Consider the following 56,860-nt stretch of genomic DNA (forward strand, 5'->3'; position numbering starts at 1 on the left):
CGCGGCAGCGCTGCCGTCCTGACCGGTGCCCTGCTGATCGGCTCCCTGGCCGCCTGCGGCGGCGGATCCAGCCAGGCCTCCGCCAAAGCCGATACCAGCAGCATCACGCTGGCCATCGACAGCGACTCGGCCTCCTTCGGCTACGACCCGTTGCGCGTCTCCGCAGCGCAGCGCCAGTTCTTCGAAGGCCTCTACAACAGCCTCATGACCCTGCAACCGGACGGTTCCACGGGACCAGGCCTGGCCAAGGAGTTCACTTACAACGCGGACAAAACAGTCCTGACGCTGACCCTCAAGGACGACGTCACGTTCACGGACGGCTCCAAGCTCGACGCCGCACTGGTCAAGGCCAACCTGGACCGCCGCTCCGATCCAGCACTGAGCGCCTACTCGGCCGTCGCCAAGGGCGGCGCGCAGGAAATCACCTCGGTGGACGTGGTGGGCCCCACCCAAGTGTCCCTGACGTTCGCCAAGCCGCAGCCGGGATTCGAGAAGAACCTGGCCTCCACCACCGGGATGATCGTGGGAAAGAACGGTGTCACGGACACCGCCAGCCTGGCGGCCACCCCTGACGGTTCCGGCCCGTACACCTTGGACCCCTCCACGGTGAAGGGCAACAAGTACGTGATGGTGAAGAACGACAAGAGCGCCGACGCATCCAAGTACGCCTATAAGAAGGTGGTTTTCAGTGTGGTGCTGGATCCGCAGGCCCGGGCCAACGCCCTCGTGTCCGGCCAGGCGGACGTGGCCATGCTGACCTCGAACACGGTTGACTTCGCCAAGTCGAAGGGCGTCGGCGTCACCCAGATCGGCGGCACCGTCAACACCATGATCTCCTTCGACAAGATCGGCAAGACCGCCCCGGCGTTCGCCCAGGAGAAGGTCCGGCAGGCCATCCAGTACGCCGTCAACCGCCAGGCCCTGGTGGACGCACTGCACAAGGGTGATGTCCCGGCCTGGAACGCCCTCCCCAAGGATTCGGCGGGCTTCACCAAGGACCTTGAAACCGAGTTCGCGTACAACCCGGACAAGGCCAAGAGCCTGCTGGCTGAGGCAGGCTACCCCAACGGCTTCGAGTTCACCATCATCGCCGGCGCCCAGACCCAGACGGACCTGCAGGCCGTCCAAAAGGACCTCGCCGCCGTCGGCATCACCATGAACGTGAAGATGGCCGCGTCAACGGACGAAGCCTTCGCCGCCGTCGCCACCACGCCCCTCGGCTACGCACCGCTGAACTGGGACAACCCCGTCGGCGTGATGTACGGCGTGGTCCTCAACGGCTTCACCAACGTCCAGAAGGCCACCGATGACCAGCTCAGCGCCGCCACCGGCGAACTGGCCGCAGCCAAGGACGACGCCGCCGCCAAAACAGCCGCCACCAAGCTGAACACCCGCCTGGTGGAGTCCGGCTGGATGATCCCGCTGTACGAGGCCCTCACCAACCAGGGCTACAACACCAAGAAGGTGGCCCCGGTGAAGTTCGCCGGCACCAACGCCTACCCGCTCCTTTCGTCCTACACCCCGGCGAGCTAACACCCGCACCATCCCGCCGGGTGCTCCCCGCCAAGGGGAGTGCCCGGCGGGACGGGCCTGACCGATGGAGGTCACCATGGCACTATTCATCACTAAGCGCCTGCTGATGGCGCTGGCCACCGTGCTGGTGGTTGCGGTGCTGGCATTCCTGCTGGTGCACGCAATGCCGGGCAGCCCCGGGGCCGTGTCCCTCGGCGCCGGCGCCTCCCAGGAAGCCATCGACGAGGTCAACCAGCGGCTGGGCTGGAACGACCCGCTCCTCACTCAGTTCTTCACCTGGCTCGGTTCCGCGGTCCAGGGCGACCTGGGCATCTCGCTCATCGATGGCCGCTCCGTCAGCGCAGACCTGGCGAGCCGGTTGCCTGTCACCGCCTCCCTTGCCGCCGGTGCCACCATCCTCAGTGCCGTCCTGGGCATCGCCCTTGGCGTCACCGCGGCCGTCCGCGGGGGACTGCTGGACCAGGCCATCGGCGGCTTCGTCGGCCTCCTGGTTGCCCTGCCCGCGTTCTGGGTGGGCGTCCTCTTCGTCTACCTCTTTGCCGTCCAGTCCTCCATCTTTCCCGCCACCGGCTACGTCCCGTTCGAGGTCTCCCCGCAGGACTGGGCCCTGTCGCTGGCGCTGCCGGTAATCACCCTGGCCGTGGGCGGTGCGGCGTTCATCGCCCGGCAGACCAGGGCCTCCATGCTCGAGGCCCTGCAGCAGGAGCACATCCGAACGCTGCGTGCCACGGCCACCCCCACCTGGAAGATCCTCTACGTCCACGCCCTGCGCTACGCCAGCCTGCCCATCGTGGCCGGCATCGCCCTGCAGTTCATCGGCCTGTTCGGCGGCTCCGTCATCGCCGAGCAGCTGTTCGCCATGCCCGGCCTGGGCCAGGCCGTCCAGACCTCGGTCAGCACCCATGACGCCCCCGCCGTCCAGGGCGTGGTGGTCATCGCCACCGTGGTGGTGGTCGCCGTCAACCTGGTGCTGGAGCTGGCCACCAAGTTCCTCGACCCGAAGTTGCGTGCCTCATGATCCCTTCAATGGCTCCGGCCCCCGCAGACCAGGCAGAAACCACGACGGCGGCAGCGGCTCCCGCGCGCAACGCCGGCAGGGCGGCCATCACCAGATTTTCCCGGCACCGGCTGTTCACCTCGCCCAGCGCCGTAGCCGGCCTCGTCTGGCTCGCCGCGCTCGTCACCGCGTCGCTGACCGCACCGCTGTGGCTGCCCTTCAAAACCGAGGACCAGGACTTCACTGCCGTCCTCTCCGGCCCCACCGCCGCGCACTGGCTGGGAACCGATGAACTGGGCCGCGACATCCTCAGCCGCATCTTCGCCGCGGCGGTCGGCACCCTCGGGACCTCAATGCTCACGGTCATTGTCGGCGTCACACTTGGCACCATCCTGGCCATGGCTGCCGCCGGTGCGGGTGAACGGACCGAAGGCGTGATCAGCCGGGTCACCGAGGTCATGATGTCCCTGCCGGGCACGGTGATCATCCTGGCCGTGATCGGCGCGGTGGGAACCAACATCCCCGTGGTCATGGCCATCCTTGGCATCCTGATGTCCGCCGGCATCTACCGGGTAATCCTGGGCCAGGCCAAGTCGCTGCAGTCCCAGCTCTATGTGGACGCCGCCAAGGTGGACGGCGCCGGCCCGCTGCGCATCAGCCTCCGCCACGTCCTGCCCGGGCTGGCCAACACCATCGTGGTCCAGGCGGCACTCATCTTCGCCGTCGGCATGCTCATCCAGGCCGGCCTGGCCTTCATCGGCTTCGGGCCGCCCATCCCGCAGCCCAGCTGGGGCGGAATGATCCAAGGCGCCTCCCAGCATGTCTACGACGCCCCCTGGATGATGGTGCCCACCGGTGCCGTCCTGGCCCTCACCGTCCTGTCCGCCAATGCCATCGGCAACGCCCTGGGCAAGGCCCCCAACGCCGCCGCGCCGCACCTGCCCTCGGCTGCCGCACGCCGGCAACGCGCCAAGGCAGTCGCAGCCATCGCGGCAGCCGCACCCGTCCATGCCGCGGAGGACGGCGCCCCGGGCGGACGCGCAGCCAGGGGGACGCTCAGCGTCCGCAACCTCTCGATCGGCGTCGACAACGGCGTCCGGCTCGTCACCGACGTCTCCTTCGACGTCGAACAGGGCACGGTCCTGGGCCTTGTGGGGGAGTCCGGCTGCGGCAAGACCATGACTGCGCTGTCCCTGCTCGGACTGCTGCCCTCCGGCGTTTCCGTCACCGGCGGACAAATCCTCTGGAACGGCAGGAACCTTGCCGCCACCACGGACAAGGACATGGAATCCGTCCGCGGCCGCGAGATCGCCCTGATCAGCCAGGAGCCCATGCGCGCCCTGGACCCGATGTTCACCGTCGGCTACCAGCTCACTGCCACCATCCGCCGGCTCCGCGGAACGGGCAAGGCCGAGGCCCGCAAGGAAGCGCTCAGCCTGCTGGAGAAGGTGGGCATCGTTGATGCTGCCCGGATCCTGAAGACCTATCCGCACCAGATCAGCGGCGGCATGGCGCAGCGTGTGGCGATCGCCCTCGCGCTGTCCGGCAAACCGAAACTGCTGGTGGCGGACGAACCCACCACTGCCCTGGATGTCACGGTCCAGGCCGAGATCCTGTCCCTGCTCCGTGCACTGGTGAAGGACACCGGCATGTCCGTGGTCATGGTCACCCACGACCTTGGCGTGGTGGCGGACATCTGCGACCAGGTGGCCGTGATGTACGCAGGGCAGGTGGTGGAAAACGGCAGGACCGCGGCCATCCTGGACAGCCCCCGCCACCCCTACACACTGGCCCTGCTGGCCGCGGACCCGCACGCCAACCATGCAGACGACATGCCGGAACGCCTCGCCACCATCAGCGGCCAGGTGCCGCAGCCCAAGGACTGGCCCACCGGCTGCCGTTTCGCCGCCCGGTGCCAGTTTGCCGGCTCCGCCTGCCTCGAACCCGTCCCGCTGCTGCCCTCCGGCGCGGGAGAAGGCCTGGTGCGGTGCGTGAAGGCGGACCAGCTCGCCGTCGAAGGCATGGACTGGCTGGCCACGGACATCCCGGCCTCCCGCCTGCTCGAGGTCAGCCCCCAACAGACGCTACTCACCGAAAAGGACATGGCATGAGCACCGCAGTCACGGAACGCGCCGGTTCCACGCCGGCCACCGCCGTCCCCATGCTTGAGGTCAAGGATCTGGTGGTCCGCTACGGCCGGGGACGGAAGGCAGCCGCCGCACCCGCCGCCGTCGACCGCGTCAGCTTCAGTATCGCCCCCGGTGAAACGGTGGGCCTGGTGGGGGAATCCGGCTCCGGCAAGTCCACCATCGGGAAGGCGATCCTCGGCCTGCAGAAAGTTTCCGGCGGCACCATCAGCTACCAGGGCCGGGACATCACCTCCGCTACCGCCGCCCAGCGCCGGGACCTGGGCGGGGAACTGCGGGCCGTCTTCCAGGACCCCAACTCCTCCCTGAACCCCCGGAACACCATCGGCACCTCCCTGGCCGAACCCCTGCGCCTGCGCGGCATCGCCGCTGCGGAGGCCCGGGTGAAAGCGGAGGACATGCTGGAGCGGGTGGGCCTGCCGCGCGAGGCCGTGGACCGGTACCCGAGCCAGTTTTCCGGCGGCCAGCGCCAGCGCATCTCCGTGGCCCGCGCCCTGATCTGCGATCCCCGGCTGGTGGTTTGCGACGAGGCCGTCAGCGCCCTTGACCTCTCCACCCAGGCGCAGGTCCTCAACTTGCTGGCCGATCTCCGCGACGAGCGGGGCCTCAGCTACCTGTTCATCGCGCACGACATTGCCGTGGTGCAGTTCCTGGCCCAGCGTGTGGTGGTCCTGTACCGCGGCCAGGTGATGGAGAGCGGACCGGCCGCCGCCGTCACCGAAAACCCGCAGCACCCCTTCACCCAGGCCCTCGTGGCCGCCTCACCGGTGCCCCGCCCTGCCGAGCAGGCGGCGCGCCGTGAGGCCCGGGAATCGCTGGGTGTCCGCACGGGTGCCGCCGCCGTGCCTGCGCCCGGGGGCTGCCCCTTCCGGCTCCGCTGCCCGCTGGCCACCGAGCTGTGTGCCACCGAACGGCCGGCGCTGCGCCGCGTTGGCGCGGCGGACGTCGCCTGCCACTATGCCTAGTACCTTTGCCTCCACTCCAGAACGGACCACCTCATCAATGACTTCCACACCCTGGCTCGCCGCCATGATCACCCCCGGGCAGGACTTCGACGGCGCCCCGCGCCTCCGCAAGGAGTTCACGCTCGGGGAGGGGCACGGCGGCGTGGTGAAGGCGACGCTGCGCGCCACCGCCCTCGGCATCTACGAGGCCTGCATCAACGGCACGCCAGTGGGGGAGGATGTCCTGAGCCCGGGCTGGAGCTCCTACGAGTGGCGGCTCCGGTACCGCACCTACGACGTCACCGCCCTGGTGGGACCCCGCACCGTCGTTGGTGCGGAGCTGGGCAACGGCTGGTACCGCGGCAGGCTGGCGTGGCACGGCATGTCCAACCTCTACGGTTCCGAGCTGGGTTTCCTGGGCCAGCTGGACATCGAGTTCGAAGATGGCCACGTTCAGTCCGTTGGCACCGACGCCAGCTGGCAGGCCGGTCCGTCGGCCACCACTTTCAACGACCTGTACGACGGGCAGACCATCGACGCCCGGAAGGCTGTCCACGGCTGGGCGGAGCCCGGCTTCGCGCCCGGTACTGACTGGACCGGCGTGCGTACCCTGGCGTTCGACGCCGACCGGCTGGCTGAGCCGGTGGGCCCGCCTGTGGTGCGTGCCGGCGTCGTGCATCCCGTGGAAATCTTCACCTCGCCAAGCGGCAAAACGCTGGTGGACTTCGGCCAGAACCTGGTGGGCTGGCTCCGGTTCACCGTCCAGGGGGAGGCCGGGCAGGCCATCAGCGTGCGGCACGCCGAGGTGCTGGAGGACGGCGAGCTTGGCGTCCGGCCGCTGCGGTCGGCCAAGGCCACGGACACCTTCATCCTTTCCGGCGGCCGGGACGTCTTCGAACCCACCAAGACCTTCCACGGCTTCCGCTATGCCGAAATCACCGGCTGGCCCGGGGAGCTCACGGAGGAGGACCTCGAAGCCGTGGTGGTCCACTCCGACCTGGAACGCACCGGCACGTTTGAGTGCTCCAACGGGCTCGTGAACCAGTTGCACCGCAACATCGTCTGGGGCCTGCGCGGCAACTTCCTGGACCTGCCCACCGACTGCCCGCAGCGCGACGAGCGGCTGGGCTGGACCGGCGACATCGGCGTTTTCACCCCCACTGCGGCGTTCCTTTACGACGTCAAGGGCTTTTTGCAGGACTGGCTCCTGGACCTGGCAGCCGAGCAGAAGGCGCAGGACGGGCTGGTTCCCATCACCGTGCCGGACGCCCTCAAGTACTGCCCTCAGCCGCCGGAATTCCCGGCCCCGGAGTCGTCGGCGCTCTGGAGCGAGGCGTCGGTCTGGGTGCCGTGGGCGCTCTGGGAAGCGTACGGGGACCTCGGCGTGCTGCGGAACCAGTACGAATCCATGGCAGCGCACACCCGTCGCGTGGAGGGCCTGCTCTCACCGTCCGGGCTGTGGGATTCCGGCTTCCAGTTCGGCGACTGGCTGGACCCTGATGCCGCGCCGGACCAGCCGTGGGCAGCCAAGGCGGACACCGCCGTCGTGGCCACCGCTTGCATGTACCGGACCGCGCGCCTCACCGCGCAGACGGCCGGACTCCTGGGAAAGCACGACGACGAGGCCCACTTCGAGGCGCTCGCCGCCCGGGTGCGGGCAGCCTTCGCCGAACACTACGTGGGTGCCGGTGGCACCATCCGCAGCGACTGCACCACCGTCTACGCGCTGGCCATCGCCTTCGACCTCCTGGCCACCACGGAGTTGAGGGAGTTTGCCGGCAACCGGCTGGCGGAACTGGTGCGGGACAACAACTACAGGGTGTCCACGGGGTTCGCGGGCACGCCGTTCATCACCCACGCCCTCACGGACACCGGACACGTGGACGAGGCTTACCGGCTCCTGCTGGAGGAGGGCTGTCCGTCCTGGCTGTACCCGGTCACCATGGGTGCCACCACCGTCTGGGAACGCTGGGATTCCATGCTCCCGGACGGCACCATCAACCCCGGGCAGATGACCAGCTTCAACCACTACGCCCTGGGCGCCGTGGCGGACTGGATGCACAAGGCCATCGGCGGCATCCGGCCCCTGGAACCGGGCTACGCCCGGGTGCTCATCGCGCCACAGCCGGGGGAGGGGATTGACTGGGCACGGACCTCCCTGAAGACACCGCACGGCCAGGTCCGGGTGGAATGGAAGGTCGACGGCGGCGGGTTCCTGCTTGAGGCGACCGTGCCTGAGGGGGTGGCGGCCGACGTCGTGCTTCCGGACGGTGCCCGGCACGCCATTGCTGGCGGGACGCACCGTTTCGCCGCGGCATTGGGCGCCCTGGCGACATAGCGAAAGCTGCTCCGGGCCCGGAAGAAGGCGTCCGGGCCAGGTGCGCAGCCACCGCTTATCTGCGACGATGTCCAAAACATCGTCGCCAGGAGGACTCATGCCGTACACCGTGGATTTCAAGGACGTCTCGACAGTCGGTTTGGAATCATCACCGGTGGCGGATGCCTTGGCCGGGCTGCGAGCCAACGAGGCCCGCTACTACAAGAACAAGTACGGCCACGATTTCACCACCACCCCTGCCCAGGACGCGCCCGAACTGCTCGAGTACGTGAACACCATCCTTAAGTCGGAGCGGGACCTGGTCATCGCCGCCAAGCCGCTCGAGGTGTCGTCCTTCGAAGTGGACGGCCTGCGGATGACGTACGTGTTCTACGAGTCCGGGCTGTCCATCAACGTCATGTACAGCATCGAGGACGGCGGCAAACGGGCTGTGGGCTTCAAGCTATCGGACGGGATGGAGGTCCCCGGGGAATTGGCAGCCAGCTTCAAGTTCGCTCGCCAGAAGTCCAAGCTCGCCGGCACCATCCGCGGCTCGTACTTCGTGATCAAGGGCGAGTACTGAACACTGCCGGCAGGGACTGAACCACCGGCGGACGCCGTGGGTCAGGCTGCCCGCGTCGGTTCGACGACGGCCAGCTGGCCGGTGGTGTCCGGAACGCCGGGGAGTTGCACCGGTGAGGCCTCCGCCTTCCTGGTCAAGCCGCCGGCCCTCAGTCGGAAGAGCGCCGTGGCGGAAATCAGGAGCCAGGCCACATTCGTTACCACCGACGGCCATGCCTCGTGAACCGCGCCGTTGGCAATAAATGCGCACGCGCCGAGGAGATTTGCGGCCTGGAAGCCCTTGCCGGCCTTGAGCCACCCCATGGAAACGGCAAGGAAGGCGCTGAGAATCACGACCGCGCCGGCCCAGCCCGCAATTTCCAGCATCAGTTCCATGACTGCCTCCCAACACCCCGCCCGGCCGGCCTTCCGGCCCTTCATTCGCAATTATTGGGGCCCGCCTGCCTTTAGTTCAATTGCTTTTTTCTGAAGCTGTGGTTTAGAACTACTTAATATGGACCTGGATCCCCGCCGCGTGCGCGTACTTCTTGCCGTCGCCCGCTCGGGCGGTGTCCTCGCAGCCGCCGATGAACTGCGCATTACGCCCTCCGCCGTATCCCAGCAGCTCAGCAAGTTGGAGGATGAAACGGGGCACGCCCTGGTGCTGCGCACACCAAAAGGGTCTGTGTTGACCCCTGCCGGCCTGGCCATTGCCGAAGCGGGAGAAGAGATCGAACGCGCCCTCAGCGTGGCCCTTGCCCGGATGGAAGGCGGGGCCACCGTGGAAGGTGTGGTGCGCGTGGGCGGGTTCACGAGTTTCGTCCGCACTGTCGTCATACCGCGCCTCCCCGGATGGCGCCGCCAGTACCCGCAGTTGCAGATCCATATCGTGGAGGACGACTTCCCCGTCCTGATGCGGTTGCTGCGGCAGCGCCAGCTCGACGCCGTCGTGGTGGAACTTGATTCGACGACGGCGGGGCAAGGTCCACTTGGGGCGGGGCTCATTGAAGAACCATTGCTGGACGAGCCCTGGAAGCTGGTGGTGCCGGCAGGGTCCCTGCTCACCACGGAGAACATCGACCTGGGGCGCCTGCCCCTTCCGTGGCTGGGGGTGGAGCCCTCGGCGGCCAACGTATCGGTCCTCGGGCGGCTGGGCCGCGCCACGGGCGCCCCCGTGGAAACCGTGCACCAGTACCAGGACACGCTGACCGCCCTCGCCCTCGTTGCTGCCGGTGAGGGCGTGGCCATCGTCCCCACCCTCGCCCTGACCGGCGTGGTGCAGGACGGGGTGGAGGTCCTGGACGTTCCCGGGCTGGGCACGCGGCGCATCGTCCTGCGGCGGTTCGCCGGACGACGGCGGCACAGCAGCATGCCCGTCGACACGGTTGCGCGACTCCTGCGGGAATCTGCGGCCGCGTTCGACACGAGGTCTGCGTCCTGACCGGCGCTGCCAGCGGCAGGGCAGCCGGGACGTGGAGGCTTAGCCCTGCGAATGCGTCCAGAGGCCGGTGCTCGCCTGCGCCTGGTAGCCCAGGTTTCGGGAGACCGCCCGGGCGGCGGCCCGCACCGCCGGGGCCAGGACGTTCGGCGGAGTGGACCCGTCCGGCACCACGATGGACAGCGATGCCGCAACGGCGCCCTGCGCGTCAAGGATGGGGGACGCCACGGACACCGTCATGGATGGGTGGGTACGCCGAATCATCGCGATGCCCGTGCGGCGGACATCGGACAGGGTCCGGCGGAGCTGCCCCTCGGGCATCTCGGCCACACCCAATTCCTTCTCCGGCGGTTTGGCCAGGATGGTTTCCTGGAACTGCTGGTCCGCGCCGGCCAGCAGCACCAGCCCGACGGCGGTGGACCGCAGTGGTGCCCGGCCGCCCACCCGGTAAGCCACTTCGGTGGCGTCTTTGGAGGACAACCGCTCGATCAGCACCGCTTCCTCGTTGTCCCGCACCGCCAGCAGGACATGGTGCCGGGTGACCTCGAACAGGTCCTCCAGGTACGGGAGCGCTATCTCGCGGACCCCGTGCCCGCGCGGCGACAGCGATGCCACCTCCCAGAGCCGGACCCCCACCACATAGCGGCCGTCGTCCAGCCGTTCAAGGGCACCCCACGCCACCAGCCGGGCAATCAGCCGCAGGGCGGTGGGGGCGGGCATGTCCGCGTACCGCGCCAGTTCGGAGAGGGTCAGTGCCCGGCGCCGGTCCGAAAAGACGGCGAGCAGGCTCAACGCCCGGTCGATCACCGGCTCGCCCTGCTTCGGCCGCTTGCCGCGGGCGGCCGGGGTGTCCGTTTCGGGGGAGACAGTCATGGCAGTGGTTCCTAGCGCCGTCGATAGTTGCGATGCCTCGCAGTGAGCTGAACCACAATACTATTCCAACCATTGAAAGCTCCCTGTGGAGCCGGGGCTGCCGCAGACCAAGCTGGAACTCCCAGCCACCGCACTCCAGGAGTTCCACCCATGACCGCCCCCACCCGGCTCCGGGCCGAGCACCTGGCCGAAGCGATGGGCCTGACCATCCGGGAGCCCAGTCTCAGCTGGACGCCGCCCGCCGGCACAACAACGCAGACCGCCTACCGGATCACGGCCAGCAACGGCTGGGACACCGGAAAGGTGGAGTCGGCTGCCTGCAGCGGCATCCCGTACAGCGGACCGGCGCTGCAATCCAGGGACCGCTTCGAGTGGCAGGTCCGGACCTGGAACGCCGATGGGAACGGCGCCGAAGAAGCCAGCGACTGGTCCGAGCCGATGCCGGTCGAGCTGGGTCTCCTCCAGGCCACGGACTGGGTGGCCCAGTGGATCGGGCCCGGCGAGGATGCGGTGCCTGCGCCCGGGGAACGCCCCGGCTACGCCCTGGCCAAGGACTTCAGGCTGGACACCGTCCCGCAGCAGGCCCGTGCGTACGCCACCGCGCACGGCATCTATGAGCTGTTCATCAACGGCCGCCGCGTGGGCGACCAGCAGCTCACGCCGGGCTCCACCAGCTATAACACCACCCTCCAGGTCCAAACCTATGACATCACCGGACTGCTGCGGACGGGCCAAAATACCGTCCGCGCTGTCCTCACCGACGGCTGGTACCGCGGCACCTTCGGGTACACGCGCGACGCCGACATGTACGGCACGCACACAGCCTTCCTGGCGCAGCTGGAGCTGGAGTCCGGCGGGGACAGGCAGGTCATCGGCACCGACGCGGCGTGGCAGGTGGCCGCAACGGAGATCACCAGCGCCGACCTCATGGGCGGCCAGCGGGTGGACTTCCGGATGGCCGACGGCGGGAGGCCACCAGGGGTGCGGGACGCACCTGTGCTGCGTCCCGCCGTCGTCCAGCCCGCCGTCGTCCGTCCCGGCAGCCTCGAAACCCTCACCGGGCCCATCAGCCCTCCCACCCGGGTGACGCAGGAATTGGCCCCGGTATCCATCACACGGCTTCCCAACGGCCACCAGGTGGTGGACTTCGGCCAGAACCTCCACGGTTGGGTCCGGCTCGGCAGGCTGGGAGCCCCCGGCGACACTGTCACTGTGGAATACGGAGAATCCCTCGGCAGGGACGGCGACGTCACCCGGGACCACCTGCGCCCGCATGACTTCCGCCGCCCTGGCGGCTTCCTGGACGCCCGGGCAGGTGGATACCGTCATCTCCTCCGGCGCCCCCGGCGAAGTCTTCGAGCCACGGCACACCACCCACGGGTTCCGGTACGTCTCGGTGCAGGGCCTGCGGGAGGACCTGGAGGCCGTGGACATCACGGGCTGCCTGGTCCGGACCGACCTCCCACGGATTGGCACCTTCAGTTGCAGCAATGAGCGGCTGAACAAGCTCCACGACATCGTGGAATGGAGCTTCCTGGGCAACTCCTGCGAGGTCCCCACCGACTGCCCGCAGCGCGAAAAAGCCGGCTGGACCGGGGACTGGCAGCTGTTCGTGCCCACCGCCGCCTACCTGTACGACGTCACCGGATTCTCCCGGAAGTGGTTGCGGGACGTTCGGGCCGACCAGTGGGAGAACGGGGTCATCGCCAACATCTCACCTACGCCCGGGCCGGCGGTCACCTCGGCCGACTTCATGGGCTTCACCAACGGGTCCGCAGGCTGGGGCGACGCAGTCGTGATGGTGCCGTGGGAGCTGTACCTGGCAACCGGCGACGCCTCGGTCCTGGCCGAGAACTGGGGTGCCATGCAGGGCTGGCTGGACTTTGTCCGGACCTCCGCGGAAAGCCACCGGCATGCCTCCCGGGCCGCCGCCAACCCCGCCCCGGCACCGCACGAGCAGTTCCTGTGGGACACCGGATTCCACTTCGGCGAGTGGATGGAACCGGACGGGCCCGAGCCGGACCTGTTCGCCGCCCGCACCGCTGACCACGGCATCGTCGCCACCGCCTATTACCGGCACACCACGGACCTGATGGCCCGCATCGCAACTGTCCTGGGGCGCCACGGGGAGGCCGCGGCACTGGCGGAACTCTCGGCCAACATCCGGAACGCCTGGGAAACCGAATACCTGGACTCCTCCGGGCACGTCACCCACGCCAGCCAGGCCAACTGCGTCCGCGCCCTCGCCTTCCACCTGGTCAGCCCGGAACACCGCGCCACCGTCACCGCCCAGCTCACCTCGCTCATCCGGGACGCCGGCACGCACCTGGGCACGGGCTTCCTGGCCACCCCCTACCTGCTGCCCGTCCTGGCCGGCAACGGTGCGCTGGGGCTGGCCTACGAACTGCTGATGCAGGACACCGGACCGTCCTGGCTGGCCATGGTGGACCGCGGCGCCACCACCGTCTGGGAACTGTGGGAAGGCATCGACGCCGGCGGCAACCCGCACCAGTCGCTCAACCACTACAGCAAGGGCGCCGTGGTGTCCTTCCTGCACCGATACACGGCCGGACTGCGCCAGGCACCGGGCAGTGCGGGCTGGGAGCGGATCATCATCGAACCGCGCCCCGGCGCAGGCCTCACCTCCGCAGCCACGTCGCATCGTGGCCCCCGCGGCCTGGTCGAGGTGGCCTGGACGCTGAAGGACGGGGCACCGGACGACGGCGGGCTGACGCTCACGGCCACGATCCCGGCCGGCACTACGGCGGAGGTGCTGCTGCCCGGCGCACCGCCCGCCGTCGTCGGCCCCGGCACCCATACTTTCGTTGCCGCCACCGGCGGGGACAACGCACAACCTGAACTGATGAGGAGCACACTATGACAGTGGAAGAAACCACCGAAGTCCTTGATCCTGCCCGCGATTCGTCCCGGCCGGGTGGCCGGAACATCCCGCCGTTCCCGGTCTTCGACGCTCCCGGGACGCCGGAGCACGTCTCGGATATCTCGGCCGTGCACCGGGAAGTCACCTACGCCAAGGCCCTGGGGTTCCGGCCCCTGACAATGGACATCTGGCTTCCGCGCAAGGCTTCCGGGCCCGTTCCGCTGGTGCTCTGGGTCCACGGGGGAGCGTTCCAGCTGGGCGACCGGCGGGAACTGCCGCCCACCTTCGCGCCCGGCTCGGTCTTCCGGCTGCTCAACGAGGCCGGCATCGCCTGCGCCACCGCGGACTACCGGCACTCCCTCGAAGCGCCGTTCCCCGCGCAGCTTCACGACCTCAAGGCCGCCGTCCGGTACCTGCGGGAATTTGCCACCGTCCTCAACGTCGACCCGGAGCGGTTCGGTGCCTGGGGCGAATCCGCCGGCGGACACCTCGTGGCGCTGCTTGGCCTCACCGGCAACCGCGGCGATCTTGATGGCGGCCTCGGTGCCCAAGGGCACCCGAGCGGCGTCAGCGCCGTCGTCGACTTCTACGGCGTGTCCTCATTGGTGGATATTCCCCCGATAAGCACCCCCGAAGGGCTGTTCCCGCCCGCCTTGACCGCCGCGGTGCCGCCGGGCATGTCCCTGCAGCCGGAACACATGTTGGTGGGCGGATCGGACGATCCGGAACTGCTGGCCGCGGCCAGCCCCGTCAGCTACGTGACCGCCGACGCCGCTCCGTTCTTGCTGGTGCACGGCGACGCCGACGGGCTGGTGCCGCATTCCCAAACAGACATACTTGCGGCAGCGCTCGCCGACGCCGGAGTGGAACACGAGGTGGTGACCGTCGAGGGCGGGGACCACTGCTTTTTCGGCGCCGAGGACCAGCTGGACAGCATCCTGGCCGCCGCCGTCGACTACTTTTCCCGGAAGCTGGGCACACCATGACACCCCGAACAGGACCCGCCGCCATGTCCGCGGAGGCTTCCGCTGCCGCAGCGCACGGAGAACCCGCCGGATTCGCCGAGTACCTCGCCAGCCCTGAAGGGCCGCAGTTCCTGAACCCGGACGCGGAGCGCTCGCCGGGCCCGGATGTACCCATCCACAGCGTTACCGCCGAGGGGCGCCACGGGCCGGTAGGCATCCGCATCTACGGCGGACCTGCCCGTTCGGACAGCCCCGGGCTGGTGTGGCTGCACGGCGGCGGCTTCGTCAGCGGCAGCGTGGACAGCCCCGAATCGGACTACCTGGCGCGGTTCCTGGCCCACCGGGGCACGCCCGTGCTCTCCGTGGATTACCGCCTGGCCCGGGACGGCGTGGCCTACCCAATCCCGCACGACGACGCTTTGGCGGGATGGTTCTGGGCGCGGGAGAATGCCGAAGCGCTGGGGCTGGATCCGGACCTGCTGTGCCTGGGCGGGGCCGGTGCCGGCGGCAACCTGGCCGTGGGCGCCGCGCTCTACCTGATCGACGCGGGCAAGCCGCTGCCCGCCAAGCTCCTGCTGGCCTACCCCTTCCTGCACGCCGAACTCCCGCCGCCGGCCGGGGGACTGGACGACGCCGTCATGGCAGGACTTCCGCGCCACCTGCGGTTCACCCTGGAGGACTGCATCCGCACGGCGGAGAACTACGTGGGCGGCCCGGTCAGCATGGCACCGTCCTACGCCATGCCAGGCTACGCGGACCCTGCCGGGCTTCCGCCCACGGCGGTGCTTGCCTGCGAGTACGACGACGCCCGCGGCTCCACCGAGCTGTTCGCGTCAACTTTGGCGCAGGCCCGGGTCCCGGTGTCCTTCTTCCTCGCCGAAGGCGGGGTACACGGTCACCTCAACCACACGGCAGGGCTGCCGGAAGGTCTCCCCGCGCTGGAGTTCCTGGCCGGGGAGCTGGAGGCGGTAAAGGCCTAGCGCCGGCCGGGTCCCGCCGAAGCCGGGGTCAGCCCTTTTCCGCGGATTCAATATCGGAAGCATGGCTGCTGGACCAAATGTCGCCCATTTCCTCGGTGGACTGCTCCACGATCCTGCTCATGGCCGCGTGGGCGGCGCCGGCCTCACGGCGCTGGACGGCGCTGGCAACATCCACGTGCAACTGCAGGGCCTCGTGGTCCGGAAGGTGTGGCATGAGCCCGTGCTGGGTCCGCCCGGAGAGCACTTCAGCCACGAGGTTGTGCAGCTGCGAGAACATCAAGTTGCCCGAGGCGTTGAGGACTGCGGCGTGGAACTCGATGTCCAGCCGCAGGAACTGTTCCTGGTCCCCGCGCTGGCCCGCCGCCCACAGCCGCGCGGCCATGGAGACGAGGTCGCTGGCTTCATCCAGTGACGCCCGCTCCGCGGCGAGCCGGGCGGCCTGCGGCTCAATGGCGCCGCGAAGCTCATTCAGCGCCCGCAGTTGCTCCAGCCGCTTCGCCGACGCCAGCCGCCACCGGATCACCTGCGGGTCGTAGAGGTTCCAGCTGGCCTCCGGCTGCACCACCGTGCCAAGCCGGCGGCGCGACTCCAGCATGCCCATGGAGGACAGGACGCGTGTGGCTTCGCGGATGACGGAGCGGGATACCTTGTGCTGCGCCTCCAGCTCATCCAGCCGGAGGATCGAGTTCGGCGCCAGGGTTCCCGCCGCGATGGCCAGCCCCAGGTTCTCCACCAGCGACGCGTGCAGGTCAGGGGAGAACGCCGCCTTTGGGATGGTCATGAATAAATCATATGGGCTGGTGCAAGGTCTTGTATATGTCTGCCTTATTTGTTTATGCTCGCTAAACAGAGCAGACGTAACGAGGCGTCATGCAACCGGCCCGGCACGTCCGCGGCCTTGAACAAAGGGAGTCGTAATGAAGCGGCGTTCAATTGTGAAGTACGCGGCAGTGGCCGCGGCGATGTCGCTGGGGCTCACCGCCTGCAGCGGCGGCGGTGGCGGCAGCGACCAGGCGAAGGAGTCCGGCACCGTCCGCGTCACCCTGGCCAACCACGTCTGGACCGAGGGCATCAAGGCCGCCATTCCGGAGTTCGAAAAGTCCAGCGGGCTCAAGGTTGAGCTCACGCAGCTGGGCGAGGACCAGCTTTCAGACCAGTACAACGTCAAGCTCAACGCGGGCAGCGACGAAATCGACGTCATGATGTACCGCCCGCTCCAGGAGGGCAAGGCTTTCGCCAAGAACGGCTACCTGGCGGACCTGACCAAGAACGTCTCCTCCGACTCGGGCTGGGACTGGAAGGACTACCAGGAAGGCCCCGTCAAGGCCACCACGGTTGACGGCAAGGTGGTCGGTGTCCCGATCATCACCGAACGCGAGGTCCTGTACTACCGCAAGGACCTGCTGCAGGCCGCAGGGCTCCAGGTGCCCAAGACCATGGAGGAACTGGAAGCCGCAGCCAAGGCCATCAAGGCATCCTCCCCGGACACCGCCGGCTTCGTGGCCCGCACCGGCAAATCCGCCGCAGTCACCCAGTTCTCCAGCTTCCTGTACAGCTTCGGCGGCGACTTCATGGACGCCGGCGGCAAGGCCTCGGTCAACACCGATGCAGCCAAGAAGGCCTACGCCTACTACGGCGGCCTGATCCGCAACTACGGCCCCGCCAACGTCAGCACGGACATGAGCTGGCCTGAAGCGATGGCCATCTTCACCCAGGGCGGCGCCGCCTTCTACACCGAGGCCGATTCGCTCTACAAGAACGCCACCGACCCCGCCAAGTCCAAGGTGGCGGACAAGGTTGGGTTCGCCGCGCTGCCCGCCGGCCCCGCCGGTTCCAAGCCCTACAACATCCCGTCCTGGGCCCTGGGCGTGAACCAGAACTCCAGCAACCAGGACAACGCCTGGAAGTTCATCCAGTGGGCAACCAGCAAGGAACGCACCCTGGAAGCCCAGAAAGCCGGCGTCCCCGGCCCGCGTACCTCCGTCTGGTCCAACCCTGACGGAACCTCCACCTACCCCAAGGACCTCGCTGACGCGATCTCCGCCAGCGCCAAGAACGGCGTGGGCCACGACCGGCCCGAGGTGGTCACCGTAGGCAAGGCGCGCGAAATCGTGGGTGCGCCGATCGTCGCCACCATCACCGGTGGAGACGCAGCAGCCGCTGCCAACGACGCCCAGACCGCTTTCCAGAGCTTCCTGGACAGCGAAAAGAAGTAGGACGCCGGGCGCAAGCCACACTCCCGCCGGGACGGACCGCAGCCGTCCCGGCGGCCCACTTCACCCCCAAACCCTTAGGTGAACCATGTCTGTTCTGAACCCTCCCCGCAGTGCCCGCACCCGCGGTGCCGGCGGCCCCACCGGTGCCCGGGGGAGCTTCTCCGCCTGGGCCAACCGGCACCGCAAATGGCTCTTCGCCGCGCCGGCCATGATTTTTGTCGGCGTCCTGATCGTCTTCCCCCTCGCCTGGACCGTCTACCTGAGCCTTACGGACTCCCAGGGCTCCGTGCGTGCCGCAACAGAGTTCGTGGGTCTGCAGAACTACCTCACGGTCCTCAGCGATGCCGAGCGGTTCTGGCCTGCCGTGGGACGCACGCTGGCCTTCACCGGCGTCGCGCTGGCCTTCGAAGTGGTGCTGGGGATGGGGGTGGCGCTGCTCCTCTGGCGTCCCTTCCGGGGCGAAAAGTGGGTCCGGGTTGCCATCCTGCTTCCCCTGGTGGCCACCCCGGTCGCCGTCGGCATGATGTGGCGGCTGATCTTCGACCCCAACATCGGTTTCGTCAACCAGCTCCTGGGCATGGTGGGCATCCCGCCGCAGCCGTGGCTGTCCGGCCAGGACACCGCACTGGGCACCACCATCTTCATGGACGTCTGGCAGTGGACCCCCATGGTGGTCCTGATCCTGCTGGCCGGCCTGACCTCGCTGTCCGACGAACCGGATGAGGCCGCCCGCGTGGACGGCGCCAACGCCTTCCAGCGCTTCTTCTTCATCACGCTGCCCCTCATGATGCCCACCGTGATCGTGGCCATCCTGCTGCGCGGCATCGATGCCCTGAAGACCTTCGACATCCTCTACGCCACCAAGGGCAAGGGCGGCGGCTCCTTCCACGAAGTGGAGACGCTGAACGTCTACGCCTACGGACTGAGCTTCGACTACAACCAGTACGGGCTCTCCTCGGCGGTGCTGATCCTGTTCTTCATGATCATCATCGGCTCCATGTGGCTGCTCACCATGCGCAAGAAAGCGGTAAGCAAATGACCGTCATGACAGATTCCGCCGCCACCGCCACCAGCAAGGCCCCGCGCAGGCGCAAGCCGCTGGGCACCCGCGCCTACAAGGTCTTCCGGGTGGTGGCCCTGATCGTGGTGGTGCTGTTCCTGCTGGCACCCCTGTTCTGGATGCTCCTGGCGTCGCTGAAGACCAACGTGGACATCTACGACACCGCAAAGGCCTTCCTGTTCTCGCCCACCTTCGAGAACTACGCCAACGTGCTGCAGCGCAACAACTACTTCGTGTTCGTCGTCAACAGCTTCTGGGTGGCGTTCGTCTCCACGGCACTGTCCATCGTCCTGGGCGTTCCCGCTGCCTACGCCATGAGCCGGTTCACCATGCACCGCTCCGCGCTGGTGGTCCTCATGGCGCGCGTCATCCCCGGCGTATCGCTGCTGGTGCCCTGGTACTACGTCTTCTCCAACCTGCGCATGGTGGGCAAGTTTGAGGTCCTCATCCTCAGCCACATGTTCGTCGCGCTCCCGCTGATCGTCTACATCATGATGAGCTACTTCGATTCGCTTCCGCTGGAGCTGGAGGAATCGGCCGAGGTGGACGGTCTCACTCCGATCGGTGCGTTCCGGCTGATCACGCTTCCGCTGGCGGTATCCGGCATCGCCACCGCCGGCATCCTGTCCTTCATCTTCTCGTGGAACAACTTCATGTTCGCGCTGGTGCTCTCCGGCGCCAAGACCAAGACCCTGCCGGTGGCGATCTTCGACTTCGTCTCCTACGCCAGCATCGACTGGGGCGGCCTGATGGCCGCGGCAACAGTGGTCACCATCCCCATCATGATCATTGCGCTCTTCACGCAGAAGTACATAGTCTCCGGCCTGACCGCCGGCGCCACCAAGGGTTAGGAACCACCGCGTGACCGTCATCAGCCGGATCGAAACCTTCCTCGTTCCACCCCGCTGGCTCTTTGTCCGGATCGAAACCGAAAGCGGAATCGTGGGGTGGGGCGAGGCCACCTGCGAGGGCCGCAGCGAAACGGTGCGCACCGCCGTCGGGCAACTCTCGGAACTGCTCATCGGCAGGGACGCCCTCCGGATCGAAGACCACTGGCAGGTCATGACCAAAGGGTCCTTCTACCGGGGCGGGCCCATCCTGGCCAGCGCCGTGTCCGGCCTGGACCAGGCGCTGTGGGACATCGCCGGCAAGCACTTCAACACCCCCGTGCACCAACTCCTGGGCGGCCACGTCCGCGACCGGATCCGGATGTACGGCTGGGTGGGCGGTGACGAGCCGAACGAGGTGGCGGACCAGATCAGCGCCCAGCTGGAGGTGGGACTCACCGCCGTCAAGATGAATGCCAGCGGCCGGATGAGCCCGGTTGCCTCCGTGGCAGAGATCGACGGCGTCATCCGCCGTGTTGCCGCGGCCCGCCAGGTCCTGGGCGACCACAGGGACGTGGCCGTCGACTTCCACGGCCGCTTCAGCCTGGCCAACGCCAGGCGGGTGGCGCCGCTGCTGGAGCCGTTCCGGCCCTTCTTCCTCGAGGAGCCCGTGGTGCCGGAAAACACCCACCTGCTGCGCGAATTCACCGCTTCCACCACCACCCCCGTGTCAACCGGTGAGCGGCTCTACAACCGGCAGGAGTTCCTGCCCGCCCTGCAGGCCGGCATTGCCGTGGCCCAGCCGGACCTCTCGCACGCCGGCGGAATCACCGAGGTCCGCAAGATCGCCGCGCTGGCCGAAGTGTATGAAGTCCAGCTCGCCCCGCACTGTCCGCTCGGCCCCCTGGCACTCGCCGCCTGCCTTCAGGTGGGCTTCGCCACCCCCAACTTCCTGATCCAGGAACAAAGCATCGGGATCCACTACAACCAGGGTGCCGAAGTGCTCGACTACGTGGTGGACAAGACGCCGTTCAAGTTCGTGGACGGGCACATCGAGCGGCTTACGGGGCCGGGACTGGGTGTCGAAATCGACGAGGCCGTGGTCCGTGCCGCCGACAAGAGAGGGCATGCCTGGCGCGGCCCGGTGTGGCGCCACCCCGACGGATCCTTCGCAGAATGGTGAACCCATGACCTCCCAAAACACAGTTGTCACCTCGGCCGGCCTGCTGGCCGGCATCCGGCAGGCCCGGCTCGTGGGCATCGTCCGCGGGAACGACGGCGGTGCTGCCGCCCAGGCGGCGCTGGCCGCCATGGAGGAGGGCTTCAAGTACGTCGAGATCGCCCTCACCACACCTAACGCGCTGGAGGCCATCCGCGAAGTCCGCGCGGCTGCCCCGGCCGGCTGCCTGGTGGGCGCCGGCACGGTCCTCAGCCAGTCCGACGTCGAACACGTCACCGCTGCCGGTGCCCAGTTCATCGTCACCCCCTCCCTGGCCCCCTCGATCAGCGAGGCCGCCGCGGCCGGGATTCCGGTCCTGGCCGGGGCGCTGACGCCCAGCGAGGCCTACGAGGCCATGGAGCGCGGCGCCACGGCCATCAAGCTGTTTCCGGCCTCGATCGGGGGCCCGGGCTACCTAAAGGCCGTCCGCGATCCGTTCCCGGATATCCCCTTCATTGCCGTGGGCGGTGTTGGCCTTGACGAAGCCACCGGCTACTGGGAGGCCGGCGCCATTGCCGTCGGACTGGGCGGCCCCCTGTTCGGCAAAGCCGCCTCCGGCGGCGACCTCACCGGTATGCGGGACCGCGCCCGGGGGTTCCTGGGCCTCGCCGCAGACTTCGCAGCCCGCACCGGGACCCCTTCGTGACGGTGGACCTCCTGACCTTCGGCGAGTCCATGGTTTCGCTCCGGTCCGCCGGACCCCTGGCATCCGGAGGCACCCTGAACATGCAGGTGGCCGGGGCGGAATCGAACGTTGCCATCGGCATCGCACGCCTTGGCCATTCGGCAGCCTGGGCCGGCGTGGTGGGCGCGGATCCGCACGGCGAGTTCATCCAGGCGCAGCTGCGGGGCGAGGGAGTCCAGCTGCACCACACTGTGCATCCCGGGCGGAGCACCGGGGTGATGTTCCTGGAACAGCGCACCGCCGACCTCAGCAGGGCCTTCTACTACCGCGCCGGGTCCGCCGGATCCACGGTCTCGCGCGGCCATGTTGCCGCCGCCCTGGACCGCGGGGCACGGATCCTGCACCTGACCGGCATCACCGCGGCGCTCAGTCCGGAGGCCCGGGACGCCGTGGAATACGCTGCGGAACGGGCCGCGGCTGAAGGGATCCTGGTTTCGGTCGACGTCAACTACCGCAGCAAGCTCTGGCCGCGTGAGCAGGCGAGGGAGGTCCTGGCACCTTTGGCGCGGCACGCCACCATCGTCATCGCGTCCGACGACGAACTGGACTTGATTGCCCCGGCCCGGGCACGGAGCGGGGCGGCAGGACATGCTGCGGACGAGGCATCCGCCGCAGAATGTCTGTTGGAAGCCGGCGTCAGGGAAGTCGTGGTGAAGCGCGGAGCGGCTGGTGCTGCCGTCCATACACGCGAAGGCTTCCTTGAAGCGCCCGCCCTCGCAGTGACAAGCGTGGACACCGTGGGGGCCGGCGACGCCTTCACCGCCGGCTACCTTTCCGCCTTGCTCGACGGCGACGATGTGGCCGGCCGCCTGGCGCGCGGCATCCTGGCCGGTGCCTTCGCCGTCAGCACCCGCGGCGACTGGGAAGGGTTCCCGCGTCGCGGAGAGCTTGCCTTGCTCGACGCCGCCAGGGGCAGCACCCACCGCTGATGCCTGTCCCATCCATCCCACATTTCCCGCCGACCCGAAAAGGACCAGCCATGAAGATCATTGCCGCCGATGTGTTTGTTACCAGTCCGTCGCGGAATTTCGTGACGTTGCGGATCACGACGGAGGACGGTGTGACCGGGATTGGTGATGCGACGTTGAACGGTCGTGAGTTGGCTGTTGCGGCGTATTTGAAGGAGCATGTGGCGCAGTTGCTGGTCGGCAAGGATGCGCACCGGATCGAGGATACGTGGCAGTTCCTGTACCGGAGTGCGTATTGGCGGCGGGGTCCGGTGACGATGGCGGCGATTGCTGCGGTGGATATGGCGTTGTGGGATATCAAGGGCAAGGTGGCCGGGTTGCCGGTGTACCAGTTGCTGGGCGGTGCGTCGCGGAACGGGTTGCGGGCGTATGGGCATGCGTCGGGGTCGGATATTGAGTCGTTGTTTGATTCGGTGCGGGAGCATTTGGAGTTGGGGTATAAGTCGATCCGGATCCAGACCGCGATCCCGGGGATCAAGGCTGTTTATGGGGTGGCTGCGCAGGCGCAGGCGTCGGGGGAGCGGTATGACTATGAGCCGGCCGGGCGGGGTGCGTTCCCGCAGGAGGAGGACTGGGACACCCGGGCGTATTTGCGGCACCTGCCGACGGTGTTTGAGGCGGTGCGGAATGAGTTTGGTCCGGAGCTCCCGTTGCTGCATGACGGGCATCACCGGATGACGCCGATCCAGGCGGCGAAGCTGGGCAAGGCGCTGGAGCCGTATGACTTGTTCTGGTTGGAGGACTGCACGCCGGCGGAGAACCAGGAGGGTTTGCGGCTGGTCCGGCAGCACACCACCACGCCGCTGGCGATCGGTGAAATCTTCAATACGGTGTTCGACTTCCAGACGCTGATCAAGGAGCAGCTGATTGATTATGTGCGGGCGGCGTCCACGCATTTTGGCGGGATTTCGCCGTTGAAGAAGGTGATGGATTTCGCCGCGCAGTACCAGATCAAGTCGGGGTTCCATGGTCCGACGGATATTTCGCCGGTGGGGTTCGCGGCGCAGCTGCATGTGGGGTTGGCGATCCATAACTACGGGATCCAGGAGTACATGCAGCACTCGGCCAGGACCAACGAGGTCTTCGAGCAGTCCATGACGTTCGTGGACGGGTACCTGCACCCGGGCGACAAGCCGGGTATCGGCGTCGAATTCAACGAAGAAGCCGCCGCGGCCTACCCGTACCAGCAGGCCTACCTGCCCTACAACCGCCTGGTCGACGGCACCGTCCACGACTGGTAATCGCGCTTCCCGTTGACCCCACGGCCACCCGGTGTGAGGATGGCGCAATGAACCAGGTCTCCGCCTTCTACACAGGGCCCGGCGAACTTTTGGCGGCCATCGGTTCTGCCCTGGACGCGGCCGGTGTGGACCGTACGACGCTGCGGACTGCCGATCTCGCAGCTGTTGACGAGTTCCACATCCGTGGCCGAAGGGCCACCTTGGAAATCATCGAAGCACTCGCCCTCACCGCAGATTCCCATGTGCTCGACCTTGGCAGCGGATTGGGAGGCCCCGCACGGACGCTCGCCGAGGTGACCGGGTGTACCGTGACAGGGATCGACCTCACGCCTGAATTCTGCGAGGTAGCGACGGCGTTCTCGGAGTGGACAGGCCTGTCCGGCCGCACCAGCTTCCAGGTCGGCGACGCAACAGCCACCGGGCTTGCCGACGCCTCCATGGATGCGGCGCTGACCATGCATGTGGCCATGAATATCGCGGACAAGCACGCGCTGTACGCAGAAGCCTTCCGTGTCCTGCGTCCGGGCGGCCGGTTCGTGGTTTACGACGTCCTCCAGGGTGAAGGCGGCGACGTGCACTACCCGGTGCCGTGGGCCAATGACTCTACGACAAGCTTTCCCGTGACCCTGGACGAGATGCGCGAACTCCTCCCGCGGGCAGGTTTTGATGTCGTCTCCGAAGCCGACTCGTCGGCTGAAAGCCTCGCCTGGTTCCAGAAGATGCTCGCCAAAATTCAACGGGAGGGGCCGCCACCGGTGACCTTCGCGACGTTCCTTGGCAGCAGTTACGCGCAGATGACTGCCAACCAGGTGGCCAACCTCACCGAGCGGCGCATCAGGACCGTCATGTTCGTGTGCTCGAAGCCGTCCTGATTGTCAGAGCCACCCCCGGAGCCCCTGTCGTGCACAGATTTGGAGGTTCCCCATCCCGTTTCAGTTCCCGCTTGACGCGTCGCTGGCAGGTTCTTCCCGCATTGCCCGCAGGCTCCGCGGCCCCGGGGACGGTCGCCGCGGCTCACGGTCGCCCGCCGTGCCGCCCCTGCCCAACCACAGGGTAACCGGCGATCCTATGGGCACGCTCGCTCCCGATTCCGGACTCTGGTCGGTGACCACGCCGCTGGGCCAACCGGACGCATCGTCTGGCAGGCCGTCCGGATCGGGTCCGATCGCGACGAGTTTGCTGTCCACCAGGACTGTCCGAGCTGAATCGAGGGATAAACCGACGACATTCGGTACCGTGACGTTTGACTCCCTGCGCCTTCCTCCCGCTGCAGGCGCCACTAACCCGGCGGCCGCAGCTTCCACGGAGCGGGCCGACGGCGCGTCAACGGCAGGCACAACGACTCCCGTTGGAACCGCCTCGTCCAAATCCCGCCAGCGTTCCCACGCCGATTGCCGGGCCATCCCCAACCGGGCGGCGACTTCTGCCCACGACGAGCCTTGGCGACGTGCCGCCTGAACGGCCGCCAGCTCCGCTTGATCCAGCAGATACCGCAACTGCCGGATGTCACTGAGCGCACCCAGGGCTTCTGCACTGCCCGGCGGGGCGTCGCGGGCATCGCCGAACCATGCGCGCAGGCGCTCCCACGCGGTTCGGCCCTCGCCCCATGGATCCCGTTGCGCACCCATGATGTCAGGATATCCTGACGAGCCTGCGGCGTCGATGGGTCTGGGACATGGGCAGGCGGCTCGGGGTTTCGCTTTCCGTGGAGGCTTTAGCGTGCCCCCCGTTCGAGGTCGGCCAGTTCTGATTCGAGTTGCTGGGTCAGGTTACGCAGTCGGCTGATGTGCTCTTGGGAGACGCGTCCTGGCTGGCTGGTGACCTGTGCGTCGACGTCGAAGACGGTGTTGGGGCTGTGCCATACGTTGAACCATTCGAGACCGTGGCCCAGCGCGTCGCGGGTGACGCCTTGGAGCAGGAGCAGGGGTTCGCGGGTGGTGATGTTCAGCCTTCGTGCAAGGTCGGAATCTGCGGATACGGCCTGCACCTGGCGGGGTCCACCGGCGGGGTGGTAGCCGTGGTCGCGCATCAGGCTGAGGAGTGAGGCGTTTTCGAGCAGTTCCGCGGTGAAGTGGGGGAAGAAGTCGCGCGGGACCCAGGTGCGCATGAAGGCGACGGGTAGGTCGTCGAGGTAGCGGACCCGCTCAATCTTCCAGGTGTTGGTGGTGTTGAGCGCCTCGATGCCTGCCTGGGGCGGTTCGGAGGGTTCCACGCTGAGGACATGGGTGCGCAGTCGCTGGCCGTGCGCGGCCGCCTGCTCGTCGAGGCCGCCGGCGCGCTGAACGTGACGTCGAAGGACGGGCGTTGCGGCCACCACGCTGCCACGGCCGCGCTGGCGCCGGATGAGGCCCAGGTCGGCGAGGCCTGACAGGGCCTGGCGTACGACACTGCGGGAGACCCCGAATTGCCTTTGCAGTTCCTCTTCGGTGGGCAGGGAGGCACCCGGGGGCAGCGCCAGGTCCACGATCTGCCGGTGCAGGATGTCCCGGATTTGTGCGTGGAGAGGACCCCCCGTTTCACGGTTCAATCCGCTGCTGCGTCCCGCCGGTCCCGACGCTGGTTCTGCTGGTTCCAAACTCACGCTAACTCCTCTGCCGCTGTGGAAAATCTTAGCCCTCCCGCCCGAAGTCCCAGCCCTTCGACGGGAACTCCCGGCCTTGACGTGATCCGCACCACCTATTATTGTACGTATCAAAGGTACGTACAACTTCGGGATTGGTTACCACGGAAGATGCCAAGGATACGAAGTGCGAGTCACCTGCTTGAGCCCGCATTGGTGCGTGAGCGACGTGAGAGTACCTGCAGGTGACAGTCGGATACGTGAGTTTCAAACCCCCTTGAATTGGAGAGTCCCCATGCGCGACCCGCGCTCGGTGCGTTGCACCTATTACCTTGAATCAGAGATCGAGCCGGAGAAGGCTGCTGCCATCATGGCCGGTGAGCAGTCCAGCGGCACGTTCCTCCCGGTGCCCGGCGAATCAGCCCGGATCCGGGAACGGCACGCCGCCCGGATATCGGATGTCCAGGAACTGGGCTTTTGCCGGCCTTCACTGCCGTCCCGGTCCAACCCGGAAAAAGTCCGTGCCGCCTTGGTGACCGTTGACTTCCCGATGGAGAATGTCGGCACCGACCTGGCCACCCTGCAGACGGCGATCGCAGGGAATCTCTTCGAGCTGGGCGACTTGTACGCCTGCCGGCTCCAGGACATGCAGCTGCCGGAGGACTTCATCGCCGCCCACCCCGGCCCCGCCTTCGGCATTGAGGGGACACGCAAACTCATCAGCGACGTTCAGGGCGTCATGGTCGGCACCATCGTCAAACCCAATGTCGGGCTCTCGGAAGAAGAGTTCCGGCTGGTCGTCCGGGATCTGGCGATGGCGTCCATCGACCTGATCAAGGACGACGAACTCATGACGGACCCGGCGTACCTGCCGCTGGAACGCCGGGTCGCGGTCGCCACCGAGGAAATCCGCGCCGCAGAGCAAGTCACGGGCCACTCGACGATGTATGCCTTCAACATCACCGGCGACCTTGCCGGGCTGCGCAAGCGCCACGACCTGGTTGTTCAGGCTGGTGGCCGCTGCGTGATGTTGAACATCCCGGTGATGGGAATGCCGGCTCTGGCGTTGCTCCGCAGCTTCGCGGAGGTCCCGATTCACGGCCACCGCGCGGGCCTCGCCGCCTCCATGCGGTCCAAGGCCCTGGGCATCGACTACCGTGTCTGGCAGCAGATGGCCCGCCTTGCCGGTGCCGACCACCTGCACGCTTCCGGTTTGGGCAGTAAGTTCTACGAACTTGATGAAGAGGTTGCGGCCAACATCCGCAGCCTGCTCGAACCTCTCGGTCGGACCGTTACGCCGCTGCCGGTGTTGTCCTCCGGCCAGAACGTCACCACCCCCGGGCCCACATTCGACGCGGTGGGTTCCACCGACTTGATGATGCTGGCCGGCGGCGGGGTCGCAGCCCACCCCGATGGACCTGGCGCCGGTGTGCGCAGCCTGCGCCAGGCGTGGGATGCGGCGGTTGACGGTGTCCCGCTGCTGACTGCAGCCAACAAACAGGCGGAAACTGGAGATGACGCCCTGCTGCACGCAGTCCAGACTTTCGGGAAGGGTGCCTGACATGCCAGCATTCGGTTTCGTCGCCGACGACCTCACAGGAGCCGCCGACGTCCTGGCCCAGTCCCACCGCTACGGCCTGGAAGCTGCCCTGGTCATCGGGGACGCGCCGCTGCCCACGGACACCGACGTCGTCGGGTTCGCAGGTCCCGCACGCTCCCTGTCCGGGGCGGCGTTCGACACCCTGGTCACCCGTGACCTTGCCGGCATAGCGGCCCTGAACCTCGACGTGCTGCTGTACAAGGTCTGCTCCACGTTCGACAGCTCCACCACTGTGGGAAGCATCGGGCGGGGGATCCAGCTGCTCCATGAGCAGTTCCCCCTGCACGGCCCCATACCCGTGGTGCCCGCCCAGCCGGGCTTCGGCCGTTACACAGCCTTCAGCAACCACTACGCCACCTACGCCGGAAAAACCTACCGGCTGGACCGCCACCCGGTCATGTCACGGCACCCGTCCACCCCCATGTCCGAGGCGGACCTCCGCGAGGTCCTGGCCGAACAGCTCGGCGGCACCGAGGTACCCGGAGCCATCCACCTGCCGGCCTATGAGGACGGCACCTTTAAGGACGCCTGGGCTGACCGGCGCCGGGAACCCGGAGCGCAGGCCTACGTCGTCGACGCCGTGGACGAACACCAGATGGACGCAATAGCAGAAGCCCTTACCCGGGAAGAACACGGCCACGGCCCATCCATCGTCGTCGGATCGGGCGGCATCATGGCAGCCCTGGCACGCTCCATCTCGGACCAGGCGCCCCGTACCCCCGGGCCGCAGCGTCCGTCCGGGCCGGTGCTGGCCGTCAGCGCTTCAGCCTCCAGCACCACGGCGGAACAAATCAACGACGCCATCTCCAATGGCTGGGAGGATGTTCCCGTACCGGCCGAACTGCTGCAGCGCGATGACAGCACGCTCGTGGCAGCCCTCGACGAACAGGTTTCCGCTGCCCTCCGGGCAGGCAGGAACGTGGTGGTGCACACCACGAGGGGTTCGGCTGATCCCCGCTACGGCACAGCTAAGCCGGTGGACGCGGGCTATGTCGGCACGCTCATCGGCGGCATCGCCGCCAGGATGGCGAACGCCGGGCTCACCCGTGACGTCGCCGTCTGCGGCGGCGATACCTCCAGCCATGCACTCATCGCCATGGGCGTCCGCCAACTCCGGGTGTCGGACCAGTTCGTCACGGCAGGCCCAATCCTGAAAGCCGACGGCGCCTCCGCCGTCGCAGGGTGCAGGCTGCTGCTCAAAGGCGGACAGGTCGGCCCTGCCGATATCCTGCGCCGCTTCGCCGGCCAACTCCCCGGCTGACTGCCGGCAATTCCCTCCACGCATCACCAGAACCAACGAAAGGCGGCCCCCATGCGGGCAGTAGTCAAGAATGCAGCCGAGCGGGGCGTCACCTACGTCACCGACGCAGGCGACCCCAAAGCAACAGAAGGTTCCGTCGTCATCGAAGTCGGCGCGGCCTCCCTGTGCGGCACGGACCGTGAACTCTACGAATGGACCCCCTCAGCCCAGGCGTTCAACCTCAACCTCCCGGTCATCCTCGGCCACGAAGGCGCAGGAACCATCGTCGAAGTCGGCCCCGGCGTCACCGGCCTGAAGGTCGGCGACCAGGTCGCCCTTGAAAGCCACCTGACCTGCGGCCAGTGCTTCCCCTGCCGCACCGGCGACGCACACACCTGCGAACGCACCGGCATCCTCGGAATGCACATCGACGGCGTCTTCGCCGAGTACGCCTCCGTCCCCCAGGACATCTGCGTCAAGCTCCCCACCGGCCTGTCCCTCGAATCCGGCGCGCTGCTCGAAGCCGCAGGCGTCGCCGTGCACGCCATCCAGCGCACCAACTACTCCGTCGCGGGCCGGGCCGTGCTCGTCAGCGGCGCCGGCCCGGTCGGACTCGTCGTCGTCAACCTGGCCCTGCTCATGGGCGCCAGCCACGTCATCGCCGTCGATCCCAACCCCTACCGGAGGGCCCAAGCCGAGAAACTCGGTGCGACCGCCCTGCACCCGAATGACGGCATCGTGGAGCGGAGCCGCGAACTGACTGGCCGCCGCGGAGGCTTCGACGTGGCCTTCGAATGCTCCGGCGCCCCCGGCACCCTGGCAACCCTCTTCGAAGCCGTCCGCCGCGAAGCCACCGTCATCACCGTCGGACACCCCAGCCGCCCCGCCGAAGTCGATATCGCCGCCTACATCAACAAAAAGGGCATCACCCTGCGCGGCATCTTCGGGCGCCGGCTCTGGGAAACCTGGGAACAAAGCCTCCTGCTCCTCGATTCCGGGAAGCTGGAACTGGACTGGCTCATCACCCACCGCAAGAAGCTCAGCGACATCGACGAAGCCGTCGAACTGCTCACCGCAGACGCCTGCAAAGTCCTGCTCATCCCGGGCCTGGGCTAAACACACCCCCACCGCGCACACCCCCCCCGAACGCGCGGACCAAGCACACCCCAGCCATTCACAGGAGAAATCAATGTCGATTCCCATCAAGAAAGCCCTGGAAAAAGTTCCTGGCGGCATGATGCTGGTGCCCCTTGGCATCGGCGCCGTCATCCACACCCTCGCCCCGGACGCCGGAAAATTCTTCGGATCCTTCACCGGCGCATTCTTCACCGGCCTGGCACCACTCCTGGCCGTGTTCTTCGTCTGCCTCGGCGCAACACTCGAAGTGAAATCCACGCCTTACATCCTGAAAAAGGGCGGTGTGCTGCTCGGTTCCAAAATCCTCTTCGCCATCCTCATCGGCGTCATCGCCGGACGCTTCCTCGGCGAAGCACCCATCGACTCAGGGATCCTCGCCGGACTCTCGACCCTCGCACTGGTCGCCGCACTTAACGACACCAACGGCGGCCTCTACATCTCCCTCATGGGCCAGTACGGCCGCAAACGCGACGCCGGCGCCTACTCGATCCTGTCCCTGGAATCAGGCCCCTTCCTGACCATGGTCACCCTCGGCATCGCCGGGCTGTCCGCCTTCCCCTGGCAGGCACTCGTCGGCGCCATCCTCCCGCTGGCACTGGGCATGCTCCTGGGAAACCTGGACAAAAACATGCGTAATCTTCTGGCCCCGCTGGTCCCAGCCATGGTGCCGTTCCTCGGACTGGCCCTCGGCCTGACCATCAACCTCAACGCAGTCGTCGAGGCAGGACTGCTCGGCATCGTCCTCGGCCTGTTCGTAGTGTTCGTCGGCGGCGCCGTGCTGCTGCTCGCCGACAAACTTACGGGCGGCGACGGCGTGGCCGGCCTTGCCGCAGCAACCACGGCAGGCAACGCCGCCCTCGTCCCGGCCATCATCGCCACGGCCAACCCCGTCTACGCCCCAGCCGCCGACCACGCCACCGTCCTGGTCGCAGCATCGGTCGTCGTCTCCGCAGTACTTTGCCCGATCGTGACCTCGGCATGGGCCCGCAGGGTGCAGAAGAAAGAGGGTCTGGCGGGCGCAGCAGATAAATCGTCCGAGCAGGAGGCGCCCGCCCCCAAGCATGCAGGTAGCACCCCAGAACTGACATAGCAGTACGAAAGGAAGAGGGCGGGGCGTGCACACAGTGCCCGTCCCGCCCCATCCTTCTCCACCCGGACCTGGGGCCGAATGCAGCACCAACTCAGGAAGGAACACCATGGGCGCCGCCACTCAACCCGTCAACGCAACATCCACCGGATCCCAAACCCGCCTGCTCGACTATCACAACTGGATCCACCTCAACCCGGGCGACAGAGTGGTCGTCAAACAACCCGCCAGCCCGCCCGAACGCGGCACCGTCGACGACATCGCCGAAGATGCCTCATACTTCTGGGTCTGGCTTGACGGCCACAACAGAACCCTCATCTCCCACGGCGACGGCACCACCATCCACAAGATCCTCACCTAGTTGTTTATTTGCAGAATCAACCAGACCGGCCAGTCCCAAAACCCTAGCGATTTTAGGCACTCGGGTTATACGACACAGGGATACAGCCGTCCCGTATGAGGATCCTTCACCGGACACTTTAGGTGGGGATCAAATTAAATCGGGATAGGACTCCCTACACAACTACTATCTGTGCACGTCGATAGGCCCTGGCTCCGTTCTCGCAGTCGCAGTTCCAGGTGTTTGCCACAACCTAACGAAATCCAAGATGTTCCTGCCGTGTTCAGACCGGGACGAAATGATATTTGGCGGGGATACTGATTCTTTCCAGAACTGGACCAGGTGCTGCTCGGTCGGGGCGTCCACAACGAGGTCAAAAGCTGCATCCCGGCCGGTAGTGTGGAGCCGCGCACGATAGCTACCCTTTTCGTCCCCTGCTACGTTGCCAATGTCCTTCATCTCCCAATCCGTCGGGGTATTGAAGTAAGCCCGCCCTTCAGGCAGCGTCAGGGACACTTCGTGGATGTCTTCCCAAGCAGAGGCCGCGGCTTCCGGACGCTCCTGCAGAATCTCGATGGCTAATTCGACTGGGCCCGAATGAACGCCCGTGAACACCAAGGGCACTCGTAGAGGTTCAGGGACTTCACCCCGCCTCGCAGCTTGCAACGCCGCCACAGGGTCAGTCGGAGGAAGAGGCTCGACAACGAAATCCACGGCGTGGCCAACGGCACGTATTTCAAAGGCGGCTGACTCGATCACCACGTCAGCCTAACCGCGGCGCCTGGTCGGGAGACACAATGTCTCGTTACGGAGCGGGTTTACCTGTCCGTAAGGGGATCCTCGAACGTGCACTTAGCCGTGCATGCTGCGCACCAGCCACGCATTTCGTTTATTGACCACGTCGCAGGCCTAAAGCGCCAGCAAGCCCTCGGATAGGGCCTTTCTGATTCGAACCTGTTCGCTTCCGGGAGCGCGTGCGGGAAAGCCCCCGTTCCGGAAGACCAGGTTTAGATACGACACGAACGGCATCTCGGTCTCGGCGACGAAGAGGCCGTCAATGCCCCCGTCCGGGAGTCGGAATCCATAAGGGTCACTGCCGCTCACATTAGCCTTGTGCAACCGATCGGGTGCGACAGGAAGGATGAACGAACCATTGCTTGGGTCATCTGTCGCCGCTTCTTCCCATGCCTCATACTCACTGGCGAAGAACCCGGCAATCGACGCCTCAGGATGCCTCGATCCTTCCAGCTCGATCACCAGTGGGTCCGCCTCGGATGACTCGCTCCATTCCGGGTGCGTACCAACCAGCCAAACATCGCCAACAAGACGGATCCAGGACGAAAGAGCTAGAGGGATTGGACCGAACTCGGCTTCGAGCCAGGTAACCAGCCGGCGGGCCGCTGGATTCGCCGGCTGGAAGGGACAAACCGGAATCCGCTGATCATCGTTGGAATGAAATAGGAATCCCTGCGACGTCAGGCGCTCGACGAGCATTTCGATGTTGAACCGCGCACGAAGTGCCATCTGGTCACATACGGCCTGCGCCTCCTCGAGTAAAAGAGGATCACGAACGGCTGACCCCAGAAGACGCAGTTCCGACCACACAGCCTCGCGTTCACCTCTCCGGTATCGCTCGACCCAGTCCCCATGCTTCATGAAGAACGATTGTCCCCCAATGAAACAAGGAACCGAAAACAAACGCTTGGGCGTGATTCCCAACCGCTCCCAAGCGCAACGCGCTCCCGGACCATCTCGGGCGGGTCTGGACGAGTCCCGTGTCCGGTCAAGGATCCCTAACCGGACGCGGCGCGATTTTTGCGGCGACGGTCATATTGTGTTGCCATGACTGAGATGACCGCCTGGAACCTGGCCTTTCGTTGTGACAGCGGCCTAGGCAAGGCGCCGGGACGAACTGCCGAAGCTGCCCTGCCCAGTCAACCCCCATCAGGTTGGACAGGAAGTCGTGGACCGGGCGTTAGATGGGAACAGTGGCCACGAAGCCTCAATACCGGCTTGCCCATGATGCATGTGCTGACACTCTGGCTACCCGCAGCCTTTCAACGGCGCGGGTCGCAGTTTCCAGGAATTGCAGTATTTGCTGGTGAGGGACAATTTGCTGACAACTCTAAATCGCCCGTCCCCAGCGTCGAGTCAACCGACCCGTTCCTGCGTGACCTGGCAGCAGCAGAAGTGCATCCCGGCCTGCTTAGGCGCAGAGACCTGATCGACGGTGAATTCGCGATCCTCTGGCTTACTCATGCTGAGTTGGTCGCCGGCCCAACAGCACCTCGCCCTGATCTTCGCGCCGAGGGTGAGCATGTCGACGAGTCAGAGGGTACCAATGCTTGGGACAACGTCGAGCCAACCGTCGACGTCTGGTTGATTGATCGCGACGACCCAAATGCTGGCAAGGCACCCGTTGAACTGTGGGGAGACGAGGTCGGAGCAGATGGGTACATCAATCCCTCTACGAGTGGGAACGGTTTAGCGGCTTGGGCGGAACCGCTATTCGCCTTGAGCCACTTGGGCGGAACGGCTTTCCCCGTCCAAGCCATGCCAGCTGGCCTAACTCCTTGGTATCTCGAACTCGAAGAGATTTCAGGGCTCAACTTCGGTGGAGGCGGCAACGCCCAGATCGACTTGGAATCCGATACTTTCGACTGGGCTTGCGGATAGCAGAATCGGGGAATCTGACCAAAGGTACCCAATAGCCTAGAGAAAGCTCCAACCAGAACATGTCGCGTAAGCCGATCCTTCACCGGGCGCTACTTTCCAGAACGCGAAGGTTTCGCCTAGCCAAGTCGCCCCGGGTGGTCTTTTCGTGAATGCAGTCGCCAAGTCTCAAGCCCTAGGCTAGTGCTGACCAGGTATGACAGGGGGTAAGGCTTGGGCAGCGTAAAAGCAGTGGATGCACACTATGGGATTCACTTCGGCGGCGAGCCGGAGTACTGGAAATTTAGCGACCATCCAGAAATGGGCGGAGTTCTTGAATGGCCCAAAGGAGTATCACTCAAGCCATTTCACCTCTACGCGACGCTTGGCCTTCATGGCTTGGTTCACGGTCCGCTGAACCACAACCATGGGTTCGAGCTCTACACATGCGTGGCGGCAGGAACAGATGACGTCAGGTTGTCATTTGGCCTGATGGCCAACTATGTAATCGCCGAGCAAATCGTCCTGGAAGCCGGCCATGTGGTTACGCCTGCCGAGGAGCGTGTCCTCCACGGCCGCGACTTTAGATCATGGCTGATGCTCGAAAGAGTAGATGATTTCATCCCGCCCCTTCGGCTCGACAACGGGCACCACGTAGTCTTCCTGGACGCCACACCGGTCTTCCCTGAAGAAGCTCGGACCGTGAAGGAACACGGCTTGGACGCATTGTTTGAGGTCTGGGACCAGGATCCACCCAGACTCTCCGACCTGAACCGCGAGCTCCCACGCCCACTGCTTGCGTAGTGCGGTTCTTACCTGAATCCGCCGCCCGTTGAACGATCCTTTACCGAACGCTCGGCAACTCGTGTCTTGGTGTACCGCGAGGAACGCTCAGTGACAAGGTGCTCCTTGCGGGCGAACAGCTTCCTTCTCAGTGGGTCGGAGCTGGCGCGGATGCCCCGGCTCGCCGCGCTCAAGTCCATGGACCGCAAATCCATCGAACACTAAACCGTCGGTAGGGTTGGCCCATGGCACACCTTGTCGAGCACCTTGAACAGTATCTGGGAACCATTGCCGTGGGGTGGTCCAAGGATGCAGACGGCCACCCGCAGCATGCGCAGGTCATCAGGCTCGTTGACGGGCCGATAGAGGGTGTGACCTCGTATTCGACTCTGGGTCTCAGCCGGTACCCGCTGGCCGTGCCGGGTAAGGCGCCCGTCCGGATGGAGCTCCTGATCATGGTCCGAAGCGGCCACTTTGAGCGCTTCGTCCCATCGATCTTGCAGCAGCTCGTGGATGGCGTGATCCACCAGGGGCGGGCGCCTCTACGCGGTGAGGTCATCGGCCCGTGGGGGCCGCTTGATCCAGATACCGGCCTTGAAGCCTTCTACTTCGGTAGCCCCGTCTACCAGCCGGAAGCGTTCGCGACATGTGAGGACCCCGAGGGTCCGATCGTCATCTCTTGGCTCATGCCGCTCTATCCCGCCGAGGCTGCCTTTGTCGCAACGCATGGCTGGCCGGCCTTGGAAGACCTCTTGGCCGAACACGACCCGGACCTGGCGGACTGGCGCCGACCTTCGCTGCCAGTCCACACCCCATAGGTGGTCGCCGCGGCCGGTACAGGATCCCTGAGCGTGCGCTTGGAGCGCCCGAGGCCGTTTGCACGGGCCGGGCAGCGCATTCCTGAAGGCATATAACAACCTATCCAGCGCCGTCTATGACAGCATCTGATCATGACTCCAACACGATCTGCTGATGAGCTTCTGAGCGTCGATTCCCCAGCCTGGCCCCGGTTGAACGCGCTCTTGGCCAGCGCACCCGTGGATGTCAAAGTAGTGCCAGCTGATGACACCGCCAAAAGGAACGTGCTCTTCCGGTTGCAGGTGACCGCCGCGTCGATGCTTGGAGCGATTGCATCTAACTCCGGAGCTCTCGTCGTCGACCACGGGTGGGTACGGATTCTCGGCGCCGGCTCTGAATGAATCGAGGACATCGCCACAGCGAACGCTCTAGGTGATCCCGACCATCGCGCGGTGCCCCCAGGGCATCTTGTGATCGCCTATGACGTCCTCGGTGGAGTCTTCGCTATCAATCACGATGATCTCCCCGCTGAACCTGGAGAAGTTTGCTAGTGGGGTCCGGACACTTTGGAGTGGACTCCTTTGGGGGCCGGCCACGCTGCATTCGTTGAATGGGTGCTGAATGCAGGAGTCGCGGAGTTCTACCGTGCGCTGCGCTGGCCGGGGTGGGAAGAAGAGGTCGCAGCTCTGTCCATTGACGAAGGCATCAGCGTCTACCCGTTTCTTTTCACAGAAGAGGGCCGCGACATTGCAACGGTGGCAAGAAAGGCAGTTCCCTTCCGCGAACTGCTCCATCTAAATGCACACTTGGCCGAGAGCCTCAGCCCAGGATCAAACTAAACTTCTGGCCGCCCGATGAAGGATGCGACAGCTTGAACTTCGAGCCTTCGAACTCGGATGAAGTCCGTGCTCTGACAAATGCCCCTTTGACGTAAAAGGACCAAAACTTTCCGAGCCGCGGTCTGACGAATGTGTCATTCTGAGGTTGCTGCCAGCTGCGAGTCGGCCGACGGATCGTGAGAACTCAGTGCGTTTAGGCGAAGGAGCGGTGCCATGAAGCCGGATCCGACTAAAGGAATAGCGGGACGCAGTACCAAGCCAGGTCAAGATCCGTCCGGCCCGTTGGGACCCGAATCTCAAAACTTGTCACCATGGATTCTGGCGCTAATTGTTATCGGTCCGTCAGTCTTCTTCTTCGTGCAGAAGATGTGGGGATTTTGGGCGGGGATCGTCACGAGTACTGTCATCATCGTCGGGTGCGGTCTGTTTCTCCTACTGCGGCGTCGACAGCGTGGGTCCCGGTAGGGGATCCTCTACCGGTCATTCAGTCGGTTAGGGGGAGCACGTCGCATTTTGGCCACTGCAAGAATCAAAGGGAGAGCGTGCTCGGCCGAGGAGCCTGAGGCCAGATCATGCCAGGAAGGTGTCCTTGTCCAGAGCGGCCACGGCGTCGATTATCTCTTGAATTCCCGTGTAACGGTTTTCAGTGGACAGGTCTGTGCATTTTCGGACAAGAGCCCCGAGGTTGGCGCCGGCCACGTATGGGGCTTCCTTTCCGGTGAAAATGAAGGAGAGGATGAATCCAACCGAGTAGATCTCGTTGCTGAGCGTGTAGTCCTTAAAGCTGGTGAGAGTTGGGTCAAGGATGGTCCCCTTCATCTCGGTCCCTGTCCGGGTGAGTAAGGAACTTTGAGTTTTGTGGAGACCAAAGTCGGAGAGCTTCACCTGGACTACTCCTGCGTCGTAGGTCTTTACGAGTACGTTCGTGTAGCTCAGGTCTCTGTGGAGGACGTTTTTGTATGCAAGGTAGCTGATGCCGTAAAGGAACTGCTGTGCGATACGTTGCCGCTTGCTGAAGTCGAACTTCGGGTTGCCATTGTTTATGGAGATGTATTTTCCGAGGGTGTAGTCGCAAAACTCCATGGCATAGCTGATCCTGGTTTCGTTGTACCCGTATACCGCCAACACGTACGGGGAACTGAGGTCAGCTAGAACGTCATATTCAGCCTTGAACCTATCCAGCTCGTTCTGAGCGAGGTTCTTCTTGGCCACCTTCACGGCAACGGGCATCTTGTATTCAAGATCCTTGTACTTATAGACAAGCGCGTAGGAACCTTCTCCAAGGGGTTTCAGCGGATAGTCTTTGCCGGACTTTTCGATGCGAACAATGTCTGCCGCGACGGTAAAAATGGCCTCGTAGTCCTCTAGAGGTATCTCCTCCAAATCTGGGGGCATGGGGCTTCCCCCGCTGGGGGATAAAAAGGTACGGCAGCGTTCGAGCGCATCTTGATAGGACTTTCGCAGGCATACCTCAACGTCAACCCTCTTAAGGTTCGTCCTGAGTTGTCCCAGCTCACGCATGACCTCAAGAAGGTCCCGGCTCTGTTCGGCGTTGTAGTGCCCTCCTCGCTCCCGTTTGTGGTTCATGTGGCCAAGCAGCGCGTTGAGCTTGTCGTGGAAGTAGGCAAAGGCGGGCCGGAGCGCCTCCCTTTGATCCTGGTAATAGCGGGCGTACCGGTCATCGTAAGGGTACGCAGAGTATTTATTCTCTATGTCCTGAAAGACGTCTGCTGGCACTACCAAAGGTTTCCCCCAACGATGAGATGGCTATCTCCCTATTGTCGGGCAATTGGGCCGATGCTTCCGACCCTGTCCGGACGGAGGGGTGATAGATGCGCTGCGCCCGTAAGCCGGTCGTTTACCGTGCAGCCACGCATGGATTCTTGTTTCTCAACCGCTGCTGACCGTACATGCACGTTTACCCCGCACGATGAAATGCACGGTGAAGGTACCCTAACCGCAACGCTCCAAATTGTCTCGAAACCTTGGAATATGAGAAGTCTTACCGGTCCCCGAACGGGTTCACGGAGTTGCCCAAGCTCGTGCAGCTAAACCTTAGAAACAGACGCCTACTCCGCCGCACCCCACAGTGCCTTGCGCAGCAGCCGCTTCAGTTCCTGGGACTCATCCTGCGTCAGCCCGGCCAGCTGGTTCAGCTCGGCCTCGTCCAGGGCCGCGCGGGCCTTGGTGTGCATCTTCCGGCCCTCGGCGGTGGCGATGATGATCTTTGCCCGCCGGTCCTGCTTCCCTTGCGCCCGCTCCACCAGGCCCCGGCGTTCCAGGTCGTCCACCAGCGTCACCACCTGGCTGGGGTCCAGGCTCAGGAAGTCGGCCAGTTCCCGCTGTGTTGGCTCCAGCCCGCTGCACGCCAGGGTCAGGACGGAAAAGGAGCGCTCCCGGAGGCCGAAATCTGACAGCGCTTTGTTGTTCAGGACGGACCCCGCGGCGTGCAGTTTGGCCAGCAGCAGGCCGACGTCACTTCCAATCTTGGCTGCCGCGAGGCGCGGGGTCTGAACGTCTGTGCCCAAGATGGCCATCACAACTCCGGTACTGGTAAAAAACAATCGTTGACTTTTTCAATGATCCGTATTTTCATTGATCCCAACAAGGATCTCACACCGCCGTGGGATCGACCCCACCGGCTTCGGCCGGCGCATGCGAAGGAGCAGGCCATGAGTTTGAACGGCAAAGTAGCCATCGTTACCGGCAGCGGGCAGGGCCTCGGCCTGGCCTACGCAAGGGAACTGGCGCGCCAGGGCGCCGCCGTCGTCATCAATGATGTCAACGCCGACACCGCCGCGCAGGCGGTGGCCCAGATCGAGGCTGACGGCGGCCGCGCCACCGCCGTGGTGGTCCCGGTGGGAACCACGGACGCCGCCAAGGCGCTGGTGGCCGGCGCCGTGGACGCGTTCGGCGGCCTGGACATCCTGGTCACCAACGCCGGCATCCTCCGTGACAAGTCCCTGCTGAAGATGACGGACGAGGACTTCGACCTGGTGATCAACGTCCACCTCAAGGGCACCTTCACCTGCGTCCGCGAGGCCTACGCCTACTTCAAGGAACACAACGTCCAAGGCCGAATCATCACTATCGGTTCGCCCACCGGCCAGCGCGGCAACTTCGGCCAGACCAACTACGCCGCTGCCAAGGCCGGCATCGTAGGCATGGTCCGCACCTGGGCCCTGGAAATGAAGAAGGCCGGCGTGACGGTCAACAGCGTCATCCCCGTGGCCGCCACCGCCATGACCAAGACCGTGCCATATTTCCAGAAGGCAGTGGAGGCCGACGAGAGGGGCGAGGCCATGCCGGCCTTCTTCCGGCACGACCTTGGCTTTGGAACGGCCGACGACGTCGCCGGACTGGTTGCCTTCCTCGCCTCCGACGAGGCCGCCCACATCACCGGCCAGGCCATCGGCGCCGGCGGCGACCGCCTGCAGGTATGGACCCACCCGGAAGCCGCCACCACCGAGTACCGCAAGGGCGGCTGGAGCTACGAGGCCCTGCTGGAAAACGCCGGCCAGCTGTTCAACCAGGACACCCTGCAGGGCTACGGCGAGGAATTCCTCCCGCTCCCGGAGGACCTGAAGCCTGCACAGCCCGCCGAGGCCCGCTGATCATGGCCGACCGCTACGAATTGGGCATCGACCCCAGCAAGCTCGATGCCATCGACATGCACGTTCACCTCGAGGTGGACAGCTGCGGCCACGGCTCCCTCCCGGAGGAACTGACGGAAGCCTCGGCCAAGTACTTCAAGGCAGAGGACCGCACCCCGTCCCTGGACCGCATCGCCGACATCTACCGCGAACTGAACATGGCCGCCGTCGTCTTCACCGTGGACGCCCGCACCCAGCTCAAGCACGAGCCCAACAGCATCCCGGAACTCATCGCCGGCGCCGCCCGGAACAACGACGTGCTGATTCCGTTCGGCAGCGTCGACCCACGCACGGGCGAGGACGCCATCGCCGGAGCCAAGCACCAGGCGGTGGAGCTCGGTGCCCGCGGCTTCAAGTTTCACCCCTCCCTGCAGGGCTTCGACCCCTCCAGCGAGCGCTTTTACCCGCTCTGGGAAACCCTCCAGGAACTGGGCCTGCCTGCCATTTTCCACACCGGCCAGAACGGCATGGGTGCAGGTCTTCCGGGCGGTTATGGCATCAAGCTTGCCTACTCCAACCCCCTGCTGCTGGACGCCGTGGCCGCTGACTTCCCCGGCCTGCAGATCATCATGGCCCACCCGTCCGTGCCGTGGCAGGACGAGGCCAACTCCATCGCCACGCACAAGGCCAACGTCTTCATCGACCTTTCCGGCTGGTCGCCCAAGTACTTCCCGGAATCGCTGGTGAAAGGGGCCAACTCCTACCTGCAGGACAAGGTGCTGTTCGGCACCGACTTCCCGCTGATCACCCCGCAAAAGTGGCTCGGCGCATTCGCGGACCTCCCGCTGAAGGACGAGGTCCGGCCCAAGATCCTCAAAGACAACGCGGTCCGCCTCCTCGGGCTGGGTGGTTGAGATGGCGATGACGACGGCGGAAGCCGGCCTGGGTGCCCGGCTCTACGAGGCAGCGGACTGGTACGACGCCGAGTCCCTCCTCACGCCCGAAGAGCGTCAGGTCCTGTTCCGGTTGCGGTCATTTCTGGACGTGGAAGCCAAACCGCTCCTCGCCGACTACTGGGAACGCGGGGAGTTCCCGGAGCAGCTCGCCCGGCCGCTGATCGACCTGGACCTGATGGAACCTGCCGAACTCAGTGGCGCCGCAGGTGCAGAACACAGTCCGGCCCGCGGGATCTACCAGGGCTTCCGGATCTTCGAGCTTGCCCGCACGGACGCGTCCCTGGCCACCTGGTACACCGCCCAGGCCGGCCTGTTCCGGACAGCCATCCGCGTGGGTGCCTCGGCGGAACAGCAGGCCGAATGGATGCCCAAGGTCATCGACTTCTCGCTCAAAGGCGTATTCTCGCTGACCGAACCCGAGTCCGGATCGGACATCGCCGGCGGACTCTCCACCACCGCCCGGCTGCAGGCCGACGGCAGCTGGATCCTGGACGGTGCCAAACGCTGGATCGGCGGCGCAGCCACCGCGGACGTCCTCGCAGTATTCGCCCGGGACACCGCGGACGGGCAGGTCAAGGCCTTCCTCGTGGACCGGACGGCCGACGGCGTCACCCTGGAGAAAATCCACGGGAAGACCTCGCTGCGGATGATGCAGAACGCCCACATCACCCTCACCGGTGTCCGCGTCCCCGATGCCATGCGGCTGCACAACGTGAATTCCTTCCGAGACGTCGCGGCGATGCTCAGGGCCATGCGCTCGGACGTTGCCTGGATCGCCACCGGCATCGCAGCCGGCGCGTTCGAGGCCGCCCTCGCCTACGTCAACGAGCGCCGGCAGTTCGGGCGCACCCTCGGGTCCTTCCAGCTGGTTCAGGAAAAACTGGCCCGCATGCTGGGAAACGTCACGGCCAGCCTGTCCCTGGTGGTCCGGCTCACCGAGCAGCAGGCCAAAGGCATCTACCGGGACCAGGACTCCGCCCTGGCCAAGATGCAGACGTCCCTGTTCATGCGCGACACCGTAGCCCTGGCCCGCGAAGTGGTGGGCGGCAACGGCATCACCCTCGCCACCGACGTCGCCCGCTTCCACGCCGACGCCGAAGCCGTCTACTCCTACGAAGGCACCCACGAGATCAACGCCCTCATCATCGGCCGAGCCCTCATCGGCGAAAGCGCGTTCACCCGCTAAGCCCTGCGACACCTGCACAGCACCACAACCACACACCAGCCCAGGAGGCAACGATGCCCAATCTCGTCGTCGATTTCGACACCCTGCTCACCCTGTCCGGCAAGGACCTCGGCGCCACCGACTACCGCCAGATCACCCAGGACCAGATCAACCTGTTCGCGGACGCCACCGACGACCACCAGTGGATCCACACGGACCCCGAACGCGCCAAGGATGGCCCGTTCGGCGCACCCATCGCCCACGGTTTCCTCACGCTGTCCCTGATCATCCCGTTCTGGGGCGAGCTGTTCGACGTCGAAGGTGTCACCACCAAGGTCAACTACGGCCTGGACAAGGTCCGCTTTACCTCACCGGTCACGGTGGGCTCCAAGGTCCGCATGCAGGCCACCATCGCCGACGTCACCGAGGTCAAGGGCGGCGCCCAGATCAAGGTCAACGCCACCATCGAGATCGAAGGCCAGGAACGCCCGGCCGTCGTCGCCGAATTCCTCGCCCGCTTCTACAAATAGGACGCTTCTACAAGTAAGCCGCTTCTGCACGTGGGCCGCTTCTTCACGTAGGCGGCACCACCGGCAGCAACCCTTCACAGCCTCGGCGGCACCCAACGGGCACCGCCTCCCCAGGCAACCCCAAAAACCCGTCCCCCTCCCTACCCCATTCCTCCGTCTTTAGGAACAGCCATGTCCGGACACACCACGCTCGCACCTGCGGGCACGGCCGCCAAGCGCAAGGAAGCGCGCACGGTCATCCTGTCCAGCTATCTGGGCAGCACCATCGAGTTCTACGACTTCCTGCTGTACGCCACCGCCGCAGCCGTGGCCTTCCCCAAGGTCTTCTTCGCCGGCATGGACGACTGGGTGGGCGTCGTCGCCGCCTACGCCACCTTCGCAGCCGGGTACGTGGCCCGGCCGCTCGGCGGGGTGATCTTCGGCCACTTTGGCGACAAGGTGGGCCGCAAGGGCATGCTGATCATTTCCATGGCGGTGATGGGCATCGCCTCCACCCTCATTGGCCTGATTCCCGGTGCCGGTGTGATCGGCCCGTGGGGCGCCGTGATCCTGGTACTGCTGCGGGTTTGCCAGGGCATTGCCGTCGGCGGGGAATGGGGCGGCGCGGCGCTCATGGCGCTGGAGCACGCCGACCCTAAACGGAGGGGTTTCGCCGCCTCCTTTGTCAACGCCGGTGCGCCCACCGGTGCCGTGCTGGGCACCGTGGTGATGGGCATCTTCTCGGCGCTGCCGCAGGACGCCTTCCTTGCCTGGGGTTGGCGGGTTCCGTTCCTGCTGTCCTTCGTGCTCCTGATCGTGGGCATGTTCGTCCGCCTGCGGGTCTCCGAAAGCCCCATCTTCGCCGAGGCCGTGGCCAAGGAAAGCACGCAGGGCGCCCAGCGGAAGATTCCGCTGCTCGAGGTGCTGCGCCGGCCCAAGGCCCTGGTCATGATCATGTTCGCCGGCGCCGCCGGGTTCGGCCTGCAGGTGGTCCTGCCCACCTTCTCGGTGACCTACGCCGTCTCCAAGGGCGCCCCGCAGCAGGGCGTGCTCTACGCCTTTGCGGGGGCTTCCGCCATCTCCATCATCTTCGTCCTCCTGGGCGGCCGCCTCTCCGACCGGTTCGGCCGCCGCCCGGTGATGATCGCGGGCCTGGCCCTGTTCATCGCCTACCTCTTCCCAATGTTCGGCATGCTCGGCTCGGGCAACGTGGGGTTGGTGTTCCTGGCCTTCACCGTGGCGCTCATCCTGCACTCTTCCCTGTACGGACCGCTGGCGGCGTTCGTGTCCGAACAGTTCGGCACCACCTCCCGCTACACCGGCGCCGCCGTGGGCTACCAGCTGGCCACGCTTATCGGCGCCGGTTTCACCCCGGGCATCGTCGCCGGCTTCTACAAGGACTCCGGCCAGAACATCCTCCCCGTGGTGGTGTTCCTTGCCGGCATGGCCCTCGTCTCGATTGTGTTCATCGCCCTGACGCGGGAATCTAAGAACAACGACCTCACCACGGTCCGTTAGGAGAACCATGGACAACAACGGAGTTGGCTCCTGGCTGCACCGCCGGCGCGCAAAATCCGGTGCCAAGACGGCGCTCCTGTCCGGAGCCGGCACAGCCGCCGCCGCCCTCAGCTACGGGGAACTGGCCGAGCGGGCCGACCGACTGGCGAACGCACTCCGGGACAGGGGAGTGGCCAAGGGGGACCGGGTGGCCTACCTGGGGGAGAACCACCCCTCCTTCGTGGAAACCTTCTTCGCCTGCGGGCTCCTGGGCGCGATCTTCGTGCCGCTCAACACCCGGCTCGCACCGCCTGAGCTGCAGTTCCAGCTGCAGGATTCGGGCGCCCGGCTCCTGGTCCACGCCGACGCCCTGGGCGCCCTGGCGTCCGCCGCGGTGGCGGACACGGAAGTCAGCCACCGCCTGGACGTAGCGGCCGACGCCGGGACGGAACCTTCCGCCGTGACGTCACCCGCCGCCGTCGAACAGTCCGTCACGGTGGAGCAGTACGGGGAGGCGCTGCAGGCGGCAGCTGCCGAACCCATCGACGTGCCCGTCGGCCATGACGACGGCGCGATGATCCTCTACACCTCGGGAACCACCGGCAAGCCCAAGGGGGCCCTCCTGACGCACGGGAACATCACGTGGAACTGCATCAACACCATCGTGGACATGGACGTGAACCGCAACGATGTGGCGCTGATGATCTCGCCGCTGTTCCACGTGGCGTCGCTGGACATGGGGCTGCTGCCGATGCTGCTGAAGGGCGCCACCGTGGTCCTGGAGGCCAAGTTTGATCCCGCCCGGGTCCTGGAGCTCATCCAGGAACACAGGGTTACCACCCTCAACGGGGTGCCCACCACGTTCCAGATGCTGTGCGAGCATCCCGGCTGGGCCGCGGCCGACCTCAGCTCGCTGGACAAGCTGACCTGCGGCGGCTCCGCCATTCCCCGGCGCGTCCTGGATGCGTACGAGGACCGCGGCATCGGCTTCACCAGCTGCTACGGGATGACCGAAACAGCTCCCGGTGCCACCATGCTGCCTGTTGACCGTTCCCGGGACAAGGCCGGCTCGGCAGGCCTGCCGCACTTCTTCACCGACGTCCGGATCGCCGATCCCCTGGGCGGCGCAACCGCCCCCGGCGAGGTGGGGGAGATCCAGGTCTCCGGGCCCAACGTGATCAAGGAGTACTGGAACCGGCCGGAGGCCACCGTCGCCAGCTATGCCGACTCACGCTGGTTCCGCTCGGGGGACATGGGCTACCGGGACCCGGAAGGCTTCCTGTTCGTCTCGGACCGGCTCAAGGACATGATCATCTCCGGCGGCGAAAACATCTACCCGGCAGAGGTGGAAGCCGTCATCGCGGAACACCCCGCCGTCAGCAGCGCAGCGGTCATCGGTGTCAGCGACGAGAAATGGGGCGAGGTCCCCCAGGCGATCGTGACGCTTCGCGAGGGGGAATCCCTCACCGGTGATGAGCTGCGCAGTTTCCTGGACGGCCGGCTGGCCCGATACAAAATCCCCAAGTCGCTGGTAGTGATCGACGAGATGCCCCGCACCGCCAGCGGCAAGATTCGCAAGATGGAGCTCCGCAAGCAGGTCTGACGGAGGACATCCCACGGTTCACCTCGCTGGGGGCCGTGGGGGTCCGCCGTTGTTACCGTTCACGGTCATCAATTGGCGGAATCCTATAGGACAGTGCCACCATAATTGGATGCTTGAGGCAACTAAACCCCACAATTCCCCGGACGGGACCCCTGTCAACCCTGCGCTCGAAGCGGAAAGCAGGATCGCCCGCGTCGCCGTGACGGTGTTCCCCATCCTCGTGGTGGTGGCAGGAGTTATCGGCTTCCTGCTTCCAGGCGTCTTCAAGCCCATCGCGCCGAGTGTGCCCTACCTGCTGGGCATCATCATGTTTTGCATGGGACTGACCCTGACGCCGCCGGACTTTGCTGCGGTGGCCAAGCGGCCATGGGCGGTGGCGCTGGGAATCGTTGCCCACTACATCATCATGCCCGGAGCCGGCTGGCTGATTGCCGGTGCCCTGAACCTCGAGCCCGAGCTCGCCGTCGGCGTCATCCTGGTGGGATGCGCCCCGTCCGGAACCGCCTCCAACGTGATGGCGTTCCTGGCCAAGGGTGACGTTGCGCTCTCGGTGGCGGTAGCGTCCGTTTCCACCCTGATCGCCCCGATCGTCACCCCGTTGCTGGTCCTGTTCCTGGCCGGCTCCTACCTCCAGATCGACTCCGCCGGCATGGTCCTGGACATCGTCAAGACCGTGCTGCTGCCGGTGGTCGCCGGCCTGCTTGCCCGGCTGTTCCTCAAGAAGCTCGTGGCCAAGGTGCTGCCCGCGCTGCCGTGGGCCTCCGCCGTCGTGATTTCCCTGATCGTGGCCATCGTGGTGGCCGGCAGCGCCAGCAAGATCATCGGTGCCGGGGCCATCGTGTTCCTCGCCGTCCTGCTGCACAACGGCTTCGGCCTGGGCCTTGGCTACCTGGCCGGGAAGCTGGGGCGCCTGGACGACAAGGCACGCCGTGCCCTGGCCTTTGAAGTCGGGATGCAGAACTCCGGGCTGGCCGCCACCCTGGCCACCGCCCACTTCAGCCCCCTCGCGGCGCTGCCGTCCGCGGTCTTCTCGCTGTGGCACAACATCTCCGGGGCCATCGTGGCCGCCTGGCTGGCCCGGCGCCCGCTGCAGGACAAGCAGGCCTAAAGGGCACGTTTCCAGCCAGCCATCCTGGGTATGGATCCGGTAGGGACAGCGCCGTTTCGACGCTGCCCGCCGGTTCCTGCGAGGAGATGGACAGATGGCCCGGATCGACCGAATAGCTGAACCCTGGGGGACACGGACGCCGTACGGCAGCGGTGGTGACTGGCCCGTCAGGGTGGACACCCACCTGGCCGAGGGGGTAAGCCCGGAGGACGTGGACCGGTGGGTCCAGACGGCATCGCTCCTGCATTCGAACGGCGACGCCATGGACATCGCCGTCAAGGACAACAGGATCGTCGGTGTCCGGGGACGGGCCGTGGACCGGGTGAACCACGGCCGGCTGGGACCGAAGGACCTGTACGGCTGGCAGGCGAACGCCTCCCCGGACCGGCTCACCAAACCCCTCATCCGCGAGGGCGGGAAGCTGGTGGAAACGGACTGGGACACCGCCATGCAGCGCATCGTGGACAAGTCCAAGGCGCTGCTGGCGGAACAGGGCCCCAGCGCCCTGGGCTTCTATACCACCGGCCAGCTCTTCGCCGAGGAGTACTACACCCTGGGCACCGTGGCCCACGGCGGCATCGGCACCAACCACGTGGACGGCAACACGCGTCTGTGCACAGCCACGGCAGGGGAGGCGCTGAAGGAATCCTTCGGCTGCGACGGGCAGCCGGGCTCCTACACGGACGTGGACCACGCCGATGTCATCGCCCTATACGGGCACAACGTGGCGGAAACCCAGACCGTTCTCTGGACCCGGATGCTGGACCGGCTGGCCGGGCCCAACCCGCCGAAGATCATCTGCGTGGACCCGCGCATGACCCCCGTGGCCCGGGCCGCCACCGTGCACCTGGCTCCACGGCCCGGGACCAACGTGGCCCTCATGAACGGCATCCTGCGCGAAATCATCACCAACGGCTGGGTGGACCAGGAGTACATCCAGGCGCACACGGTGGGGTATTCAGAACTTGAAAAAGAGGTCAAGAACTATCCGCCGGCCCTGGTGGCGGAAATCTGCGGTGTCCCGGCCGAACAGATCCGGGAGGCGGCCGGCATCATCGGCCACGCCGAGCGGCTGCTGTCCACGGTGCTGCAGGGCTTCTACCAGTCCAACCAGGCCACCGCCGCCGCCGTCCAGGTCAACAACATCAACATTATCCGCGGCATGCTGGGCAAGCCCGGCTGCGGCATCCTGCAGATGAACGGCCAGCCCACGGCAGAGAACACCAGGGAATGCGGGGCCGACGGCGACCTTGCCGCCTTCCGGAACTGGTCCAACGATGCCCACATCCAGGACCTCGCCCGTGTGTGGAACGTTGACCCCATGTCCATCCCGCACTACTCGCCGCCCACCCACGTCATGCAAATGATGCGGTACGTGGAGGACGGGTCCATCCGGATGCTCTGGGTCAGCGGCACCAATCCGGCCGTCTCACTGCCGGAACTGGCACGCATCCGCAGCATCCTGGCGCAGGACCGCCTGTTCCTGGTGGTGCAGGACATCTTCCTGTCCGAGACCGCCCAACTGGCCGACGTCGTACTCCCGGCCGCCACCTGGGGCGAAAAGACGGGCACCTTCACCAACGCGGACCGCACCGTCCACCTCTCCGAGAAGGCCGTGGACCCGCCCGGCGAGGCCAAGGCGGACCTGGAGATCTTCATCGACTACGCCCACCGCATGGGCCTGAAGGACAAGGACGGCCAGCCGCTGATCAAGTGGCACGATCCCGAGTCCGCCTTCGAGGCCTGGAAGGAATGCACCCGCGGCCGGCCCTGCGACTACACCGGCATCACCTACGGCAAGCTGCGCGGCGGTTCCGGCATCCAGTGGCCCTGCAACGAGGAGAACCCGGACGGCACGGAGCGGATCTACGCGGACGGGAAGTTCTGGGCGCACCCCGAGTACTGCGAGACCTACGGCCGCGACCTCATCACCGGCGCCCCCGTGGAGCCCACGGAATACAAGGCGCTGAACCCGGAGGGCAAGGCGGTCATCAAGGCCGCCGAATACATGCCGCCGCACGAACTGCCCAGCCAGGACTTCCCGCTCCAGCTCATCACGGGCCGCACGCTCTACCAGTTCCACACCCGCACCAAGACGGGACGGGCCCCGGAGCTGCAGGCGGCCGCGCCCGACGTCTGGGTTGAGTTGTCAGCGGACGACGCCGGCGCGTACGGGATTGCCGAAGGCGATCTTGCGGAGGTGGAGACCCCCCGGGGTTCCGTCCGCGCGCGGGTGCGGATCAGCGGCATCCGTAATGGGGTCCTGTTCCTGCCCTTCCATTACGGCTACTGGGACACGAAGGGCGGACACCAGCCGGATGGGCCCGGCAGGGCTGCAAACGAACTGACCATCACCGACTGGGACGCTGCCTCGAAGCAGCCCATCTTCAAGACGGCTGCCGCCCGCATCACCAGGATTTCCGCCGGCGACGGGCCCGCTCCGGCGCCCACCACCACGGCCTCGGCTCCGGCGGGGGAATTCGCCGAAGGGGCCAGGACCAAGGGAATTTCGAGCGCCCTGGCGGATGAATCCATGGACGCGGCAGGAGGGGCACGATGAAATTCGGGCTGGTACTCGAGGAAATGCACCGGTCCGAAAACGACCTGGCGCACCACCTGCTGGTGGTCTCCGAGCGGCACAAGGTGGACCACGAGATCTACCACCTGGCACGGGACCTGGCGCGCTGGTCGCAGCAGCATGTTCGGGACATCGCGGACATCGCCAAGAACTACGGCCAGGACCTGGACCCGGAGCCGCGCAGCGAAGCAGGATTGATGGAGACCCTCCGGGAGAAGGGCAGCGAGATGGTGGGCCGGCGTCCGGAAACCGGGATGCTGCTGCTGCGGGACCTCCGCGAGCTCTACCTGAAGGCCTGCGGCGTCTCCGCCGACTGGGAGCTGCTGGCCCAGGCCGCACAGGGGATGAAGGACCAAAACCTGCTGGGCCTGGCCCAAAAATGCCATCCCCAGACGATCCGCCAGATGAAGTGGGCCAACGGCAAGCTGAAGGAATCGGCCACCCAGATCCTGGTCAGCTGAACGTCAGGCCCGGGATCACCCGGCGTCCCGGGCCTGCTCCAGGTGTGCCACCAGCGCGTGCATCTGCTGCGCAGTCCAGGGCAGCGCCCTGCTGAGCTCAGCACTGTTCTCCGCCCACATGGCACGCGCGGCCGCCTTGGTGCCCTCGCTGCCATGGAACCGTGAGCCCAGCTCATCCCAGCGGCGCACCAGCTCCCGGGCCTCGGCGCTGGTGGCCTGAACCCCGGCGTCGACCTGGCGCAGGCCCTCCTGAACCAAGCCCGCCCATTGGGCCCGTGATTCATCCACGGCATCCGGGCCCAGCTGCGCCCGCCGCTCGTCCAGCTCCCGGCGCTGGTCCTCCGTGAAGTAGTCCTCAAACATGCTCATCCTTTCCAGTACGGTGATGAAATCGGTGGGGCCGGCCTCCTGCTGGTGATCGATGCGTTCCAGCAGGCGGCCGATTGTCTGTTGGAGCTCCTCCAGCCGGCCGGCCTGGACCCGCAAGACCTCAAGCTGCCGGAGCAACAGGTCTTTCACGGGCCCCGGGCCGCCGCCGGACCCATCCAGCACGGTCCCGATGTCACCCAAGGGAACCCCCAGGCTGCGCAGGGCGCGGATGCTGTAGAGGCGCTGCAGGTCCTGCTCGGTGTACCGCCGGTGCCCGGCAGGAGTCCGTCCGCTTGCCCGCAGCAGGCCGATGCTGTCGTAGTGGTGCAGCGCCCGGACCGTCACGCCCGTCGCGGCGGCCAGTTCCCCGACGCTCCAGCAGGCGCCCTTTTGGTATTCCATACCGCCAACGCTAGGTCCTGACGCCGCGTCAGGTTCAAGCCCACCAATGCAGCAATGCCGCCCGCGCAGCTCAGCCTGGTTCCAGGCGGAGTGTGCGCCCCTTCCGAAGTAGTTTCATTCAGTGAAACCTGCGGCGCCACCGGTCCCGCAGATGGACCAAAGTTGAGTGCATGAGCGCGGGCCGCACCGGCCCGCATCCGGCAACGCAGGACAGAACGGCGCGGTACACATGGAGTCAACGACGACGGCACAGCGGATCCTCCGGGGCATCGAGTTCGCGCGGCCCCGGAATGCAGACCCGCTGCTGCTGGACCTCTACCTCCCGGAGGAAACCCGGCCCGGGTCTGCCGCTGGAGAAAGTCCCCAAGGCCGCGGCCTGCCCGCCGTCCTCCACCTCCACGGCGGCGGGTGGCGGACCGGGGAACGGTCCTCGATGGGGCCGGTGGTGGATGGCTTCGGTTTCAACCCGATCGCGCAGTTGGTGGCCGCCGGCTTCGCGGTTGCCTCTGCGGACTACCGGCTGACCACCGCCGCCACCTTCCCGGCCCAACTGGTGGATGCCAAGGAGGCCGTCCGCTGGCTGCGGGCGCACGCGGCAGACTATGGGATCGATCCGGACCGTATCTACGCCTGGGGCGACTCCGCCGGCGGGCATCTCGCCTGCCTCCTTGGCCTGACCGCTGGGTCCACGGCCTTTTCGGAGCACGACGCCGGCACAAGCCACGACGCCGGGACAAGCCACGACGCCGGCGCAAGCCAGGGCGCGGACGCGGCCATGGCTGACGGCCCCGCCTACCGCGCCGCCGGCGACGCCGTTGCCGCGGTGGCGGCCTGGTACCCACCGACGGACCTGGTCCGGATGGGGGCGCAGGCCCGGCCGGACGCCGTCGCCACCGCCAATGACCCCGGCTCCCGCGAGGCCCTCCTGCTCGGGGCGCAGCCGGCGGAGGCCCCCGCGAAAGCCGCGGCAGCGAGCCCCCTCACCTACGTGCATCCGGACGCGCCGCCCTTCCTCCTCATCCACGGCACAGCGGACCGCTTCGTCCCCGTGGCCCAGTCCGCCAGCCTTGCCGAGGCGCTGGAAGGCGCGGGCATCGACGTCGAACTCCTCCTCCTGCAGGACGCCGACCATATGTGGTCCACGCCCGACGGCGGCAGCGACGCCGCCGTGCAGGCCACCGCGGCAACCATCGATTTCTTCCGCCGCCAGGCGAACCAGCATTGATCTGACGCATTCCGCCGGGACGCCACGCGTCCGGACCAGACCTGAAAGGCCCTCCATGCAGTTCATTGGCATCAACCACCACGGCGAACCCTGGGCGGCAGCCCTTGCCGGTTCCCGCGTCCTCCCGCTCGCTTCCGTCACGGACTTCTGGGCGGACGCCGAGGGCTGGCAGGACAAGGCAGCCCCACTCGCCGCCGGCACCACCAGCGGAACGTCCGACGCCGGCACCTGGCTGGAGCGCGGCAGCGTCACCGAGGTGCCGCTGGTCCCCGCCTCCGCACGGGTCATCTGCGTGGGACTGAATTACAGGGCGCACGCCGCCGAGGGCAGCTACAAGGACCAGGAACTGCCGCCGTACCCCACCCTGTTTGGCCGCTGGACCGCCTCCCTGTCGGTGGGCAACGTGCCGGTGCCCGTCCCCGCCGGCGAAGCGGGGCTGGACTGGGAAGGCGAGGTGGCCGCCTACATCGGCCGCCGCGCCGAATCCGTGGACGAGGCGGCCGCGGCGGAGGCCGTTTTTGGCTACTCCACCTTCAACGACATCACCTCCCGGCGGGCCCAGAAGCTCACGTCGCAGTGGACCCTGGGCAAGAACGGCGATTTCAGCGGACCGCTCGGCCCCCTGGTCAGCCGCGACGAGGTGGGCGACCTCCGGGACGGCCTGCAGGTCCGCACCCTGGTGAACGGCGTCGAGGCGCAGAACGGCAACACCCGGGACATGATCTTCTCCGTCCCGGCCATCGTCGCCCTCATCAGCGAAATCTTCACCCTGCACCCCGGGGACGTCATCGCCACCGGCACCCCGGAAGGCGTGGGCTACGCCCGCACCCCGCAGTGGCTGCTGCAGCCCGGCGACACGGTGGAAGTGGAGATCGAGAAGCTGGGCACCCTCACCACGCCCGTCGGCGATGGTTCGCTCCGGAGCCGTGCCTGATGGCCACCGTCCCGGACTTCCCGGCAGCAGGCCTCCCGGAGGAGGCGCAGGTCCTGATCGCCGGCGGTGGCCCCAGTGGACTGTTCCTGGCCCTGGACCTGGCCTCGCGGGGCATCCCCAGCACCGTCATCGAACCCCGCACCGCCGTGGACCATACGCGGCCGAGGGCCAAGACCACCAACGCCCGGACCATGGCGCACCTGCGCCGCCTGGGCCTCGCGGATCTGCTCCGGGACGCATCGCCGCTGCCCGTGGACTACGCGCAGGAGGTCATCTTCTGCACCGGCCTCACCGGGCCTGCCGCGCATGAACTGCGCCGTTTCCGCAATGCCTTCCAGCTGGTTCCCGGCCGCTACGGCCCGCAGCCCGAATGCGGCCAGCAGGTGCCCCAGCCCGTCCTGGAGGAGGTGCTGCGGTCCGTCGCCGCGGACAACCCGCTGGTCACGTTCGTGACGGGTTGGTCCGTCACGCGGGTCGACGGGGTGGATGGTGTGGACGGCGCACCCTACGCCGTCGTGGCGGCCAGTCCCGGGGGTACCGAACGCACCATCACCGCGGAGTACGTCATTGGTGCCGACGGCGGATCCTCCGCCGTGCGCCGCAGCCTGGGGCTGCGGCTGGAGGGCGGCTCCGCGGCCCTGTCCAACATCAGCATCCTGTTCCGCTCGGACTCCCTCGGGCCGGCGATCGGACTGGACCCCGCCGTCCAGTACTGGGTGGTGGGGGCGGAGACCTCGGGGATGGTGGGGCCGATGGACCTGGCCGGAACCTGGTGGGCGATCGTGCAGGGCGTGGACCCTTCTGTCACCGTCACCGAGCCGGACGCCGCTGCCATGGTCCGTGCCCTGGTGGGCGCCGGGGTGGACATCGAGGTCCTGGCCACGGACCCCTGGACCGCCCGCATGCTCCTGGCTCCCGAGTACAGCCGCGGGCGCATCTTCCTGGTGGGGGACGCCGCACACCTGAATCCGCCGTGGGGCGGCCACGGCTTCAACACCTGCATTGGTGACGCTGCCAACCTTGCCTGGAAACTCGCCGCCGCCATCAACGGCTGGGCGGGCCCGGCACTCCTGGCCAGCTACGGGGAGGAACGCCGGCCGGTGGCCGCCCGCACCATCCGCGACGCCGCCGACAACGGCAAGGCCCTGGCGTACCACTTCGCCGACCCCGGGCTCACCGCCGCCGGCCCGCGTGGCGACGCCGCGCGGGCCGCAGCCCACGCGGCGCTGGCCGTCAAGCAGAGCGAGTTCGACTCCTTGGGCCTGGTGCTGGGGTATTCGTACGCGGACTCATCATTGGTGGTGCCTGACGCCCTGCCGGTTCCGGCCGAGGACCCCATCCGCTATGTTCCTTCGGCGAACCCGGGCGCCCTGCTCCCGCATGCCTGGCTGGCGGACGGTACGTCGCTGTACAGCCATCTTGGAACCGGCTTCACCCTGCTGGCCGACGCCGGCGCGCTGGGCGGGGTGCCCGCCGCGACTCTTTTCGAGCCGGTGCTGGCAGCCGCCGCGCGGACGGGCATTCCGGTGACGGTCGCCGTCGTCGGACCCGCCGACGACGGAACGCACCTTTCCCACATGTGGGGCGCGGGCACCCTGCTGGTCCGCCCCGACCAGCACGTGGCCTGGCGGGGAAATTCCGCCCCGGCCGCGGGCGCAGCCTTGTCCGTGGCGGCCGGCTGGTCGCCCATATCCCTCGAAACCACCAGGAGCGCCCGTGTCGACGCCGTCATTCCGTGATTACCTGTTTCCCCCCGGCCACCCGCGGGTGGCGGAAATCCGGGGCCTGAACGCCCGCGAATACGCCGAGGCAGCAAAGACCGATTCGTTCGCAGGGCCCATGATCGAAGGCTGGCAGAAACTGTACCCGCAGCCGTTCACCGGGATCACCAGTGACGGCGTGCGCCGCGAAGGCCTGTACCCGCTGGCCCCGTCACGCCCGGGGGAAGAGGCCCCGACGGCAGCGATGGCGGCGGCCGCCCGCAAGCTCCTGGGTGCCGTGACCGCTGGCCAGGCCCGGAAGCTCACCTACGCCGTGGACGCGCCCGAATGGCAAAGCTGGGCCAACCCGGAGTTCATGCAGCACGACACCGGGCTGCGCCTGGACGAGCTGGATCCTCCGGTCCGCGACGCCGTGCTGGGTGTGGTGGAGGCAAGCCTGAGCCCGCAGGGGTATGGGCTGGTGCGGAACCTGATGCGCATCAACGGCTTCCTGGGCGACCTGGTGGAGCTGCCGCTGCTGATGAACGAGTTCAGCTACAACTTCGCCCTGTACGGCGAGCCGTCCGAAACCCAACCGTGGGGATGGCAGCTGTTCGGCCACCACGCGGCGCTGAACTGCCTGGTGGCCGGGACGCAGCTGGTGATCTCACCGGTGTTCATGGGCGCCGAGCCGGACATGATCGACGCCGGCCCGCACCGCGGCGTGCAAGTCTTCAAGGAGCGCATCGCCCTGGCCCGGGACCTCATGGGTGCGCTGCCTGCAGAGCTGCGCTCGCGGGCCGTTGTATACAGGTCGATGGTGGACCCGGCGATGCCGGAAGGCCGCCTCCACCCCGGCGACGAACGGCACCTGGGCGGCTGCTTCCAGGACAACCGGGTGATCCCTTACGAGGGCATCCCGGTGGCTGACATGCCTGCTGACGCGCGGACACTGCTCGACGCCGTGGTGGACGACTTCATCGCCTACCTCCCCGAGGGGCCGCGCGCAGCCCGGCGCCGGGAAATCCAGGAACACTTCTCCGAATCCCACTTCAGCTGGATCGGCGGCTGGGCGGGGGAGGAAGCGTTCTACTTCCGCCTGCAGAGTCCGGTGGTGGTGCTGGAACTGGACCACCATACGGGCGTGTTCCTCAGCAATGACCAGCCGGCCCCGTTCCACATGCACACCGTGGTCCGCACCCCCAACGGCAACGACTACGGCCGCGAACTGGTCCGCCAGGCACTCGCCGGGTCCTGACGCTTCTCCGGTCCGCCCCTCGGAGGCTACTGTTTCCCGTATTTGCGGTGCACGGCCTGCTTGCTCACGCCCAGGCACAGGGCGATCGCTTCCCATGACAGGCCGGCCTGGCGTGCGCGCCGGACCAGGGATGCCTCGGCCCGGCCCACCTCTTTTTGCAGTTCGGCCACCGCGTACAGGGCCTCCGCGGGTCCTTGCCCGTCCATTGAGCCAACCAGCGTCTTCATCCGCTCCACCTCCATGCCGTCAACATTAGTTGACGCAAACATGGCCCGTCAACAGATGTTGACGGGCCATGTTTGTCGTGGCTAGGGGATGTCGAGGGCTGCGCGGCGCTGCGGCGGTGGGCCCACCACGGTCAGGTCCATTTCGGCCTGGGCGCGGCCGAACCCTTCCATGTCCATGTAGGGCTCCCCGCCCTCGGTGTACATGTAGTCCTCCGTGGGCGTGTTGAAGTACTCGAAGAAACCGTTGAACACCGATGGTGTCAGGAAACCCACCATCTGGGTGTTGTGTGCATCGAGCGCGAACGAGTGGATGGTCCCCGCGGGTGCGTGCACAAAGTCACCCTTGGTCAGGAGCATCTCGCGGCCGTTGGCGTACAGCCACATGCG

General features: G+C 66.4%; 51 protein-coding genes and 2 pseudogenes (1 of these 53 cut by a window edge). 42 read left to right on the forward strand and 11 right to left on the reverse strand.

The features are described 5' to 3' along the window. The 6 genes from PUN71_RS14755 to PUN71_RS14780 form a co-directional block, all read left to right on the forward strand. The coding region (locus PUN71_RS14755) for an ABC transporter substrate-binding protein (protein WP_277799004.1) at nt 1-1,533 on the forward strand (1,533 nt) is incomplete at its 5' end. A 64-nt stretch (nt 1,534-1,597) separates the two neighbouring features. After that, nucleotides 1,598-2,551 (forward strand): ABC transporter permease, encoded by a 954-nt coding sequence (locus PUN71_RS14760; RefSeq protein WP_043449860.1) that lies wholly within the window; start codon nt 1,598-1,600, stop codon nt 2,549-2,551. Beyond that, a complete protein-coding gene (locus PUN71_RS14765; protein WP_277799005.1) occupies nt 2,548-4,641 on the forward strand; it encodes a dipeptide/oligopeptide/nickel ABC transporter permease/ATP-binding protein in 2,094 nt (697 codons plus the stop codon). Before PUN71_RS14760 ends, PUN71_RS14765 begins: the two co-directional genes overlap by 4 nt. Then, nucleotides 4,638-5,642, forward strand: a complete 1,005-nt coding sequence (locus PUN71_RS14770; protein WP_043449856.1) for an oligopeptide/dipeptide ABC transporter ATP-binding protein — start codon at nt 4,638-4,640, stop codon at nt 5,640-5,642. The genes PUN71_RS14765 and PUN71_RS14770 overlap by 4 nt, the downstream gene beginning before the upstream one ends. A 37-nt stretch (nt 5,643-5,679) precedes the next feature. Further along, a complete protein-coding gene (locus PUN71_RS14775; protein ID WP_277799006.1) occupies nt 5,680-7,959 on the forward strand; it encodes a family 78 glycoside hydrolase catalytic domain in 2,280 nt (759 codons plus the stop codon). A 97-nt stretch (nt 7,960-8,056) separates the two neighbouring features. Beyond that, nucleotides 8,057-8,521, forward strand: coding sequence for a DUF8821 family protein (locus PUN71_RS14780; RefSeq protein ID WP_043449852.1), 465 nt, complete (start codon nt 8,057-8,059; stop codon nt 8,519-8,521). A 41-nt stretch (nt 8,522-8,562) separates the two neighbouring features. On the opposite strand, the gene PUN71_RS14785 is transcribed toward PUN71_RS14780, so the two are convergent. Then, nucleotides 8,563-8,895 carry a CBU_0592 family membrane protein gene (locus PUN71_RS14785; RefSeq protein WP_043449850.1) on the reverse strand — a complete coding sequence of 111 codons (333 nt, stop codon included), beginning with the start codon at nt 8,893-8,895 and terminating at the stop codon, nt 8,563-8,565. 118 nt (nt 8,896-9,013) lie between these two features. On the opposite strand from PUN71_RS14785, the gene PUN71_RS14790 reads away from it, so the two are divergent. Next, the gene (locus PUN71_RS14790) at nt 9,014-9,940 is read left to right on the forward strand and encodes a LysR family transcriptional regulator (RefSeq protein WP_277799007.1); all 927 of its coding nucleotides are present in this window, start codon (nt 9,014-9,016) and stop codon (nt 9,938-9,940) included. Between the two features lie 39 nt (nt 9,941-9,979). Here PUN71_RS14790 and PUN71_RS14795 read toward each other — a convergent pair whose 3' ends face one another. After that, nucleotides 9,980-10,810, reverse strand: a complete 831-nt coding sequence (locus tag PUN71_RS14795; protein WP_052259931.1) for an IclR family transcriptional regulator — start codon at nt 10,808-10,810, stop codon at nt 9,980-9,982. Nucleotides 10,811-11,005: 195 nt separating this feature from the next. On the opposite strand from PUN71_RS14795, the pseudogene PUN71_RS14800 reads away from it, so the two are divergent. From PUN71_RS14800 to PUN71_RS14815, 4 genes and pseudogenes are all read left to right on the forward strand, one after another. Then, nucleotides 11,006-12,022, forward strand: a pseudogene (locus PUN71_RS14800) (alpha-L-rhamnosidase N-terminal domain-containing protein); the annotation flags it as partial. 61 nt (nt 12,023-12,083) lie between these two features. Continuing rightward, nucleotides 12,084-13,691 (forward strand): family 78 glycoside hydrolase catalytic domain, encoded by a 1,608-nt coding sequence (locus tag PUN71_RS14805; RefSeq protein ID WP_277799008.1) that lies wholly within the window; start codon nt 12,084-12,086, stop codon nt 13,689-13,691. Next, nucleotides 13,688-14,677: an alpha/beta hydrolase fold domain-containing protein gene (locus PUN71_RS14810; RefSeq protein WP_277799009.1), complete on the forward strand. Its 990-nt coding sequence runs from the start codon at nt 13,688-13,690 to the stop codon at nt 14,675-14,677. The genes PUN71_RS14805 and PUN71_RS14810 overlap by 4 nt, the downstream gene beginning before the upstream one ends. Beyond that, nucleotides 14,674-15,636 (forward strand): alpha/beta hydrolase, encoded by a 963-nt coding sequence (locus PUN71_RS14815; protein WP_277799010.1) that lies wholly within the window; start codon nt 14,674-14,676, stop codon nt 15,634-15,636. Before PUN71_RS14810 ends, PUN71_RS14815 begins: the two co-directional genes overlap by 4 nt. Nucleotides 15,637-15,664: 28 nt before the next feature. On the opposite strand, the gene PUN71_RS14820 is transcribed toward PUN71_RS14815, so the two are convergent. After that, on the reverse strand, nt 15,665-16,417 hold the full coding sequence (locus PUN71_RS14820) for a FadR/GntR family transcriptional regulator (protein WP_277799011.1): 753 nt from the start codon (nt 16,415-16,417) through the stop codon (nt 15,665-15,667). A 136-nt stretch (nt 16,418-16,553) separates the two neighbouring features. On the opposite strand from PUN71_RS14820, the gene PUN71_RS14825 reads away from it, so the two are divergent. The 8 genes from PUN71_RS14825 to PUN71_RS14860 all read left to right on the forward strand — a co-directional run bounded on the left by PUN71_RS14825 (nt 16,554) and on the right by PUN71_RS14860 (nt 24,724). Continuing rightward, on the forward strand, nt 16,554-17,852 hold the full coding sequence (locus PUN71_RS14825) for an ABC transporter substrate-binding protein (RefSeq protein WP_277799012.1): 1,299 nt from the start codon (nt 16,554-16,556) through the stop codon (nt 17,850-17,852). An 85-nt stretch (nt 17,853-17,937) separates the two neighbouring features. Further along, nucleotides 17,938-18,891 carry a carbohydrate ABC transporter permease gene (locus PUN71_RS14830; RefSeq protein ID WP_277799013.1) on the forward strand — a complete coding sequence of 318 codons (954 nt, stop codon included), beginning with the start codon at nt 17,938-17,940 and terminating at the stop codon, nt 18,889-18,891. Continuing rightward, entirely contained in the window at nt 18,888-19,763 is an 876-nt protein-coding gene (locus PUN71_RS14835; RefSeq protein WP_277799014.1) for a carbohydrate ABC transporter permease, read from the forward strand. Before PUN71_RS14830 ends, PUN71_RS14835 begins: the two co-directional genes overlap by 4 nt. Nucleotides 19,764-19,773: 10 nt before the next feature. Beyond that, nucleotides 19,774-20,922: a galactonate dehydratase gene (gene dgoD, locus PUN71_RS14840; RefSeq protein ID WP_043449832.1), complete on the forward strand. Its 1,149-nt coding sequence runs from the start codon at nt 19,774-19,776 to the stop codon at nt 20,920-20,922. A 4-nt stretch (nt 20,923-20,926) separates the two neighbouring features. Beyond that, nucleotides 20,927-21,604, forward strand: coding sequence for a bifunctional 4-hydroxy-2-oxoglutarate aldolase/2-dehydro-3-deoxy-phosphogluconate aldolase (locus tag PUN71_RS14845; protein ID WP_277799015.1), 678 nt, complete (start codon nt 20,927-20,929; stop codon nt 21,602-21,604). Further along, complete coding sequence (locus PUN71_RS14850) at nt 21,601-22,572, forward strand: sugar kinase (protein WP_277799016.1); 972 nt, start codon at nt 21,601-21,603, stop codon at nt 22,570-22,572. The genes PUN71_RS14845 and PUN71_RS14850 overlap by 4 nt, the downstream gene beginning before the upstream one ends. Before the next feature lie 50 nt (nt 22,573-22,622). Further along, nucleotides 22,623-23,852, forward strand: coding sequence for a D-mannonate dehydratase ManD (gene manD / locus PUN71_RS14855; protein WP_277799017.1), 1,230 nt, complete (start codon nt 22,623-22,625; stop codon nt 23,850-23,852). 47 nt (nt 23,853-23,899) lie between these two features. Further along, nucleotides 23,900-24,724: a class I SAM-dependent methyltransferase gene (locus PUN71_RS14860; RefSeq protein WP_277799018.1), complete on the forward strand. Its 825-nt coding sequence runs from the start codon at nt 23,900-23,902 to the stop codon at nt 24,722-24,724. A gap of 60 nt (nt 24,725-24,784) precedes the next feature. Here the strand turns inward: PUN71_RS14860 and PUN71_RS23190 are convergent, their stop codons facing one another. Beyond that, nucleotides 24,785-25,480 carry a PASTA domain-containing protein gene (locus PUN71_RS23190; RefSeq protein ID WP_502860778.1) on the reverse strand — a complete coding sequence of 232 codons (696 nt, stop codon included), beginning with the start codon at nt 25,478-25,480 and terminating at the stop codon, nt 24,785-24,787. An 86-nt stretch (nt 25,481-25,566) separates the two neighbouring features. Continuing rightward, nucleotides 25,567-26,433 (reverse strand): GntR family transcriptional regulator, encoded by an 867-nt coding sequence (locus PUN71_RS14865; protein ID WP_277799019.1) that lies wholly within the window; start codon nt 26,431-26,433, stop codon nt 25,567-25,569. Between the two features lie 274 nt (nt 26,434-26,707). On the opposite strand from PUN71_RS14865, the gene PUN71_RS14870 reads away from it, so the two are divergent. The 5 genes from PUN71_RS14870 to PUN71_RS14890 all read left to right on the forward strand — a co-directional run bounded on the left by PUN71_RS14870 (nt 26,708) and on the right by PUN71_RS14890 (nt 31,837). Beyond that, nucleotides 26,708-27,973, forward strand: a complete 1,266-nt coding sequence (locus tag PUN71_RS14870; RefSeq protein WP_277799020.1) for a RuBisCO large subunit C-terminal-like domain-containing protein — start codon at nt 26,708-26,710, stop codon at nt 27,971-27,973. A 1-nt stretch (nt 27,974) separates the two neighbouring features. Further along, the gene (locus PUN71_RS14875) at nt 27,975-29,273 is read left to right on the forward strand and encodes a four-carbon acid sugar kinase family protein (RefSeq protein WP_277799021.1); all 1,299 of its coding nucleotides are present in this window, start codon (nt 27,975-27,977) and stop codon (nt 29,271-29,273) included. Nucleotides 29,274-29,324: 51 nt separating this feature from the next. Then, nucleotides 29,325-30,368: a zinc-dependent alcohol dehydrogenase gene (locus PUN71_RS14880; protein ID WP_277799022.1), complete on the forward strand. Its 1,044-nt coding sequence runs from the start codon at nt 29,325-29,327 to the stop codon at nt 30,366-30,368. A gap of 73 nt (nt 30,369-30,441) precedes the next feature. Beyond that, nucleotides 30,442-31,479 (forward strand): 2-keto-3-deoxygluconate permease, encoded by a 1,038-nt coding sequence (locus PUN71_RS14885; RefSeq protein WP_043451966.1) that lies wholly within the window; start codon nt 30,442-30,444, stop codon nt 31,477-31,479. A 106-nt stretch (nt 31,480-31,585) separates the two neighbouring features. Next, nucleotides 31,586-31,837 carry a hypothetical protein gene (locus PUN71_RS14890; protein WP_277799023.1) on the forward strand — a complete coding sequence of 84 codons (252 nt, stop codon included), beginning with the start codon at nt 31,586-31,588 and terminating at the stop codon, nt 31,835-31,837. 888 nt (nt 31,838-32,725) lie between these two features. On the opposite strand, the gene PUN71_RS14895 is transcribed toward PUN71_RS14890, so the two are convergent. Beyond that, nucleotides 32,726-33,472: a hypothetical protein gene (locus PUN71_RS14895; protein WP_283532411.1), complete on the reverse strand. Its 747-nt coding sequence runs from the start codon at nt 33,470-33,472 to the stop codon at nt 32,726-32,728. 186 nt (nt 33,473-33,658) lie between these two features. Here PUN71_RS14895 and PUN71_RS14900 point away from each other — a divergent pair, with 186 nt between their 5' ends. From PUN71_RS14900 to PUN71_RS23200, 5 genes and pseudogenes are all read left to right on the forward strand, one after another. Further along, nucleotides 33,659-34,492 (forward strand): hypothetical protein, encoded by an 834-nt coding sequence (locus PUN71_RS14900; protein WP_277799025.1) that lies wholly within the window; start codon nt 33,659-33,661, stop codon nt 34,490-34,492. Nucleotides 34,493-34,702: 210 nt separating this feature from the next. Beyond that, nucleotides 34,703-35,272, forward strand: coding sequence for a suppressor of fused domain protein (locus PUN71_RS14905; RefSeq protein ID WP_277799026.1), 570 nt, complete (start codon nt 34,703-34,705; stop codon nt 35,270-35,272). 224 nt (nt 35,273-35,496) lie between these two features. Continuing rightward, complete coding sequence (locus tag PUN71_RS14910; protein ID WP_277799027.1) at nt 35,497-36,069, forward strand: suppressor of fused domain protein; 573 nt, start codon at nt 35,497-35,499, stop codon at nt 36,067-36,069. A gap of 132 nt (nt 36,070-36,201) precedes the next feature. Continuing rightward, nucleotides 36,202-36,450, forward strand: coding sequence for a DUF2625 family protein (locus PUN71_RS23195; protein WP_502860783.1), 249 nt, complete (start codon nt 36,202-36,204; stop codon nt 36,448-36,450). Between the two features lie 162 nt (nt 36,451-36,612). Continuing rightward, nucleotides 36,613-36,888 (forward strand): annotated as a pseudogene (locus PUN71_RS23200) (DUF2625 family protein); the annotation flags it as partial. A gap of 570 nt (nt 36,889-37,458) precedes the next feature. On the opposite strand, the gene PUN71_RS14915 reads toward PUN71_RS23200, so the two are convergent. Both PUN71_RS14915 and PUN71_RS14920 read right to left on the reverse strand, forming a co-directional pair. After that, complete coding sequence (locus tag PUN71_RS14915) at nt 37,459-38,625, reverse strand: protein kinase family protein (RefSeq protein ID WP_277799028.1); 1,167 nt, start codon at nt 38,623-38,625, stop codon at nt 37,459-37,461. Between the two features lie 332 nt (nt 38,626-38,957). Then, nucleotides 38,958-39,425, reverse strand: coding sequence for a MarR family winged helix-turn-helix transcriptional regulator (locus PUN71_RS14920; RefSeq protein ID WP_277799029.1), 468 nt, complete (start codon nt 39,423-39,425; stop codon nt 38,958-38,960). Nucleotides 39,426-39,560: 135 nt separating this feature from the next. Here PUN71_RS14920 and PUN71_RS14925 point away from each other — a divergent pair, with 135 nt between their 5' ends. From PUN71_RS14925 to PUN71_RS14965, 9 genes are all read left to right on the forward strand, one after another. After that, nucleotides 39,561-40,502, forward strand: coding sequence for an SDR family NAD(P)-dependent oxidoreductase (locus PUN71_RS14925; protein ID WP_277799030.1), 942 nt, complete (start codon nt 39,561-39,563; stop codon nt 40,500-40,502). A 2-nt stretch (nt 40,503-40,504) separates the two neighbouring features. Continuing rightward, a complete protein-coding gene (locus PUN71_RS14930; RefSeq protein ID WP_277799031.1) occupies nt 40,505-41,395 on the forward strand; it encodes an amidohydrolase family protein in 891 nt (296 codons plus the stop codon). Nucleotide 41,396: 1 nt separating this feature from the next. Continuing rightward, a complete protein-coding gene (locus PUN71_RS14935) occupies nt 41,397-42,623 on the forward strand; it encodes an acyl-CoA dehydrogenase family protein (protein ID WP_277799032.1) in 1,227 nt (408 codons plus the stop codon). 53 nt (nt 42,624-42,676) lie between these two features. After that, entirely contained in the window at nt 42,677-43,132 is a 456-nt protein-coding gene (locus tag PUN71_RS14940) for a MaoC family dehydratase (RefSeq protein WP_277799033.1), read from the forward strand. Between the two features lie 171 nt (nt 43,133-43,303). Further along, nucleotides 43,304-44,629 carry an MFS transporter gene (locus tag PUN71_RS14945; protein ID WP_277799034.1) on the forward strand — a complete coding sequence of 442 codons (1,326 nt, stop codon included), beginning with the start codon at nt 43,304-43,306 and terminating at the stop codon, nt 44,627-44,629. A 7-nt stretch (nt 44,630-44,636) separates the two neighbouring features. After that, a complete protein-coding gene (menE, locus tag PUN71_RS14950) occupies nt 44,637-46,211 on the forward strand; it encodes an o-succinylbenzoate--CoA ligase (protein WP_277799035.1) in 1,575 nt (524 codons plus the stop codon). 109 nt (nt 46,212-46,320) lie between these two features. Then, complete coding sequence (locus PUN71_RS14955) at nt 46,321-47,319, forward strand: bile acid:sodium symporter family protein (RefSeq protein WP_277799036.1); 999 nt, start codon at nt 46,321-46,323, stop codon at nt 47,317-47,319. Nucleotides 47,320-47,413: 94 nt separating this feature from the next. Next, the gene (locus PUN71_RS14960; RefSeq protein ID WP_277799037.1) at nt 47,414-49,879 is read left to right on the forward strand and encodes a molybdopterin oxidoreductase family protein; all 2,466 of its coding nucleotides are present in this window, start codon (nt 47,414-47,416) and stop codon (nt 49,877-49,879) included. Beyond that, nucleotides 49,876-50,358 (forward strand): hypothetical protein, encoded by a 483-nt coding sequence (locus PUN71_RS14965; RefSeq protein ID WP_043451945.1) that lies wholly within the window; start codon nt 49,876-49,878, stop codon nt 50,356-50,358. The genes PUN71_RS14960 and PUN71_RS14965 overlap by 4 nt, the downstream gene beginning before the upstream one ends. Before the next feature lie 15 nt (nt 50,359-50,373). On the opposite strand, the gene PUN71_RS14970 is transcribed toward PUN71_RS14965, so the two are convergent. After that, nucleotides 50,374-51,129 carry a MerR family transcriptional regulator gene (locus PUN71_RS14970; RefSeq protein WP_277799038.1) on the reverse strand — a complete coding sequence of 252 codons (756 nt, stop codon included), beginning with the start codon at nt 51,127-51,129 and terminating at the stop codon, nt 50,374-50,376. A 229-nt stretch (nt 51,130-51,358) separates the two neighbouring features. Between PUN71_RS14970 and PUN71_RS14975 the strand changes: the two genes are divergently transcribed. Genes PUN71_RS14975 through PUN71_RS14990 form a run of 4 tightly spaced genes read left to right on the forward strand, consistent with a single transcriptional unit; the run spans nt 51,359 to nt 56,246 of the window. Beyond that, nucleotides 51,359-52,354, forward strand: coding sequence for an alpha/beta hydrolase fold domain-containing protein (locus PUN71_RS14975; RefSeq protein ID WP_277799039.1), 996 nt, complete (start codon nt 51,359-51,361; stop codon nt 52,352-52,354). A gap of 55 nt (nt 52,355-52,409) precedes the next feature. Continuing rightward, on the forward strand, nt 52,410-53,288 hold the full coding sequence (locus tag PUN71_RS14980; RefSeq protein WP_277799040.1) for a fumarylacetoacetate hydrolase family protein: 879 nt from the start codon (nt 52,410-52,412) through the stop codon (nt 53,286-53,288). Then, on the forward strand, nt 53,288-55,027 hold the full coding sequence (locus tag PUN71_RS14985; protein WP_277799041.1) for an FAD-dependent monooxygenase: 1,740 nt from the start codon (nt 53,288-53,290) through the stop codon (nt 55,025-55,027). Before PUN71_RS14980 ends, PUN71_RS14985 begins: the two co-directional genes overlap by 1 nt. Further along, nucleotides 55,005-56,246 carry a DUF3500 domain-containing protein gene (locus PUN71_RS14990; RefSeq protein ID WP_277799042.1) on the forward strand — a complete coding sequence of 414 codons (1,242 nt, stop codon included), beginning with the start codon at nt 55,005-55,007 and terminating at the stop codon, nt 56,244-56,246. The genes PUN71_RS14985 and PUN71_RS14990 overlap by 23 nt, the downstream gene beginning before the upstream one ends. A 26-nt stretch (nt 56,247-56,272) precedes the next feature. On the opposite strand, the gene PUN71_RS14995 is transcribed toward PUN71_RS14990, so the two are convergent. Further along, a complete protein-coding gene (locus PUN71_RS14995; RefSeq protein WP_043451934.1) occupies nt 56,273-56,488 on the reverse strand; it encodes a transcriptional regulator in 216 nt (71 codons plus the stop codon). 66 nt (nt 56,489-56,554) lie between these two features. Then, nucleotides 56,555-56,860, reverse strand: the 3' portion of a protein-coding gene (locus PUN71_RS15000; RefSeq protein WP_277799043.1) for a quercetin 2,3-dioxygenase. It continues 765 nt past the right edge of the window; the window shows 306 of its 1,071 coding nt (coding positions 766-1,071); its start codon lies beyond the right edge, outside the window — the gene reads right to left on this strand; its stop codon occupies nt 56,555-56,557.

The sequence above is a fragment of the Arthrobacter sp. NQ7 genome (assembly GCF_029581595.2).
Classification (GTDB): Bacteria; Actinomycetota; Actinomycetes; order Actinomycetales; family Micrococcaceae; genus Arthrobacter; species Arthrobacter phenanthrenivorans_B.

Bases quoted from the DNA above. Each gene is read 5' to 3' on its own strand.
- PUN71_RS14760 (WP_043449860.1), top strand. From the start codon at position 1,598: ATGGAGGTCACCATGGCACTATTCATCACTAAGCGCCTGCTGATGGCG.
- PUN71_RS14765 (WP_277799005.1), top strand. From the start codon at position 2,548: ATGATCCCTTCAATGGCTCCGGCCCCCGCAGACCAGGCAGAAACCACG.
- PUN71_RS14770 (WP_043449856.1), top strand. From the start codon at position 4,638: ATGAGCACCGCAGTCACGGAACGCGCCGGTTCCACGCCGGCCACCGCC.
- PUN71_RS14775 (WP_277799006.1), top strand. From the start codon at position 5,680: ATGACTTCCACACCCTGGCTCGCCGCCATGATCACCCCCGGGCAGGAC.
- PUN71_RS14780 (WP_043449852.1), top strand. From the start codon at position 8,057: ATGCCGTACACCGTGGATTTCAAGGACGTCTCGACAGTCGGTTTGGAA.
- PUN71_RS14785 (WP_043449850.1), bottom strand. From the start codon at position 8,895: ATGGAACTGATGCTGGAAATTGCGGGCTGGGCCGGCGCGGTCGTGATT.
- PUN71_RS14790 (WP_277799007.1), top strand. From the start codon at position 9,014: ATGGACCTGGATCCCCGCCGCGTGCGCGTACTTCTTGCCGTCGCCCGC.
- PUN71_RS14795 (WP_052259931.1), bottom strand. From the start codon at position 10,810: ATGACTGTCTCCCCCGAAACGGACACCCCGGCCGCCCGCGGCAAGCGG.
- PUN71_RS14805 (WP_277799008.1), top strand. From the start codon at position 12,084: ATGACTTCCGCCGCCCTGGCGGCTTCCTGGACGCCCGGGCAGGTGGAT.
- PUN71_RS14810 (WP_277799009.1), top strand. From the start codon at position 13,688: ATGACAGTGGAAGAAACCACCGAAGTCCTTGATCCTGCCCGCGATTCG.
- PUN71_RS14815 (WP_277799010.1), top strand. From the start codon at position 14,674: ATGACACCCCGAACAGGACCCGCCGCCATGTCCGCGGAGGCTTCCGCT.
- PUN71_RS14820 (WP_277799011.1), bottom strand. From the start codon at position 16,417: ATGACCATCCCAAAGGCGGCGTTCTCCCCTGACCTGCACGCGTCGCTG.
- PUN71_RS14825 (WP_277799012.1), top strand. From the start codon at position 16,554: ATGAAGCGGCGTTCAATTGTGAAGTACGCGGCAGTGGCCGCGGCGATG.
- PUN71_RS14830 (WP_277799013.1), top strand. From the start codon at position 17,938: ATGTCTGTTCTGAACCCTCCCCGCAGTGCCCGCACCCGCGGTGCCGGC.
- PUN71_RS14835 (WP_277799014.1), top strand. From the start codon at position 18,888: ATGACCGTCATGACAGATTCCGCCGCCACCGCCACCAGCAAGGCCCCG.
- PUN71_RS14845 (WP_277799015.1), top strand. From the start codon at position 20,927: ATGACCTCCCAAAACACAGTTGTCACCTCGGCCGGCCTGCTGGCCGGC.
- manD (WP_277799017.1), top strand. From the start codon at position 22,623: ATGAAGATCATTGCCGCCGATGTGTTTGTTACCAGTCCGTCGCGGAAT.
- PUN71_RS14860 (WP_277799018.1), top strand. From the start codon at position 23,900: ATGAACCAGGTCTCCGCCTTCTACACAGGGCCCGGCGAACTTTTGGCG.
- PUN71_RS23190 (WP_502860778.1), bottom strand. From the start codon at position 25,480: ATGGGTGCGCAACGGGATCCATGGGGCGAGGGCCGAACCGCGTGGGAG.
- PUN71_RS14870 (WP_277799020.1), top strand. From the start codon at position 26,708: ATGCGCGACCCGCGCTCGGTGCGTTGCACCTATTACCTTGAATCAGAG.
- PUN71_RS14875 (WP_277799021.1), top strand. From the start codon at position 27,975: ATGCCAGCATTCGGTTTCGTCGCCGACGACCTCACAGGAGCCGCCGAC.
- PUN71_RS14880 (WP_277799022.1), top strand. From the start codon at position 29,325: ATGCGGGCAGTAGTCAAGAATGCAGCCGAGCGGGGCGTCACCTACGTC.
- PUN71_RS14885 (WP_043451966.1), top strand. From the start codon at position 30,442: ATGTCGATTCCCATCAAGAAAGCCCTGGAAAAAGTTCCTGGCGGCATG.
- PUN71_RS14890 (WP_277799023.1), top strand. From the start codon at position 31,586: ATGGGCGCCGCCACTCAACCCGTCAACGCAACATCCACCGGATCCCAA.
- PUN71_RS14895 (WP_283532411.1), bottom strand. From the start codon at position 33,472: ATGAAGCATGGGGACTGGGTCGAGCGATACCGGAGAGGTGAACGCGAG.
- PUN71_RS14900 (WP_277799025.1), top strand. From the start codon at position 33,659: ATGACTGAGATGACCGCCTGGAACCTGGCCTTTCGTTGTGACAGCGGC.
- PUN71_RS14910 (WP_277799027.1), top strand. From the start codon at position 35,497: ATGGCACACCTTGTCGAGCACCTTGAACAGTATCTGGGAACCATTGCC.
- PUN71_RS23195 (WP_502860783.1), top strand. From the start codon at position 36,202: ATGACTCCAACACGATCTGCTGATGAGCTTCTGAGCGTCGATTCCCCA.
- PUN71_RS14920 (WP_277799029.1), bottom strand. From the start codon at position 39,425: ATGGCCATCTTGGGCACAGACGTTCAGACCCCGCGCCTCGCGGCAGCC.
- PUN71_RS14925 (WP_277799030.1), top strand. From the start codon at position 39,561: ATGAGTTTGAACGGCAAAGTAGCCATCGTTACCGGCAGCGGGCAGGGC.
- PUN71_RS14930 (WP_277799031.1), top strand. From the start codon at position 40,505: ATGGCCGACCGCTACGAATTGGGCATCGACCCCAGCAAGCTCGATGCC.
- PUN71_RS14935 (WP_277799032.1), top strand. From the start codon at position 41,397: ATGGCGATGACGACGGCGGAAGCCGGCCTGGGTGCCCGGCTCTACGAG.
- PUN71_RS14940 (WP_277799033.1), top strand. From the start codon at position 42,677: ATGCCCAATCTCGTCGTCGATTTCGACACCCTGCTCACCCTGTCCGGC.
- PUN71_RS14945 (WP_277799034.1), top strand. From the start codon at position 43,304: ATGTCCGGACACACCACGCTCGCACCTGCGGGCACGGCCGCCAAGCGC.
- menE (WP_277799035.1), top strand. From the start codon at position 44,637: ATGGACAACAACGGAGTTGGCTCCTGGCTGCACCGCCGGCGCGCAAAA.
- PUN71_RS14955 (WP_277799036.1), top strand. From the start codon at position 46,321: ATGCTTGAGGCAACTAAACCCCACAATTCCCCGGACGGGACCCCTGTC.
- PUN71_RS14960 (WP_277799037.1), top strand. From the start codon at position 47,414: ATGGCCCGGATCGACCGAATAGCTGAACCCTGGGGGACACGGACGCCG.
- PUN71_RS14965 (WP_043451945.1), top strand. From the start codon at position 49,876: ATGAAATTCGGGCTGGTACTCGAGGAAATGCACCGGTCCGAAAACGAC.
- PUN71_RS14970 (WP_277799038.1), bottom strand. From the start codon at position 51,129: ATGGAATACCAAAAGGGCGCCTGCTGGAGCGTCGGGGAACTGGCCGCC.
- PUN71_RS14975 (WP_277799039.1), top strand. From the start codon at position 51,359: ATGGAGTCAACGACGACGGCACAGCGGATCCTCCGGGGCATCGAGTTC.
- PUN71_RS14980 (WP_277799040.1), top strand. From the start codon at position 52,410: ATGCAGTTCATTGGCATCAACCACCACGGCGAACCCTGGGCGGCAGCC.
- PUN71_RS14985 (WP_277799041.1), top strand. From the start codon at position 53,288: ATGGCCACCGTCCCGGACTTCCCGGCAGCAGGCCTCCCGGAGGAGGCG.
- PUN71_RS14995 (WP_043451934.1), bottom strand. From the start codon at position 56,488: ATGGAGGTGGAGCGGATGAAGACGCTGGTTGGCTCAATGGACGGGCAA.